General features: G+C 65.7%; 54 protein-coding genes and 6 tRNA genes (2 of these 60 only partly in view). 17 read left to right on the forward strand and 43 right to left on the reverse strand.

Annotation, left to right across the window (positions count from 1 at the left end; genetic code table 11):
- Positions 1–632, reverse strand: the start of a protein-coding gene (locus AC5P9L_RS06340; protein WP_049441499.1) for a T6SS phospholipase effector Tle1-like catalytic domain-containing protein. It extends 826 nt beyond the left edge of the window; 632 of the gene's 1458 nt are visible here — the first part of the coding sequence; its start codon is at positions 630–632; its stop codon lies off the left edge, out of view.
- Positions 633–857: 225 nt separating this feature from the next.
- Here AC5P9L_RS06340 and AC5P9L_RS06345 point away from each other — a divergent pair, with 225 nt between their 5' ends.
- Complete coding sequence (locus tag AC5P9L_RS06345; protein ID WP_043033738.1) at positions 858–2111, forward strand: zinc-dependent metalloprotease; 1254 nt, start codon at positions 858–860, stop codon at positions 2109–2111.
- Positions 2112–2198: 87 nt separating this feature from the next.
- Here AC5P9L_RS06345 and lpxH read toward each other — a convergent pair whose 3' ends face one another.
- The 4 genes from lpxH to AC5P9L_RS06365 form a co-directional block, all read right to left on the reverse strand.
- Positions 2199–2945 carry a UDP-2,3-diacylglucosamine diphosphatase gene (gene lpxH, locus AC5P9L_RS06350; RefSeq protein ID WP_012479257.1) on the reverse strand — a complete coding sequence of 249 codons (747 nt, stop codon included), beginning with the start codon at positions 2943–2945 and terminating at the stop codon, positions 2199–2201.
- 93 nt (positions 2946–3038) lie between these two features.
- Positions 3039–3578, reverse strand: coding sequence for a phosphatase PAP2 family protein (locus AC5P9L_RS06355; protein ID WP_005408251.1), 540 nt, complete (start codon positions 3576–3578; stop codon positions 3039–3041).
- Positions 3559–4704, reverse strand: coding sequence for a glycosyltransferase family 4 protein (locus tag AC5P9L_RS06360; protein WP_005408252.1), 1146 nt, complete (start codon positions 4702–4704; stop codon positions 3559–3561). Before AC5P9L_RS06360 ends, AC5P9L_RS06355 begins: the two co-directional genes overlap by 20 nt.
- 142 nt (positions 4705–4846) lie before the next feature.
- Positions 4847–7771, reverse strand: coding sequence for a TonB-dependent receptor plug domain-containing protein (locus AC5P9L_RS06365; RefSeq protein WP_099480209.1), 2925 nt, complete (start codon positions 7769–7771; stop codon positions 4847–4849).
- Between the two features lie 143 nt (positions 7772–7914).
- On the opposite strand from AC5P9L_RS06365, the gene AC5P9L_RS06370 reads away from it, so the two are divergent.
- Positions 7915–8088: a hypothetical protein gene (locus AC5P9L_RS06370; RefSeq protein WP_157803286.1), complete on the forward strand. Its 174-nt coding sequence runs from the start codon at positions 7915–7917 to the stop codon at positions 8086–8088.
- Positions 8089–8165: 77 nt separating this feature from the next.
- Here the strand turns inward: AC5P9L_RS06370 and ppx are convergent, their stop codons facing one another.
- The 5 genes from ppx to AC5P9L_RS06395 form a co-directional block, all read right to left on the reverse strand.
- Positions 8166–9692: an exopolyphosphatase gene (ppx, locus tag AC5P9L_RS06375; RefSeq protein WP_262101840.1), complete on the reverse strand. Its 1527-nt coding sequence runs from the start codon at positions 9690–9692 to the stop codon at positions 8166–8168.
- Between the two features lie 283 nt (positions 9693–9975).
- Positions 9976–12063, reverse strand: a complete 2088-nt coding sequence (ppk1, locus tag AC5P9L_RS06380; RefSeq protein ID WP_005408256.1) for a polyphosphate kinase 1 — start codon at positions 12061–12063, stop codon at positions 9976–9978.
- A gap of 4 nt (positions 12064–12067) precedes the next feature.
- A complete protein-coding gene (gene phoR, locus AC5P9L_RS06385; RefSeq protein WP_005412369.1) occupies positions 12068–13399 on the reverse strand; it encodes a phosphate regulon sensor histidine kinase PhoR in 1332 nt (443 codons plus the stop codon).
- 106 nt (positions 13400–13505) lie between these two features.
- Entirely contained in the window at positions 13506–14195 is a 690-nt protein-coding gene (gene phoB / locus AC5P9L_RS06390) for a phosphate regulon transcriptional regulator PhoB (RefSeq protein WP_005408258.1), read from the reverse strand.
- Positions 14196–14311: 116 nt separating this feature from the next.
- Positions 14312–15958 (reverse strand): M48 family metalloprotease, encoded by a 1647-nt coding sequence (locus tag AC5P9L_RS06395; protein WP_164170929.1) that lies wholly within the window; start codon positions 15956–15958, stop codon positions 14312–14314.
- Positions 15959–16100: 142 nt separating this feature from the next.
- Between AC5P9L_RS06395 and grxC the strand changes: the two genes are divergently transcribed.
- The 5 genes from grxC to AC5P9L_RS06420 all read left to right on the forward strand — a co-directional run bounded on the left by grxC (position 16101) and on the right by AC5P9L_RS06420 (position 20057).
- On the forward strand, positions 16101–16391 hold the full coding sequence (gene grxC / locus AC5P9L_RS06400) for a glutaredoxin 3 (RefSeq protein ID WP_004154541.1): 291 nt from the start codon (positions 16101–16103) through the stop codon (positions 16389–16391).
- Entirely contained in the window at positions 16388–16780 is a 393-nt protein-coding gene (locus AC5P9L_RS06405) for a carboxymuconolactone decarboxylase family protein (protein ID WP_005412372.1), read from the forward strand. Before grxC ends, AC5P9L_RS06405 begins: the two co-directional genes overlap by 4 nt.
- A 321-nt stretch (positions 16781–17101) precedes the next feature.
- On the forward strand, positions 17102–18106 hold the full coding sequence (locus tag AC5P9L_RS06410) for an isocitrate dehydrogenase (protein WP_005408261.1): 1005 nt from the start codon (positions 17102–17104) through the stop codon (positions 18104–18106).
- 245 nt (positions 18107–18351) lie between these two features.
- The gene (locus AC5P9L_RS06415) at positions 18352–19095 is read left to right on the forward strand and encodes a cysteine hydrolase family protein (protein ID WP_111117983.1); all 744 of its coding nucleotides are present in this window, start codon (positions 18352–18354) and stop codon (positions 19093–19095) included.
- Positions 19096–19148: 53 nt separating this feature from the next.
- A complete protein-coding gene (locus AC5P9L_RS06420; protein ID WP_012479263.1) occupies positions 19149–20057 on the forward strand; it encodes a LysR family transcriptional regulator in 909 nt (302 codons plus the stop codon).
- 68 nt (positions 20058–20125) lie between these two features.
- Here the strand turns inward: AC5P9L_RS06420 and AC5P9L_RS06425 are convergent, their stop codons facing one another.
- The gene (locus tag AC5P9L_RS06425; RefSeq protein WP_012479264.1) at positions 20126–20746 is read right to left on the reverse strand and encodes a flavin reductase family protein; all 621 of its coding nucleotides are present in this window, start codon (positions 20744–20746) and stop codon (positions 20126–20128) included.
- A gap of 91 nt (positions 20747–20837) precedes the next feature.
- Positions 20838–21596 (reverse strand): Bax inhibitor-1/YccA family protein, encoded by a 759-nt coding sequence (locus AC5P9L_RS06430; protein ID WP_012479265.1) that lies wholly within the window; start codon positions 21594–21596, stop codon positions 20838–20840.
- Between the two features lie 180 nt (positions 21597–21776).
- Between AC5P9L_RS06430 and AC5P9L_RS06435 the strand changes: the two genes are divergently transcribed.
- From AC5P9L_RS06435 to AC5P9L_RS06465, 7 genes are all read left to right on the forward strand, one after another.
- Positions 21777–21853: transfer RNA gene (locus AC5P9L_RS06435), tRNA-Pro, on the forward strand.
- A gap of 39 nt (positions 21854–21892) precedes the next feature.
- A tRNA-Arg gene (locus AC5P9L_RS06440) sits at positions 21893–21969 on the forward strand.
- A gap of 173 nt (positions 21970–22142) precedes the next feature.
- Positions 22143–22219: transfer RNA gene (locus tag AC5P9L_RS06445), tRNA-His, on the forward strand.
- Positions 22220–22298: 79 nt separating this feature from the next.
- Positions 22299–22374 (forward strand) — tRNA-Lys (locus AC5P9L_RS06450).
- Between the two features lie 196 nt (positions 22375–22570).
- Positions 22571–22646, forward strand: a tRNA-Lys gene (locus tag AC5P9L_RS06455).
- A gap of 220 nt (positions 22647–22866) precedes the next feature.
- A complete protein-coding gene (locus AC5P9L_RS06460; protein WP_012479266.1) occupies positions 22867–23235 on the forward strand; it encodes a hypothetical protein in 369 nt (122 codons plus the stop codon).
- 137 nt (positions 23236–23372) lie between these two features.
- A tRNA-Leu gene (locus tag AC5P9L_RS06465) sits at positions 23373–23459 on the forward strand.
- Positions 23460–23518: 59 nt separating this feature from the next.
- Here AC5P9L_RS06465 and AC5P9L_RS06470 read toward each other — a convergent pair.
- From AC5P9L_RS06470 to AC5P9L_RS06520, 11 genes are all read right to left on the reverse strand, one after another.
- Positions 23519–24763 (reverse strand): tyrosine-type recombinase/integrase, encoded by a 1245-nt coding sequence (locus tag AC5P9L_RS06470; RefSeq protein WP_049417433.1) that lies wholly within the window; start codon positions 24761–24763, stop codon positions 23519–23521.
- A 66-nt stretch (positions 24764–24829) separates the two neighbouring features.
- Positions 24830–25204, reverse strand: a complete 375-nt coding sequence (locus AC5P9L_RS06475) for a winged helix DNA-binding protein (RefSeq protein WP_005412378.1) — start codon at positions 25202–25204, stop codon at positions 24830–24832.
- 739 nt (positions 25205–25943) lie between these two features.
- Entirely contained in the window at positions 25944–26084 is a 141-nt protein-coding gene (locus AC5P9L_RS06480) for a hypothetical protein (RefSeq protein ID WP_005412379.1), read from the reverse strand.
- Between the two features lie 241 nt (positions 26085–26325).
- Positions 26326–26946 (reverse strand): antirestriction protein ArdA, encoded by a 621-nt coding sequence (locus tag AC5P9L_RS06485; RefSeq protein ID WP_032961789.1) that lies wholly within the window; start codon positions 26944–26946, stop codon positions 26326–26328.
- 63 nt (positions 26947–27009) lie between these two features.
- Positions 27010–27270: a hypothetical protein gene (locus AC5P9L_RS06490; protein WP_032961791.1), complete on the reverse strand. Its 261-nt coding sequence runs from the start codon at positions 27268–27270 to the stop codon at positions 27010–27012.
- Positions 27267–27449, reverse strand: coding sequence for a hypothetical protein (locus AC5P9L_RS06495; protein WP_032961794.1), 183 nt, complete (start codon positions 27447–27449; stop codon positions 27267–27269). The genes AC5P9L_RS06490 and AC5P9L_RS06495 overlap by 4 nt, the downstream gene beginning before the upstream one ends.
- Entirely contained in the window at positions 27446–27886 is a 441-nt protein-coding gene (locus AC5P9L_RS06500) for a hypothetical protein (protein WP_005412383.1), read from the reverse strand. Before AC5P9L_RS06500 ends, AC5P9L_RS06495 begins: the two co-directional genes overlap by 4 nt.
- Positions 27886–28209, reverse strand: a complete 324-nt coding sequence (locus AC5P9L_RS06505; protein ID WP_005412384.1) for a hypothetical protein — start codon at positions 28207–28209, stop codon at positions 27886–27888. The genes AC5P9L_RS06500 and AC5P9L_RS06505 overlap by 1 nt, the downstream gene beginning before the upstream one ends.
- 52 nt (positions 28210–28261) lie before the next feature.
- On the reverse strand, positions 28262–28861 hold the full coding sequence (locus AC5P9L_RS06510) for a DNA polymerase III subunit beta family protein (protein ID WP_005412385.1): 600 nt from the start codon (positions 28859–28861) through the stop codon (positions 28262–28264).
- Between the two features lie 64 nt (positions 28862–28925).
- The gene (locus AC5P9L_RS06515; RefSeq protein ID WP_004154558.1) at positions 28926–29096 is read right to left on the reverse strand and encodes a hypothetical protein; all 171 of its coding nucleotides are present in this window, start codon (positions 29094–29096) and stop codon (positions 28926–28928) included.
- Between the two features lie 68 nt (positions 29097–29164).
- The gene (locus tag AC5P9L_RS06520) at positions 29165–29326 is read right to left on the reverse strand and encodes a hypothetical protein (protein WP_154267699.1); all 162 of its coding nucleotides are present in this window, start codon (positions 29324–29326) and stop codon (positions 29165–29167) included.
- 1075 nt (positions 29327–30401) lie between these two features.
- Here AC5P9L_RS06520 and AC5P9L_RS06525 point away from each other — a divergent pair.
- The 3 genes from AC5P9L_RS06525 to AC5P9L_RS06535 all read left to right on the forward strand — a co-directional run bounded on the left by AC5P9L_RS06525 (position 30402) and on the right by AC5P9L_RS06535 (position 31769).
- Entirely contained in the window at positions 30402–30731 is a 330-nt protein-coding gene (locus AC5P9L_RS06525) for a hypothetical protein (RefSeq protein ID WP_032961796.1), read from the forward strand.
- Between the two features lie 215 nt (positions 30732–30946).
- Complete coding sequence (locus tag AC5P9L_RS06530) at positions 30947–31279, forward strand: hypothetical protein (RefSeq protein WP_043033726.1); 333 nt, start codon at positions 30947–30949, stop codon at positions 31277–31279.
- Between the two features lie 151 nt (positions 31280–31430).
- A complete protein-coding gene (locus AC5P9L_RS06535; RefSeq protein ID WP_157173538.1) occupies positions 31431–31769 on the forward strand; it encodes a DNA-binding transcriptional response regulator in 339 nt (112 codons plus the stop codon).
- Positions 31770–31790: 21 nt separating this feature from the next.
- On the opposite strand, the gene AC5P9L_RS06540 is transcribed toward AC5P9L_RS06535, so the two are convergent.
- The 20 genes from AC5P9L_RS06540 to AC5P9L_RS06635 form a co-directional block, all read right to left on the reverse strand.
- Positions 31791–32243: a hypothetical protein gene (locus AC5P9L_RS06540; protein ID WP_005412387.1), complete on the reverse strand. Its 453-nt coding sequence runs from the start codon at positions 32241–32243 to the stop codon at positions 31791–31793.
- Positions 32240–32548, reverse strand: a complete 309-nt coding sequence (locus tag AC5P9L_RS06545) for a hypothetical protein (RefSeq protein WP_005412388.1) — start codon at positions 32546–32548, stop codon at positions 32240–32242. Before AC5P9L_RS06545 ends, AC5P9L_RS06540 begins: the two co-directional genes overlap by 4 nt.
- Positions 32549–32557: 9 nt before the next feature.
- Positions 32558–33055 carry a hypothetical protein gene (locus AC5P9L_RS06550; protein ID WP_065426719.1) on the reverse strand — a complete coding sequence of 166 codons (498 nt, stop codon included), beginning with the start codon at positions 33053–33055 and terminating at the stop codon, positions 32558–32560.
- Positions 33052–33243, reverse strand: a complete 192-nt coding sequence (locus tag AC5P9L_RS06555; protein ID WP_005412390.1) for an LPXTG cell wall anchor domain-containing protein — start codon at positions 33241–33243, stop codon at positions 33052–33054. Before AC5P9L_RS06555 ends, AC5P9L_RS06550 begins: the two co-directional genes overlap by 4 nt.
- 8 nt (positions 33244–33251) lie before the next feature.
- A complete protein-coding gene (terL, locus tag AC5P9L_RS06560; RefSeq protein WP_032961836.1) occupies positions 33252–34916 on the reverse strand; it encodes a phage terminase large subunit in 1665 nt (554 codons plus the stop codon).
- Positions 34917–34924: 8 nt separating this feature from the next.
- Positions 34925–35170 (reverse strand): DNA packaging protein, encoded by a 246-nt coding sequence (locus AC5P9L_RS06565; protein ID WP_032961803.1) that lies wholly within the window; start codon positions 35168–35170, stop codon positions 34925–34927.
- Positions 35167–35436, reverse strand: coding sequence for a phage holin family protein (locus tag AC5P9L_RS06570; protein ID WP_005412393.1), 270 nt, complete (start codon positions 35434–35436; stop codon positions 35167–35169). Before AC5P9L_RS06570 ends, AC5P9L_RS06565 begins: the two co-directional genes overlap by 4 nt.
- 26 nt (positions 35437–35462) lie before the next feature.
- Complete coding sequence (locus AC5P9L_RS06575; protein WP_126411773.1) at positions 35463–35948, reverse strand: hypothetical protein; 486 nt, start codon at positions 35946–35948, stop codon at positions 35463–35465.
- Complete coding sequence (locus tag AC5P9L_RS06580) at positions 35948–38752, reverse strand: tail fiber domain-containing protein (RefSeq protein WP_049427184.1); 2805 nt, start codon at positions 38750–38752, stop codon at positions 35948–35950. The genes AC5P9L_RS06575 and AC5P9L_RS06580 overlap by 1 nt, the downstream gene beginning before the upstream one ends.
- 25 nt (positions 38753–38777) lie before the next feature.
- The gene (locus tag AC5P9L_RS06585; protein WP_005412396.1) at positions 38778–41315 is read right to left on the reverse strand and encodes a phage tail fiber domain-containing protein; all 2538 of its coding nucleotides are present in this window, start codon (positions 41313–41315) and stop codon (positions 38778–38780) included.
- Between the two features lie 39 nt (positions 41316–41354).
- Entirely contained in the window at positions 41355–44519 is a 3165-nt protein-coding gene (locus AC5P9L_RS06590) for a hypothetical protein (RefSeq protein WP_005412397.1), read from the reverse strand.
- Positions 44520–44525: 6 nt separating this feature from the next.
- Positions 44526–46700, reverse strand: a complete 2175-nt coding sequence (locus AC5P9L_RS06595) for a hypothetical protein (protein ID WP_032961810.1) — start codon at positions 46698–46700, stop codon at positions 44526–44528.
- Positions 46701–46703: 3 nt separating this feature from the next.
- Complete coding sequence (locus AC5P9L_RS06600; protein ID WP_032961812.1) at positions 46704–47102, reverse strand: virion core protein, T7 gp14 family; 399 nt, start codon at positions 47100–47102, stop codon at positions 46704–46706.
- A gap of 32 nt (positions 47103–47134) precedes the next feature.
- A complete protein-coding gene (locus AC5P9L_RS06605; RefSeq protein WP_005412400.1) occupies positions 47135–47608 on the reverse strand; it encodes a hypothetical protein in 474 nt (157 codons plus the stop codon).
- A complete protein-coding gene (locus AC5P9L_RS06610; RefSeq protein ID WP_005412401.1) occupies positions 47605–49737 on the reverse strand; it encodes a phage nozzle protein in 2133 nt (710 codons plus the stop codon). The genes AC5P9L_RS06605 and AC5P9L_RS06610 overlap by 4 nt, the downstream gene beginning before the upstream one ends.
- The gene (locus AC5P9L_RS06615; RefSeq protein ID WP_005412402.1) at positions 49737–50327 is read right to left on the reverse strand and encodes a phage tail tubular protein A; all 591 of its coding nucleotides are present in this window, start codon (positions 50325–50327) and stop codon (positions 49737–49739) included. Before AC5P9L_RS06615 ends, AC5P9L_RS06610 begins: the two co-directional genes overlap by 1 nt.
- Positions 50328–50426: 99 nt before the next feature.
- Positions 50427–51380: a major capsid protein gene (locus tag AC5P9L_RS06620; RefSeq protein ID WP_005412403.1), complete on the reverse strand. Its 954-nt coding sequence runs from the start codon at positions 51378–51380 to the stop codon at positions 50427–50429.
- Positions 51381–51406: 26 nt separating this feature from the next.
- Positions 51407–52192: a capsid assembly protein gene (locus tag AC5P9L_RS06625; RefSeq protein WP_005412404.1), complete on the reverse strand. Its 786-nt coding sequence runs from the start codon at positions 52190–52192 to the stop codon at positions 51407–51409.
- Positions 52192–52335 (reverse strand): hypothetical protein, encoded by a 144-nt coding sequence (locus AC5P9L_RS06630; RefSeq protein ID WP_004154577.1) that lies wholly within the window; start codon positions 52333–52335, stop codon positions 52192–52194. Before AC5P9L_RS06630 ends, AC5P9L_RS06625 begins: the two co-directional genes overlap by 1 nt.
- A gap of 16 nt (positions 52336–52351) precedes the next feature.
- Positions 52352–53419, reverse strand: partial view of a portal protein gene (locus AC5P9L_RS06635; protein WP_005412405.1) — the 3' portion only. 489 nt of this gene lie beyond the right edge of the window; the window shows 1068 of its 1557 coding nt (coding positions 490–1557); its start codon lies beyond the right edge, outside the window; it ends in the stop codon at positions 52352–52354.

A 53419-nucleotide genomic window follows, 5' to 3' on the forward strand; every position in this document is an offset into this window, starting at 1 on the left:
TTGACTGCGACAACGGTGTCGAACAGCCCGGTGAAGCGCAGCACCGGCGTGGCCGGGGCGAAGTTCGCAGTGCAGGACAGGCCGGCGGCCTGCAGCAGCTGGCGCCAGCGCACGCCGTCCCAGCCCTGCAGTTGGTTGGCGATGTCACGTGCGGCAGCAGCACCGCGTGAATAACCGAACAGGTCCAGCTGCACGCCATGCAGCGGTCGCTGCCAGCGTGCGGATAGTCCCGACAGTGCGGCCGGCAGCAGCACCTGCAGCGCGCGCTGCACTTTCGCGCGAACGCCACTGGCACCGATGCCGAAGGCCAGCCCGATCAGATCGTCGTCGGCATCATCGCGGGTACCCACGCCTTCGACATAGATCGACAGCGAGGGAGCGGCCATCGCATCACGGCGGCTGTCCGGATACAGCTGCTGCAGGCGCGCGATGTTGGTCAGGCCGTTGTCGTAGCTGCTGGTCAGCCGGCTCTGGTAGGTCGAATCATCGTCCGCGCGCAGCTGCGCCGGTCGAGGCTGCGGAACCTGCGGACGGCCGCGCGCCAGGTTGTGTGCGTTGTTGCGGGTGCCGTCGAAGAACAGGCCGATCCGCAGCAAGCCGACATCTTCGTCCGTGTCCTTCGCTGGTGCCATGTGCATTCCCCGTCGTGGCCGCGTCACGGTAGCGCGAAAGCGGTGTATTGGCGAAGTGTAGTGACGCTTTTGACCTTACTTAACGCAGATGCGGTCGATCACAGTTCCTGATTTTCATTCCCATCTTCTATTGAATTCACACGACCCGCGCAGGCCATATGGCCAAACCCGGCAAACCCGGGCGTGCTGCATCAACGCTGTTCACATCATTCAAGGAGCGACGCAATGTTGTCCAGATCGATTGGCAAAGCGGCAGGTGGCCTGGTGTTGGGTTTGTCGGTGGCGGCAGCCGCGCATGCGGCACCGTTGTTCGAACCGGTGACGGTCATCAGCCGGGCATCGGCCAACAGCGAGCCTGCACTCGGCAAGCTGCTGGCCACCCCGTCCACGGCGACGGTGCAGGAAGTGCGTGTCGACGCGGCGGCTACGGCGCAGCCGCAGCTGGAATTCGAGCTGCTCGGCAAACGGGTGCAGGCGGTGCGCAGCAAGGTCGAGGCGCTGCCGGATGGTGGCAGCATCTGGTACGGCCAGTTCCGTTCGCCGTCCGACCGGTTGACCGCCGCCACCTCCAGCGGCCAGGATGATCCGGGCAATTCGTTGATCCTGGTACGTTCGGGCGACACCATCACCGGTTCGATCCGCAAGGACGGCAAGCTTTATCGCCTGCGTCCACTGGGTAACCGCCACGTGCTGGTCGAGGTCGACGAATCGAGGATGCCAGCCGATCATCCGGCTGACTACAACCAGCTGCCGAAGATCCCGATGGCCGACAACGACCACATCGGCATCGCGCAGGCCTCTTCGGGAACGCCGGCGACCATCCGCGTGCTGGTGGTGGCGACCAATGCGGCGGTCACTGCCTATGGCGGCAACATGCAGTCGCTGGTGCAGCTGGCGGTGGCCGAGTCCAACCAGGGTTACGTCAACAGCAACGTCGGCCTGACGCTGCAACTGGCCGGTTACGAGACCACCAACTACAGCGAGTCCGGTAACTTCACCACCGACCTGTCACGTTTCCGTGGTACCAGCGACGGCTACATGGACAGCATCCACACCAGCCGCAACACCACCGCGGCCGACGTCGGCGTGCTGCTCATCAACAACAGTGCCTACTGCGGCCTGGCCTCGGGCATCGGCTCGACCGCGTCGACCGCTTTCGCGGCGGTGTACTGGGATTGCGCGACCGGCTACTACTCCTTCGCACACGAGATCGGCCACCTGCAGAGCGCGCGGCATGATATCGCGACCGACTCGAGCACCTCGCCGTACGCCTATGGCCATGGCTATCGCTATGAACCGTCCACCGGCACCGGCTGGCGCACGATCATGGCCTACAACTGCACCCGCAGCTGCCCGCGCCTGAACTACTGGTCGAACCCGAACATCAGCTACAACGGCATCCCGATGGGCAATGCCAGTACCGCCGACAACCAGCGCGTGCTGGTCAATACCAAGGCCACCATCGCGGCCTTCCGCTGAGGCCAGGCGCCGACCAGGGGCGGCGTCTACCCGGGCACGTGCACCTGCCCGGGTAGATGCCAACCTTGGTTGGCACCCTCGGACCCATCATTCGCGCGCGAGCGTATCCAGCGACCAGCCGCCGGCATCCACGCGCAGCACCGAACCCTGCTCGTACCAGTCGCCCAGCACGATGCGGGTGCAGGCACGGCCACCGGCCTGCAGCGAATGGATCGCCGGGCGGTGGGTGTGGCCATGGATCATGGTGTCCACGCCATGGCGCGCGAACGTGGCATCGACTTCGGACGGCGCCACGTCGGTGACGGTCTCGAACTGCGCGCGATCACCCTGTTTCATTTCCGACTGGCGGGCCTGGCTGGCTTCGCGCGCCTTCTGCGCGAACGCGATACGCGCTGCCAGCGGCTGTGACAGGAACTGTGCCTGGAACGCCGGGTCACGCGTCTGTGCACGGAACTGCTGGTAGGGAATGTCATCGGTGCACAGCAGGTCACCGTGCTGCAGCAGCACCGGGCGACCGTAGAGGTCGATCATGCACGGGTCGGGCAGGATGCGCAGGCCGGCACGGCGCGCGTAGTCCTCGCCAAGCAGGAAGTCACGGTTGCCGCGGATGAAGTACACCGGCACGCCGCTGTCGGACAGCACCTTCAGTGCATCGGCCACTGCGTCGGCGGCGGGCGAGGGCGTGTCGTCACCGATCCAGGCTTCGAACAGGTCGCCGAGGATGTACAGCGCATCGGCGCCGGGCGCCTGCTCGCGCAGGAAGCGCAGGAACAGGTCGGTGATCTCCGGACGGCTGGGGTCCAGGTGCAGGTCGGAAATGAACAACGTGGTCATGCAGGCATTCTAGGGCATCAACGATGACGGTAGCGCCGCCGGCATCGTGGGGATCAGATCCCTCTCCGAAGGAAAACGGATCTGACCCCGGGGCTACACCGGCAACGGCAACCAGGCCAGGCTGGCCGAGGCCAGCCCGATGGCGATGCCGGTGGCGGCCAGCACATCGGACGGGTAGTGCAGGCCGAGTACCACCCGCGACAGCGCCACGCCCGCGGTGAACGGCACCAGCAGTGGCGCCAGCCACGGGTAATAGGCCAGCGCCACGATGGTGAACGACACCGCGTGCAGGGTATGCCCGGAAGGGAAGCTGAACTCGTCCAGCGGTGCCACCCAGGCACGGATGCGCAGGTCGGCGGCATACGGGCGCGGGCGCCGGGTCCAGCGCTTGAGGCCCTTGTACAGCAACAGCGCGGCCAGGCCGGTGGCGGCCATGTGCACCGATGCGCGCAGGCCGTCGAAGCCATCAAGCAGCACCAGGGCGCCCATCAGCACATACCAGAACACGCCATCACCGAGCCGGCTGATGACCGCGAACAGGCGGCGCACACGGCGGCGGCGGCAGTAGTGGTTGGCCCGCCGGCACAGGCGTGCTTCGCGGTCGGCCAGCAGTTCAAGCCGCGTTGTGCGCATGGCCGGTCCTCCGCGACTGGGCCAGTTCGGCCAGCAGGGCGTCGAATTCCGCCACCACCTGCTGCGGATGCAGGCGCTTCATGGCGCGTGCGGCGTTGCTGCCCAGCACGTGGCGCTGCGCGTCATCCGCGGCCAGTTGCACGGCCGCGTCGATGAACTGCTCGTCGTTGTCCACTGCGGCGCCATTCTCGCCATTGCGCAGGTACTCGCGCGCAGCGCCGTAGTCGAAGGCCACCGTTGCCACGCCGCTGGCCATGCTTTCAAGGGTCACGTTGCCGAAGGTCTCGCTGCGGCTGGGGAACAGGAACAGATCGCCGCTGGCGAAATGACGTGCAAGCGCATCGCCACGCTGGACGCCGCAGAAGATGAAGTCGGGATTTTCATGCGCCAGCTTTTCGCGGGCCGGGCCATCGCCCACCCACACGAAGCGGGCCTTCGGACGGATCTGCTGCAACCGACGGAAGGCCTTCACCGCCAGCCCGAGGTTCTTCTCCGCGGCGATGCGGCCAACGTAGATCGCCACCAGGCCGTTGCCGTCCACGCCCCACTCTTCGCGCAGGGCAGGGTCACGACGGTTCGGATCGAACTGCTGGCTGTCGACCGCGCGCGCCAGCAGGCGCACGCGTTCGAAGCCCTGTTCGCCGAGGAACTGCTGCAGTTCGCGGGTGGGTACCAGGGTTGCATCGGCCTGGTTGTGGAAGCGGCGCATCCAGCGCATCGCGGCGGCCTGCAGCCAGGCCACGCCGTAGTCGGGCAGGTACTCGTCGAAGCGGGTGTGGAAGCCACTGGCCACCGGGATGCCGAGGCGCCGTGCGGTGCGCACCGCCGACCAGCCCAGTGGGCCTTCGGTGGCGACATAGACGGCATCCGGGCGTTGCTGCTGCCAATGGCGACCGAGCCGGATCGGTGCCGGCATGCCGAAGCGCAGGCCGGGGTAGCGCGGCAGGGCGGCGCCGGGAACCAACAGGGTGCCCGGTGCGGAGTCCAGCGCTTCGTTGGCCTGGCGGGGCCGGATCAGGTCGATCTCATGGCCGGAATTGCGCAGTCCCTGCTCCAGCCCCTGCACGGTGAGGGCAACGCCGTTCACTTCCGGCGGATAGGTCTCGGTGACGATGGCATAGCGCATGGCGGGCCTCCGGGTTTCCGGCATGCTCGGGCCTGGCGATGTAGCCGATGTGACCGCTTTGCGACCGGCAGATGACGCGGCCGGAAGCGTACGCCACCACGGCCCCGAAGGGCCGTGGTGGGCACCGTGCGTGGTGCGTGGATCAGAAGCGCTGCTGGTATTTCATGTAGATGAAACGGCCGATGTCGAAGCCACCGTAGTAGGAGAAGTTGGCACTCGGCTGGCTGTACATGGCCGGGCCCTGGCGGCCGAACACGTTGTTGGCGCCGATCGAAACGGTGGCGTCCCACGGCAGGCTGTAGCGCGCCTGCACGTCATGGAAGGTGACCGATCCACGACGGTTGTAGTCGCGCGTACCGCTGAACCACGGCGCGCGCTGGTCGGGGTGGGAACACTCGTTCGGATAATCCTCCGCACCCAGGCAGCGTTCCTTGACGGCGGAGAAGTAACGCAGGCCCCAGGTCAGGCCGAGATTGCCATGCTCCCAGCCCAGCGACGCGTTGGAGCGCACGCGGAAGCCGATGCCGCCGTTGGTGGCAATGCCATTGCTGGGGATGGCCGGTACGCCGGCTTCGTTGGTGGTCTTCTCTTCGGCGTTGACCACATAGGTGGACTTCCAGTCGGCGCTCAACCTGCCCCAGCGGGTTTCGACCTTGTGGCCGATCTCCAGGTCGTAGCCTTCTGCCTGGCGGAAGCCGCTGTTGCGGTTGCCGAAGTTGAGTTTGTTGACGATGCCCAGCTCCGGGTCGCGGGTAAAGCTGCTGCAGCGCTCGGCAATACCCAGCTCGTAGCAGTCGCGGAGGATGTCGTTGGGATGGTCGGAAACGATGGTGTTGTCGATGCGGATCTTCCACCAGTCCAGTGCGATGTGAAGCCCCTCGGCGAACGTCGGGCTCCAGACCAGGCCCAGAGTGCGGCTGGTCGAAGTTTCCGGCTGCAGGTCGGGATTGGAGCCGTTGGTGAAGGGCAGGGGCGTCTGCCCACTGCTGCCGGTGATGGGTTCATTGCCCTGGCCGAGCTGGCGGTAGGTGTCGGCGTTGGCGATGTCGGCAGCACAGCGCGCGCGGACCTCGGCACTGCTCGCGGCTGCGCCATGGACCGTATCGCAGGGATCGCGGAAGCCGGTGGTGAACGTCTCCGAGCCGCCGCCGTACAGGTTGGCGATGGTCGGCGCACGGAAGCCCTGTGCCCAGGTGCCGCGGACCAGCAGCTGATCGATCGGCTTCCAGGTGAAGCCAAACTTGCTGTTGAGGGTTCCGCCGAAGGTGGAGTAGTCCGAGTACCGCGTCGCCGCGCTGAGGGTCAGCTCCCGGGCACCGGCGAGGTCGCGCAGCACCGGCACGCTCAGTTCCAGGTAGGCCTCGTCGACGCGGTAGCCGCCACCGGTGGGGCCTGCCGCGAGGTTGGTGGTGGCACCGGTCTGCGCAAGTGCATCAGGGATGAAGCGGCCGTCCTCGCGGCGGCTCTCGGCCCCAACGGCGAAGCCCAGCTCACCGGCGGGCAGGCTGGCAAGGCTGCCGCTGAGGTTGGCGAACAGGTTGCGGGTGGTGGTGCGGCCGCGGGTGAGTTCTTCCGGGAACAGCCAATCCTGGAGCTCCGTGTTGCCGGTCAGGCCATAGGGATCGTCCTGGCCATACGGAACCAGCGGGTTCCAGGGTTTGCAGCCTGCGATCGGCGCATCCGGCGTTCCGCATTCGACCTTGCCGGTTGCCGGGTTGTAGAACGAAGGACCGGTGGCATCGGCCACGCGCTGCTTGTGCAGGTTGCCGGTGGTGCGTTGGGTCAGCTCACTGCGGTTGTACTGGTAACCCGCTTCCCAGTCGAAGTCGCGACCGCCGAATTGGAAGTTGCCCTCGAATGCCGCGACGGCCTGCCAGGTGGTCAGATCGCTGGTGCTGACGCGAGGAATCTCCCAGGTACGACGGTTCCAGTGCACATCGCTGGGCGTGTCGTAGCCGTGATGGTTGCCGAACGGATTGAACCAGCTGTCGGCCGACATCGGGGTGATTTCGGCTGGGCCGGACTGGAAGGGGTAGCCGGCCACCTGGCGCGTGGTGGTGCGCCGGTTGTAGGCCAGCTGGGTGTTGAAACGGACCTGGTCGTTCAGCTCCACGCGCGCATCGACGAAGATCGAATCGCGCTTGATCGGCGTCTGCAGATGCATCTGCTCGTTGCTGTTGCTGACATCGCCGGTGAACGGTGTGTTGTCGCTGAGGTGGAAGCTGTCCGGCCCGCCCGGCTGGCTGCCACGGTCGAGCGAATAGCTGCAGCCCCGGCTGTTGCTGCAGCCGGGGCCCTTGAAGCCGGTGATGCGACCCCACTGGCCGACCGTGGTCCAGCCGTCATCCGCGTGGCCGTCGGTATAGGTATAGGCACTGAAGCCGCGATCCCTGGCCCAGACGCCCTTTTCTTCGACATGCTCGGCAGCAACGCTGATGGAAGCACGGTCATTGGACCAGCCGGCAACCACGTCGTACTGGGTACGGGCACCGTCGCCTTCACTGTATTGGCCGTGATAGACGTTGGCGGTTACACCCTGAACGTTGCGCCGGGTGATGATGTTCACCACGCCGGCCATCGCGTCGGACCCGTAGATGGCCGAGGCACCGTCCTTGAGCACTTCCATGCGTTCCACCGCAGCGGCAGGAATGCTGGAGATGTCCTGAAAACCCGAAGTGGTCATGCCCAGCCGCTTGCCGTTGACCAGCACCAGGGTGCGCTGGGCACCGAGGCCACGCATGTTCACGTAGCTGCCGCCGGCGGCTTCGCCGGCGCTCAACGGGCTGGCGCGGCTCAATGCCGGGCTGCCGGTCGCGGTCAGGTTCTGCAGGATGTCGGCAACGGAGTTGAAGCCCTGTCGCTCGATGTCGGCGCGGCTGACGGTCAGCACCGGCTGTGCGGTTTCCAGGTCGACCTGGCGGATGCGTGAGCCGGTGATTTCGATGCGGTCCAGCGTGGTGGCTTCCGGTGCCTGCTGCGCGAGCGCTGGAACGGCCAGGGTTGTGGTCGCCGTGATTGCAAGCGCACGACGGATCGCCAGCCCCAGTGCGGGAATACGGATGGTCATGGGTGTCTCTCTCTCAGTCTTCGAAGTCTTCGGTGCGCAGCCAAGCGGGCCGCGCCAACGCCACCGCAGGCGGTGGTTGTTCGAACCTAGTGAAGGAGGAGAGGGAGAGGTATGGGGAAAGGACGAAATCGCCATGGAGCGGCATGACGCTTCCGCACAAACCGGAAGTGAATCAATCGATTGATCTGATCGACGGCGGAGCGATGGACGATGCACCCTCGCCCCGACTCTGGACCGAAAGCGTCATGGCATTTGTTGGCAGCGACAGCCTGCGCGGAAACAGAAAAGACCACGGCTCCGAAGGGCCCTGGTCGTAGAGCTTCAACAGTTTGTCGAACACGCGCGGAACAGGCCTTTGGCGACGCGTCATGACGTGCCGCCCTGGCCGTAGGGATCAGGCCACGAACGGCCGGAACTGGATGCCCAGCCCGGCGATGCCGTCGGTCTCGCCGATCAGGTCGGCGCGGAGCAGCGGGCGCGCATCGATGAAGGCCTGCGGCACGATCAGCGACAGGCGATTGTCGTCCGCGGTCAATTCCAATGCCGGCAGCGGATCGTCCTCGTGTGCGCGGTTGAGCAGTACCGCCAGGCGCAGCAGGGCGGCCAACCGGCGTGCGGTCAGCAGCAGGCGCTCGGGCAGGGCGTCGAACGCGGTCTTGGTCACGCTGCGGCGATGGCTGCGTACCAGTGCGGCCAGCATCTGCTGCTCCTGCCGCGAGAAGCCGGCGATGTCCGAGTGTTCCAGCACGTAGCTGCCATGCACGTGGTAGCCGCTGTGGGCAATCATCAGGCCCAGCTCGTGCAGGCGCGCGGCCCAGCCGAGCATGCGTGCGTCGTCGGCATCGAGTTTCCAGCGCTCCTGCACCTGCTCCAGCAGCGACAGCGCGGTGTCCTGCACGCGGTCGGCCTGTACCGTGTCGATGCCGTAGCGCTGGCTGAGCGCGACCACCGATTCGTCGCGCAGGTCGTTCTCACCGGCACGGCCGACGATGTCGTACAGGATGCCTTCGCGCATCGCCGCCTTGCTGACCAGCAGCTTCTGCAGGCCCAGGGCCTGGAAGGCGGCCTCCAGCACCAGGATGCCGCCGGCGATGATCGGGCGGCGGTCGCTGGACAGGCCCGGCAACTGGATGTCGTCGATCTTCTTGGCCTTCAGCAGCTCGTCGCGCAGCTGGGGCAGGGCCTCGGCGGTGATCGCGCCCTTGCTCAGCTTCATCGTCGCGCAGATCTCGCTGATTGCCTTGTGCGTGCCCGAAGATCCGAGCGCTTCCTGCCAGCCCAGTGCGCGGTACTTGCTGGCAAAGGGCTGGAACTCGCGGCCGATCTCGGCCAGCGCGTCCTTCCAGCGCTTCTTGCTCAGCTTGCCGCCGGGGAAGAAGCGGCGGGTGCTGGCGATGCAGCCGGCCTGCAGGCTTTCACGCTCCAGGGTCTGCATGCCCATGCCGATGATGAATTCGGTGGAGCCGCCGCCGATGTCGATGACCAGCCGGCGCTGGCCAGGCTTGGGCGGTTGCGCGTGGCCCACGCCGAGGTAGATCAGGCGCGCTTCTTCGCGGCCACTGACCACTTCGATGGCATGCCCCAGCGCGGTTTCGGCCGGGACCAGGAACGACTGCGGCGAGCGCAGCTGGCGTACGGTGTTGGTGGCCAGCGCGCGTACCCGGTGCGGCGGCACATTGCGGATGCGCTGGCCGAAGCGGGCCAGGCATTCCAGCGCGCGCTGCCGTGCGGCGGAAGAGAGCCCACCTTTGCCATCCAGGCCATCGGCCATGCGCACGGTCTCGCGCAGCCGGTCGATCACCCGCAGCTGGCCGAGCGTGTAGCGCGCGATGACCATGTGGAAACTATTGGAGCCAAGGTCGATGGCGGCCAGCAGGTCGCCATCCTGCAATGCGGGCGGAGTCGTAGTGGTATGCGGCATGGGCGAATGTTAGCCGAAGGGGCGGTGTGCTCGTCACCGCGCGGCCTTCACATTTTGGAAGAGGGGAGTGCGGCAGGGCTGCGCCCTGCACCCGCAGAGGCAACGTCAACGTCAACGTCAACATCAAAAGCGGGGTATCCGTGGGTTGGCGGACCCACCCCGCCTTTGACAGATTTCTGCGATCTGATGGTGGGTGCCGACCGTTGGTCGGCACTGATCCTATCCCGCCCAAAATCGGTGCCTACTGCTCTTGGTAGGTGTCGACCTTGGTCGACACACCGGGTCAGAGGCCCTGCATCAATGCCATCTGCGCGGAATGCGGGGCTTCGTCGTGGGCCGGGGCACGCTTGTGGTAGATGCCGTCGGCATCCAGTTCCCAGGCGTTGAGGTTGTCGTCCAGGTAGTTCTGCAGCACCTCGCGGTAGACCCGCTTGGCCAGCTCCGGGTCGAGGATCGGGAAGCAGGTCTCGACCCGGCGCAGCAGGTTGCGCTCCAGCCAGTCGGCGCTGGCGCAGTACATCTCCGGTGCGCCGTCGTTGCCGAACCAGTAGACGCGGCTGTGCTCCAGGAAGCGGCCAACGATCGAGCGCACGCGGATGTTGTCCGAGATGCCCGGCACACCCGGGCGCAGGGTGCAGGCGCCGCGGATGATCAGGTCGATCTGCACGCCGGCCTGCGAGGCGGCGTACAGCGCGCGCACCACCTGCGGTTCGTTCAACGCGTTCATCTTGGCGATGATCCGCGCGGGGCGGCCGGCGGCGGCGATGCGCGTTTCGCGCTCGATGCGACCGAGGATGCCGGTGTGCAGGGTGAAGGGCGACTGCAGCAGGCGCTTGAGCTTCATCTTCGAGGCCAGCCCGGACAGCTGCTGGAACAGCAGGTGCACGTCGTTGCCGATGTCCGCATCGGCGGTGATCAGGCTGATGTCGGTGTACGCGCGGGCGGTGCCGCTGTGGTAGTTGCCGGTGCCCAGGTGTACATAGCGGCGCAGCTTGCGGCCCTCGCGGCGCACGATCAGCAGCATCTTGGCGTGGGTCTTGTAGCCGACCACGCCGTACACCACCTGCACGCCGGCTTCCTGCAGGCGATCGGCCAGGCCCAGGTTTGCCTCTTCGTCGAAGCGTGCGCGCAGTTCAACAACCACGGTCACGTCCTTGCCGTTGCGCGCAGCCTGGATCAGTGCATCGACAATCAGCGAATCCTTGCCGGTGCGGTACAGGGTCTGCTTGATCGCCAGCACGTTGGGGTCGATCGCCGCCTGCCGGATCAGGTCCAGCACCGCGGTGAAAGCATCGAACGGGTGGTGCAGCAGCAGGTCCTGGCGCGCCGCGGTCTCGAAGATGCCGTCGCTGTCGCGCAGCGTGCGCGGGGTCATTGGCGGGTACTTCAGGTCCGGCTGTGCGATCAGGTCGTACAACTGGATGATGCGGTTGAGGTTGACCGGGCCGTCGATGCGGTACACCGCGTTCTCGGTCAGGCCGAAGTTCTGCAGCAGGGTGCGCACGATCTCGCGCGGCATGTCCTGCGCGATTTCCAGCCGCACCGCCGGCCGGTAGCCGCGATCGACCAGTTCGTCGCGCAGTGCCAGCGCCAGGTTTTCCACCTCCTCCTCGTCCACCACCAGCTCGGAATTGCGGGTGACGCGGAACTGGTAGGCCCCCTGGACTTCCATGCCCGGGAACAGCTCATCGACGAAGGTGGACAGCACCGATGACAGGAACACGAAATTCTGCGACCCGCCGAGCTTCTCCGGCAGCTGGATGATGCGCGGCAGCGAGCGCGGCGCACGCACGATGGCCAGATGGCCGGCGCGGCCGAACGCATCGGTACCCTTCAGCACCACCACGATGTTCAGCGACTTGTTGAGGATCTTCGGGAACGGGTGCACCGGGTCCAGGCCCAGCGGCGACAGCACCGGCATGATCTCGTTGCGGAAATAGGCACGCAGCCAGCGCCTCTGCCGATCGGTCCAGGAGTGGCGGCCGAGCACGCCGATGCCGGCCTCCATCAGCGCCGGGCGCAGCGTCTCGTTCCAGCAGCGGTACTGCTGGTCGACCAGTTGTGCCGCGCGGTCGTGGATGGCGTTGAGGATCGCCTGCGGGCTCATCCCGTCCGGTGCCGGTGGCAGGCCGAATTCCTGCGCGTGGCGGACGGCGGCGGCGCGGATCTCGAAGAACTCGTCCAGGTTGGTGCAGGAGATGCACATGAAGCGCAGGCGCTCCAGCAGCGGCACCTGCGGATCCATCGCCTGCGCCAGCACGCGGAAGTTGAAATCCAGCTGCGACAGCTCGCGGTTGATGTAGAGCGCCGGGTCGCGCAACGGATCGTTGTCCGGGCTCACGGGGAGGGGGAGGGATCCGAGGCTGCTCATGGCGTCATTCTTCGATGGAAGTCAGGGGGGCGGACTCGCGCGGGCGCACGTGGTCGGCATCGAAATGGCAGGAAAACACCGAGCCCTTGCCGACCTCGCTTTCAATCTCCAGCCGCGCGTGGTGCAGGCCGAGGATGTGCTTGACGATGGACAGGCCCAGGCCGGTACCACCGCTTTCGCGGGAGCGGCTGCTGGAGACACGGTAGAAACGTTCGGTCAGGCGTGGCAGGTGGGAAGCCGGGATGCCGTAACCGGAATCGCGCACCGCCAGCACCGCGCCATCGCCTTCACGGCGGAACTCCACGGCGATGCGGCCACCGGCCGGCGTATAGCGCACCGCATTGGTGACCAGGTTGGAAAAGGCGCTGTGCAGCTCCTTGGTGGAACCCTGCAGGTCGACGCCGGCCAGATCGTCGATGCTGATCTGGTGGCGGCCCTGGCTGTGCGCTTCGGCCTCGCGGCGTAGTGTGGCCAGCATCGGCTGCATGGCGACGGTCTCTTCCTCGCTGTGCTCCTGCGATTCCAGCCGCGACAGGGTCAGCAGGTCTTCCACCAGCTGGGCCATGCGCTGGCTCTGCTTGCGCATTTCTTCCAGCATCGGACCGGTGCCCGGGAAATCCTCCGGGTCCATCATGTCCAGGTAACCGTGGACCACGGTGAGCGGCGTGCGCAGTTCGTGTGAAACGTTGGCGACGAAGTCGCGGCGCACCTGTTCCAGGCGCAGCAGCTTGCTGACGTCGCGGGCGATCAGCAGCCAGTAGTCCGAAGAATACGGAATCAGTCGCAGGTTCAGGCGGATCGCAGGATCGACCGGTGAGGGCACGTCCAGGATCGGCTCGGCGTTGCGGCCGCCGGCCAGCCAGTGCGCCAGCGGCATCGGCTGCAGGCGTTCGACCAGCGCCTCGCCGAGGTCGCCCGGATGATGCAGGCCAAGCAGGGCGGTGGCCGCCTCGTTGAACCACTGCACGCGCTGGCTGTTGCGGTCCAGCACCACCACGGCATCGGGCAGCGCGGCGGCAGCGGCGCGGTAGCTGCGCAGCATGTCGAGCAGGCGGCGCTTGCGAACGCGCATTTCCACCTGGTTGCGGTACAGCAGGCGGTCCAGCTCGTTCCAGACGCCGGTGCCTTCCTCGGCGGTGTCCCAGCGCTGGCGCGCGGTCAGCCGGCGCAGCACGCTGCGCAGCCGCCAGTAATGCCAGGCCAGGGTGGCCAGCGCGCCCAGTGCGATGCACAGCCACAGGTGACCCGTGAACCACCCCACCAGTCCGGAGAACAGCAGTACCGCGGCAACGGTGGCCAGGGTCTTCAACCAGGCAGAGCGGATGTGGCGGGGCATTGCGATCTCGTCGTTGAAGTGCGGAGGTTCACTGGGGTGAACCGAGGGTTATAGCAGAGTTGCCGGCGCCGGCACCCGCGGGTGCGCGGCGTCGGCACGACGAGACTCAGGTCGCGGTGGAGAAGCGGTAGCCGGCGCCGCGCACGGTCTGCACCATGTTCTCGGCGTTGAACGGTTCCAGCGTCTTGCGCAGGCGGCGGATGTGCACGTCGATGGTGCGCTCCTCCACGTACACGCTGCCGCCCCACACATGGTCCAGCAGCTGGGCGCGGGTGTAGACGCGCTCGGGGTGGGTCATGAAGAAGTGCAGCAGGCGGTACTCGGTCGGGCCGATCGGCACCGGCTGGTCGTTGGCGAACACGCGATGGGCGGCGCCGTCGATGCGGATCGGGCCGACGGCCACGCTGCCGTCCTCGTCGTCCTCGCGGGCGCGGCGCATGACCGCACGGATGCGGGCCAGCAGTTCGCGCGCCGAGAACGGCTTGACCACATAGTCGTCGACGCCGGCTTCAAGGCCACCTACGCGGTCGTTCTCTTCACCGCGGGCGGTCAGCATGATGATCGGCACTTCGCGGGTCAGCGTTTCCTTGCGCCAGCGGCGGGCCAGGTCCAGGCCGCTGGTGCCGGGCAGCATCCAGTCCAGCAGGATCAGGTCGGGGACGCGATCGGCGATGGCGGTCTGGGCCTCACGGGCATCGCCGGCGTGGACCGGCTCGTAATCGCCCTTGCGCAGGGCGAAGGCGACCATTTCACGGATCGCGGGCTCGTCATCGACGATCAGGATGCGTTTCTGCACGAGGACACCGTAGGGCTCGGTTACTGGAGTGGTGCCAGTAGACTACGGTTTGATGACATGTTTGTGACTACCTGGCCGGAACCGGTCGGGATTGCCATCGACCGGTCACGCAGCACTCAGCGGCGGTCCAGGTCCGGGTCCTGCACGCCCTGGCGGCGCAGCTCCAGCACGGTGGGGGTGATCGCCTCGATGCGCGCATCCACCCGCGCCCGGCCCACGTAGTCCAGCGCCGGGTTGCGCTTGAGGGCCTGCAGCTGCATCAGCGATTGCTCCGGGCGGCCGCTGAGGAAGGCGGCCTCGGCATAGGCCTCGCTGGCGCGCACGCTGTCACCGGCCAGCTCGCTGGCGCGGGCGTATCGCTGCTGGAAGACCGGATCGTTACCACTTTGCGACAGCAGGGGCCGCAGCATGGCCTGCGCGCGCTGGCCCGCCTCGCGGGTGCCCTGTTCGTTCAGGATCTCGGCGTAGGTCAGGGCCACGGGCCGGCTGTTGGGGTGCTCGCGCAGCAGCTGCTCGAAACGGGTGTTGGCCTGCGCGCCCAGTCCGGCACGCGATTCGGCCTCGCCCAGGCCCAGTGCCAGCCACAGGTTGTCCGGGCGGGTCTGCAGCAGGCTGGCCAGGGTCTGCTGGGCCTGCGTGGCACCGCTGCGGCCGCCGCGCATGACCGCCAGCGCCTGGCCATAGCGCTGGGCGTCGTTGAGACCGTCCTTCTGCCGCTTGGCCATGTCCGCGTATTCGCGCTCCAGTTCGGCGGTGGAATCGGCGCTCAGCACGCGCAGGCGCTCGCGCGCCCACTCGAAGTCGCCACTGGCGCCACGGGCCAGCTGGCCGACCGGAACGCGCAGCACGCTGCTGGGAAGCAACGGGTTGTTTCCTCGCAGCAGGGGCTCGGCCAGGCCCGGATCGGCTGGATTCACCCGCTCCTTGCGCTCGCCGCTGGGGGTGCTGGTGGTCAGCAGCACCGTGTCCTTCTTCATCTGCTCGGCGCGGGCCTTGGCCTCGCTGATGCGGGTGATGTTGACCGGATGGGTGCGCAGGAACTCGGGCACGCTGTAGCCGCCCTCGTTGCCGCGCATCGCCGCCGACATGCGCTCGAAGAAGCCGGCCATGGCATCCACGTCGTAGCCGCTGCGCGACAGGGTGCGGATGCCGAGGCGGTCGGCCTCCGATTCGTTGGAGCGGGTGTAGTTGATCTGCCGCTGCTGCATCAGGCCCATGCCGGAGCTGATCGCGGCCATCGTCGCGTTGCCGGAGGAGGTGCTGTTGCTGGCCTGCGCGGCCACCACCGCCGCCAGCATGCCGAGCAGGATCGGTATCTGGTCGCGCTGGGCGCGTTCGACCCCGCGCAGCACGTGCTGCTGGGTGACGTGGGCGATTTCGTGCGACAGGACTGCAGCCACCTCGTCCTCGCGCTCGGCGGTCAGCACCAGGCCGGCATTGACCCCGATATAGCCGCCCAGCGTGGCGAAGGCGTTGATCTGGCGGTCCTTCATCACGAAGAACGTGTAGGGCTGGCGCGGCTGGTCGCTGTTGGAGCCAAGCCGGGTGCCCATGGTCTGCAGCCAGTCGTTGACCAGCGGGTCATCCAGCAGGTAGCCATAGTTGCGCAGCTCGCGCAGCATCATCGCGCCGTACTCGGCCTGGCGCGCCGGGGTCAGCAGCTCGCCGGCCGAGGAGCCGATGTCGGGCAGCTTCTCCTGGGCCTGGGCCAGCGGCATGGCCAGGGCCAGGGTAACGGCGGTAGTCAGCAGCAGGGCTCGCAAGCGGAAGGTCCTCGGGCAGGGCGCGCCAAGCGTGGCAGGGCAGGGGGCAACCATTCGTTAACCCACAGTGTTGCGGCGGTGGCGTGGAATTTCCAGCGCACCGGTACCATATGTAGACCGTCGATCCATCGTGGAGTTTCCCGTGACAGCCCAGACCGCCGGCGGCGCCCCCGCCATCACCATCTATTCCACCGCCGTCTGCCCGTACTGCGTGGCCGCCAAGAACTTCCTGAAGAGCAAGGGCCAGCAGTGGACCGAGGTCCGCATCGACCTGGACCCGGCCGAGCGCGAGAAGATGATGGCACTGACCCGCCGCACCAGCGTGCCGCAGATCTTCGTCGGCGACGTCCACGTGGGCGGCTACGACGACATGATGGCCCTGCACCGTGAAGGCAAGCTCGAGCCGCTGCTGGCCGGGCAGGGCCAGGCATGAGCGCGGCCGACGACGGCAGCAAGGACCGCATCGCCGAATTCACCGACTTCCGCAAGCGCATGAACGAACGCATCCTGGGCGAACCGAACCAGGTGGTACGGCGCTTCTTCGCACTGGACACGCAGACCTACCAGGCCGGCGCGCTGGACGTGAAGACCAAGGAACTGCTGGGCCTGGTGGCCTCGATGGTGCTGCGCTGCGACGACTGCATCAGCTACCACGTGGCCCAGTGCAAGGACGCCGGCGTGACCCGTGAAGAGTTCTTCGAGACCTTCTCGGTCGGCCTGGTGGTGGGCGGTTCCATCGTGATCCCGCACCTGCGCCGCGCGGTCGACTTCCTCGACCAGCTTGAAGGCGGCGCCAGCGCTCCGGCAGCGCACGAGCACTGAGGGTAGTGCCGGCCGCTGGCCGGCATCGCCTGAACTCGACCTGGCCGAGGTTGCCGGCCAGCGGCCGGCACTACCGGGCCCGCGAGGGGGCCTGTCCCGCGATCCAGCAGCCCAGGAGCCCCTTCTTGTTGAAGGGGCGCGCCGACAGGCGGGGGTAGAGGAAGAATGCGCGGGCAATTCTGCCTGAGCCGGGCACTGGGACCATGGTCTATTTGGGACCTCGGCCCCGTCTCAGGCATAATTGCCGGTGAAACTTCCTTTGCGCCGGCGTTTCCGGGCACGTCCGGACGGCGTTTTTCCCCCTGTTCGGAACATCGATCAATGACGCAGAAAATTACGGTCATCCGCGGCGACGGCATTGGCCCGGAAATCATGGACGCCACCCTGTTCGTGCTCGACCAGCTCAAGACTGGGCTGGAATACGAAGACGCCGACGCCGGCCTGGTGGCCCTGGAAAAGCACGGCGACCTGATGCCGGCGGTGACCCTGGAATCGATCGCGCGCAACAAGGTCGCGCTGAAGAGCCCGCTGACCACCCCGGTCGGTGGTGGCTTCACCTCGATCAACGTCAGCCTGCGCCGCCATTTCGACCTGTACGCCAACGTGCGTCCGGCCCACACCTTCCCGAACACCAAGTCGCGTTTCGACAACGTCGACCTGATCACCGTTCGTGAGAACACCGAGGGTGCCTACCTGGCCGAAGGCCAGGAAGTGTCGGCCGACGGCGAGACCGCCTTCTCCGGCACCCGCATCACCCGCAAGGGCTCCGAGCGCATCGTGCGCTACGCCTTCGAGCTGGCCAAGAGCACCGGCCGCAAGAAGGTCACCGCTGTGCACAAGGCCAACATCATCAAGTCGACCTCGGGCCTGTTCCTGAACGTCGCCCGTGAAGTAGCCGCGCAGTACCCGGAGATCGAGTTCCAGGAAATGATCGTCGACAACTGCTGCATGCAGCTGGTGATGCGTCCGGAACAGTTCGACGTGATCGTTACCACCAACCTGTTCGGCGACATCATCTCCGACCTGTGCGCCGGTCTGGTGGGTGGCCTGGGCCTGGCCCCGGGTGCCAACATCGGCAAGGACGCGGCGATCTTCGAAGCCGTGCACGGCACCGCGCCGGACATCGCCGGCCAGGGCAAGGCCAATCCGTGCGCGCTGCTGCTGGCAGCCGCGCAGATGCTGGACCATATCGGCCAGCCGGAAAACGCCGAGCGCCTGCGCAAGGCCATCGTGGCCACCATGGAAGCCAAGGATTCGCTGACCGGCGACCTGGGCGGTACCGGCACCACCATGAGCTTTGCCCAGGCCATCGCCAGCCGCCTGTAAGCGGCCGGTCGACCTCGGTTGGATCCACAGCGGGGCGCCTTCGGGCGCCCCGTTGCGTTGTGGGCTGACTCGTAGATCCACGCCATGCGTGGATGGCGTGGCTTTGGTCCGCAGCCACCCATGGGGTGGCCCTACAGGGGGTTGTCTGTGCGTATCTCGCACAGATCATGTGCTGTTGCAGGGCTGGTTCGTGCGCCATCCGCTCCGCATCCTGTGCCCACTTTCCACTGCACAGGAGTCGCTCCATGAATCTCACCGCCTTCGGCCTGGCCAGCCTGATCGGCATGGCCGCCACCGCCCCGGTCGCCGCTGCCGAACCGTCTCATCCCACCATCCGCCACATGGCCGGCGCGCCGGTCGCGACCTCGCTGGATGCGGCGAAGACCGCCGTGCTGGTGATCGACTTCCAGAACGAGTACTTCGATGCCAAGGCCGCGCCGGGCTTTGCCGGTGGCCGCATGGTCATTCCCGATGGCGTGGCCGCACTGCGCCAGGCCAAGCGGGTGGTCGCGTTCGCCGATGCCCACGGCATCCGCGTGATCCACGTGCAGCACGTGTTGCCGGCCGGTGCACCGCTGTTCGCGCAGGGCAGCGTCAATGCCGACTTCCATCGCGACCTGCAGCCGCGCAAGGGCGAGACGGTCGTGCAGAAGGACAACGTCAGTGTGTTCGCTGGCAACTCGGCCGCGGTACTCGACACGGTGCTGAAGGATGCCGGCATCGACACCCTGATCGTCACCGGCCTGCAGACCCATGCCTGTGTGGCCGGTGCCGCGCGCGACGCGGCGGCCGCACCCCGTGGTTACCGGGTGATCGTGTCGTCCGATGCCAGCGCCAGCCGTGACCTGGACCTGGCCGGTGGCCAGCGCATCGATCATCGCGCGCTGCACGATGCCTCGCTGGCGCAGATCGAAGACGCCTTCGGTGATGTCATGAGTACCGACGCGATCCTGGCGTTGCCGGTGCGCAAGGCCGGCGACGGCGCTTGATAAGCTGGCGGGGCCCGCATGCCGTGGGCCCCGCCACATGGAGCTGCCCGCCGATGGATCACTTCGCCGCCCTGCGTGCGCTGCGCGCCATCGTTGACGCGGGCAGTTTCACCGCGGCCGCTGAACGCCTGGGGACCACCCACTCGGCGATGTCACGGCAACTGCGCCAGCTGGAAGAGCATCTGCAGGTTCGCTTGCTCGATCGCAACAGCCGCAGGCTGTCATTGACCGAGGCCGGGCGCGACTACTACCGCGAGGCGGCAACGCTGCTGGACCGCCTGCAGGAGGCCGACGACCGTGCCCGCGCCGGGCAGGCGCAACCCAGTGGCCGCGTACGGATCAGCGTGCCGCAGGTGGTGGCCAGCCAGGAGCTGCCGCACTGGCTGCCCTCGTTCCTGCAGCGCTACCCGCAGGTCACGCTGGACCTGTCGGCGGATGATCAGCTGGTCGATGTGGTGGGCGGTGGTTTCGACCTGGCCCTGCGCATTGCGGCTTCATTGCCGGACAGCCAGCTGGTCGCGCGCGAGCTGGCCAGCTGCCCGCGCATCCTGGTCGCGGCACCGGCCTACCTGGCTCGCCATGGCCTGCCGCGACAGGCAGCAGATCTCGAACAGCACACGCTGCTGGGTTTCAGTCCCACGCCGTCAATGCCGCCCTGGCAATTGCAGGGGCCGCGTGGCGCGAGCGTGAGCGTTGACGCCGGGCAGCGCCTGCGCGTGGATGCCACCCCCGCCCTGTATGCCGCCGCGCTGGCCGGAATGGGCATCAGCCTGTTCACCGCGTTGACCGTGCAGGAGGACCTGCGCGCCGGTCGTCTGATCCGCGTGCTGCCAGCCTGGCATGCCGGCCAGCGGCGCTATTTCGCGCTGTATCCGCATGCACGCGCGCTCGCCCCCAAGGTGCGCGCGCTGGTCGAGCACCTTGCGGCGCACTACGCTGCAGCGATGGGTTCGGCGGGGTAGCCGCGCGGCTGCAGCCGTGGTGGTGATAGCGTCGGTGACTCTGCGGGTTGCCCCGCAAAGGGCTGGGATCAGGCTGGGCGGAACATGCGGAAGCGCTGTTCGGCGCCGATACGGAAGTAATCGGCGGGGCCGCCGCCGCGCAGGATCGGTGCCGCCGCCGCGGTGTCGTAGATGCCATCGACCAGCAACCGTGCATCGATATGCACCGCCACGACTTCGCCCAGCACCAGCCAACCGTGGGTGTCCTGTCCGGCGGCATCGCGCAGGCGCACGATCTGGGTGCAGCGGCATTCCATGCTCACCGGGCTCTGTGCCACACGCGGTGGCGCGACCTGCGTGGATGCCAGCGGGGTCAGGCCGGCGAGGGCGAACTCGTCGACATCCGGTGCAACCGCGCGGCAGCTTTCGTTCATGGCCTCGGCCAGGTCGAAGGTGGCCAGGTTCCAGACGAACTCTCCGGTGGCTTCGATGTTGCGCAGCGAGTCTTTGCGGCCCTGGCTGGAGAAGCCGATGATCGGCGGGGTGTAGTTGAAGGCGTTGAAGAAGCTGTAGGGCGCCAGGTTCAACGTGCCGCCCGCGTCCTGGCTGGAAATCCAGCCGATCGGGCGCGGGCCGATGATGGCGTTGAACGGGTCATGCGGCAGGCGGTGGCCCTCCGCCGGGCGGTAGCTGTGAAAGGTGTCGGGCATGGGGGGGCAGGGGACGTGTGGGCCAGCTCGACTCTACAAAAAAGCCGCGACCCTTGCGGATCGCGGCCTGTCGTTTACGGCGTGGCTGGACTCAGCGCTGCTGGATCTTCGAGAGCAGGCGCAGGAATTCCACGTACAGCCAGACCAGGGTCACCATCAGGCCGAATGCGCCATACCACTCCATGTACTTCGGCGCACGCTGGGCCACGCCGGTTTCGATGAAGTCGAAGTCCAGCACCAGGTTCAGCGCGGCCACGACCACCACGAACAGGCTGAAAGCGATGCCCAGCCAGCTGGCGTCGTGGATCACCGGCACGTTGATGTTGAAGAAGCCCAGCACGAACGAGGCCAGGTAGAGCAGGGCGATACCGCCGGTGGCGGCGACCACGCCCATCTTGAAGTTCTCGGTGGCCTTGATCACGCCGCTGCGGTATGCGAACAGCAGGGCGGCCAGGGTGCCGAAGGTCAGCAACACCGCCTGGAACACGATGCCCGGGTACTTCATGTTGAACAGTGCAGACACGGCGCCCAGGAACAGGCCTTCAACCAGCGCGTACATCGGCGCGGTCACCGGCGACCATTCCTTCTTGAAGATGGTGATCAGTGCCAGCACCAGGCCACCGATCGCGCCACCGATGGCGTACAGGCTTGCGCTGCCGGAAATCTGGCCGTACTCGTCGACCGACTGGCTCCAGGCGAACGCTGCGGTCAGCACGGTCAGCAGCAGCAGGAGGCCGGTCTTGTTGGCGGTGCCGTTGAGGGTCATCACCTGGTCGGGGTGGGTCACCACCGAACCGCTGGCGAGATCAAGGAAGGTCGACTCGGAAAGAGCCGGGTTGCCGCTGCGCATGCGAGTTCTCCGTGCGAATGAAGGTCGGGACGGCCATCCGGCCGATGACTGCGAGCATAGCCGATGACCACGCATGGCGCCGTGGCAGGTTCATGACCGGTCTCGCCTGCGTTGACAGTTCGCGATGTGCTTGGCCACAATGAACGACTCCCCGGGCCCGGCCCGAGGGGATTGCAAGACCGGGGTATAGCGCAGTCTGGTAGCGCGCCTGCTTTGGGAGCAGGATGTCGGGGGTTCGAATCCCTCTACCCCGACCAATCCCACATCACGTCGGATTGGACACCGTTCCGGTTCGGGCGCCCGTAGCTCAACTGGATAGAGCACCGGCCTTCTAAGCCGGCGGTTACAGGTTCGATTCCTGTCGGGCGCGCCATCGGCGAGCACCGGGATCGCATCGGCGGATGTGAAGAAGTGCTTGCAAAAGGGTAAAGACTCCACCAGAATATCGGACTCGCTTCGGCGGACCGGAACTTCGGTGACAGTCTCCAGGCAAAGGTTTGAGGTTCCAGCGTCAGCGGTATCGGCGATGGAGTGAAAGTTTCAGTGGTGGCTGTAGCTCAGTTGGTTAGAGTACCGGATTGTGATTCCGGTGGTCGGGGGTTCGAATCCCCTCAGCCACCCCACTGATTCAACCGCATCGGCGCAGCCGAAACGGTATTGCAATAAACAGAAAGCACGCTACAATGTGCGTCTGAGTTTCACGGGCCGTTAGCTCAGTTGGTAGAGCAGTTGACTCTTAATCAATAGGTCCAAGGTTCGAATCCTTGACGGCCCACCAAGACGGAAGCCACCTGGTACGCCAGGTGGCTTTTTTCTTATTAGTGTGACCCTTTCGTTTCGATGGATCACAGGTTGCAGGGCCCCGCCTGGCGTGGATCTGCAACGCAGCGGGATCGCAGTGCTGGTTTCAACGATGTTGAAGAAAGTGCTTGCACCCTCCGAGCGGATCGGGTCATAATTCGCGCCCCGATTTCGGGCTGTTAGCTCAGTTGGTAGAGCAGTTGACTCTTAATCAATAGGTCCAAGGTTCGAATCCTTGACAGCCCACCAGACGAAAGCCACTTGGTTCGCCAAGTGGCTTTTTTCTTGCCTGTATGCCGGGTTGCGCTTCATCCACGCATGGCGTGGATCTACTGAAGCGATGCTGAAATCAGGGGCATACGCGTCATCAGTGTTTTCAATGCTGTGCGCTGCTTCTCAGCGCATCGCGTCCTGCATCGCACCCAATGGATCTTCCGCGCCGATGGCGCATGCACGAAGGAAGATGTTGATGGCTGGTATCAATCGATTGCACCGCACGCTGTGGGTTCCCTTCGCGCTGATGGCGCTGGCTGCCTGTGCGCCGGCCAATGATCCTGCGCAGACCGTCGAGCGCGATGCTGGCACGGAGAGCACTCCGGCGCGCCCGGTCGGTGACGCCCTGCAGATGCAGCCGGCTCAGCCTGCGGAAGGGGAGGTCCTGCCCGACGCGGTGGACGTGCAGCGCAATGCGGATGGTTCGGTGGATGTGCGCAAGGCCACGCCGGAGTCGGTGGCCCTGCGCCGTACCGACGACGGGGGCGTGGAGATCCGCAAGGTGGATCCTGCGGCCGGGCAGGGAGCCGATGCGGCGCCTGCCGAGGCCAGGTCGCAGCACTGAACCACCGCTGCCCCGGCTGAGCGGCCGCTCGCCGGGGCGGTCCCCGCGCGCCAGTCGCGAGGATGGCCATGTTCAGCTTTGTGCAGGCCTTCCGCTTCCTGCGCCCGCCTGCGACAATGAACGCCTGTGCCGGCCACGCGAAAGTGGCGGAATTGGTAGACGCCCTGGATTTAGGTTCCAGTGAGGGTGACCTCGTGCGGGTTCGAGTCCCGCCTTTCGCACCATCTGGCCGAGCACAGATTGCCTAAGTGATTGAAAAATAAGCTGGCGACGGTCAGTTGTCCTATTGGATTCCCGCTTTGGCAATTGATCCCTGTCTCGGAACGTCACCTGTTCCGTTCGAGGCGGCTGGGAGGCGGAACTGCTCCAGTGCAGACATGCCTTGGAGCGATTGCTCGGCCAGTACCTTCGCGTAGACCGCTGAGGTGGTCTGGATGTCGCGGTGTCCGAGCCACTCCTGCACGAGCTTGATGTTGCCGGTCGCCAGCAGCAGCCGAGTGGCGCACGTATGGCGGAGCGCATGCGGTACGCACTCCTTCTCGGAAGCGAGATGTGTCCCCTTGATGGCCCATTGCCACAGCCGGTCGGCGCGCGTGCGATTGAGCATCGTGAAGGGGCCGTCCGATGTGGCCGCCAGGGCGTCCTTGCGCCGCTGTAGAACCTCGGCGACACGGGCGGTGCAGGGTAGGGTGCGGGGACGCCCCTTCTTGAGCGTAGCGTGCCGCCAGAAGCGGACGTGGAGCCTTCCGCCCTGATCGACTACTTCGGACCACCGGATGCCGATGGCCTGGCTCATGCGGCAGCCCAGGTCGGCGAGGCACACGAACAGGTCGCGGTAGTCCGCCCCGTCGCGCACCCGTGGGTGCCCTCCGGCAGGGCCGTTCGGGAGCGTGTCCCACTCCAGCAGCCGCGCCAGGATCAATTCCTCGTCCTCAACGTTCAGGACGAACGTGCGTGCGTTGTCCCTCTCGTCGGCCAAGCTGTACTCGGGCAGCTCTCCCAAGAACCGGCCGGCCTTCCTCTCGCGTTTCAGTAGGGCAAGGAGGCACTGCATCTTGCGGTTCACGGTGGCGGGAGCCGCCTTGTCGGCGAGCATGCGCTGCGCCATGTCGTTGACCGCGGCCTGCGTGATGTCGTTGATGGGCGTTTCCTCGCCCAGGTAGCTCTGGACCACCTTGCAGTTGGTACGCACGGTGTCGATGGACCGGAGCTTGCCCCAAAAGTTGCGGTCGTCCAGCGCGTCGTCCATCGCGTCCTTGAGGGTGCGCTGGCGGACCTTGGCCTTCGCCACGGCCATCTGCACCGACCGGGACTTGCCCCGAATCAGCTCCCGCAGCGCGTCCTCTGCAATCTCGGGGTCGTCGCGCAGGGCGTCGAGGACCGCCTGCTCCTTGCGCTCGGCTGCCACGCGGTCGCGGGTGCCGGTGGACAAGCGCACGCGCCGGTATCCCTCCTGCACGTCGAGCATGTAGTAGCGCTTATCGGGCGCACCCGGCTTGGGCGCGGTCCCTTTGAGGCGAAGGGCCATGTGTATCTCCAGAAATGAAAAAGGCCCGCACTAGGCGGGCCTCGGGGCACAACGGGGTGTTGGGGGTTAGGCGGCTGCGACGCGCGCCGTCACCTTGCGGTTGACACGTTCTGCGAGCGAAGCCAGCCAGTGCAGCGCCTTGGTCGTCGGGAAGATCAGGTTGCGCTTGCGGTAGGCGGGATCAGGGCGCTGCTCTAGGAAGTCAGGCCCCGGCTCGCGGTTACGCTTGATAGACGACAGGTCGAGCACATTGCGGCTCACTGCGGAGGGAGAGAGTCCGCCGAGGACGCGCTCAAGGTCCACCTGCTGAATGCCCGGCTCGTCCACAACGGCGAGTAGGGTGAGGATGCGGGTGGCGGTGATGTCCTCGTCGATCTCTTCCCGGAAGGCTGACAGTGCGGTTGTGAGAATGGCCGTCAGTTCTTTCTGCGAGAGATTCATGGTGCGCTCATTTTCCGTAAGGGGATGGTTCCCCCTTGGGAAACCATCAGGGTCTATCTTGGAGCCGCAATGTAAGGATTACAAGGCCCAAGCCAATGTTGATGGCATTCTTGCCAATTTTGTCCATCCAGAAACCACGCTGCCAAGGCGTGGGGGAGGGGTCGATTCCGATCTCATATCCAAAGGCTTTCACGAACAGGTCCAGGTACTTCTGCCCTGCGAAGGGGCCGTCCTGTCCCCTGCTCACGGCGTTGTAATGCGCCGCCACCCCCGGCTGCGCTCCACAAAAAGGTCTTACGTTTCAGTGTTTTAAGAACGGTAGTGCCAGCATCGCCGCCAGGGTCACAATGGCCCCGACCACGGATGCAAAAAACAGTCCTTGCCCTACGCGGACTACCGCGCTGGCTATTGTCCGTCTCACCGTACTCATAGACTGAGAACGCCCCCCTGGTCGTCTGCGGATGCGCAGCCCGACAGCATGACGCTGCCGTCGGGCAGACTACAGGCCACAATGATGGCGCGTCCGTAGGAATCAAGTACCACGGGAGAGATTGATCCCGACTGGTGCAGTGAAGTCATGGCCGCGGGGTCTCCGTTGGGGCCGCGGGTGGGACCGGATACGACACCCGCCAGCCACAGTCCTCGGGGACGACCGAGAACTGGACGCGCTCGTTGAGTAGGCCGAGCATCGCGCGGAGAGCGCCGCGCTTCTCGTTATGGTCGAAATTGATGGTCCGAATCATTCGGGCACCTCGTAGGTCCGTTCATGCAGGACCAAAACCTCCCGCTCGAATACCAAGAACGGGCCGAACTGGTGGACGCGGAGGGCCACGTTGACGATCACCAGGGTCGAGTTTGCGGTGAAATCTGCGTTACGCATATGTAAGTCTCCTGTTATGCAAGTGCTACAAATGGAACAATGAGTGCCAAATATCGAGATTGGCCTTATGATTAGGGCTGAAGGGCGTGATCGCCACTCCCGACCCCAAGGACCGTTCGATGATTGACCCCCGCGTAGAAGTCGCCATTACGGCCCTTCACCTAGTCGTATGGGTGTGGACTAGCTCGGTGCCGGCGCATCGCACATACCTGTATTGGCGCAGGGTCTTGCGGAAGCGGCGTTAGCGGCTCCAGAAGTAGAAGCCGCTCACCTCAAACGCGTCACCGTTGAGCCGAATGTCGCGGCCATAGCTCTCGTAGTCGAAGTAGCGGGAGAGGGCGTCGGGCACGCCGTGGAGAAGCCCCGATTCGTCCACATAGTTCTCGGCAAAGTCGGCCCAGCTATCGAACTGGCCCACGTAGGCTTCGTGGAACTGCTCCACGGTCACATCGTCGAGGCCCTCGTGGTCGCAGAAGGCCGTGTAGGCAGCGCGTTCGGTGTCGTTGTGCAACTCGTCCAGCCGCTCTTGCAATGCGCACAGCTTGTCCAGGTCGGGGTGCTCGCCCCAGGTATCCCCGAACACGTCGTCGTAGTCGTGGACGGCCCACTCCTCGGCGCTGGCGACCTTGCCGCTTCCGCCACACGCCGTGCATTCCGCCCCGCCGAATACTCGGGGGACGTATGTGGTTCCAGTACCGCCGCAATCCGGGCAATCAACGGTCACGTTCGGGTGCGGCGACTCGCGCAGGATGCGGGCAATCTCATCGCGCACGTCGTCGGCGTCGCGTCCCTCCAAGTCGATCCACTCGCCGTGCAGGACGCCAGCGTTATATGAGGCAAGGCAGGCAACGTAGATTTGCATGGTGTGCTCCAGAAATGCGAAGGCCCGCACTAGGCGGGCCTCGGGATCAGGGGTGGTTATCGGTCAGTGCGCCCAATCGGGCTTGACGTTCAGCAGGTAGGCGGCGGCCACTGCGCGGGCGGTGTCCTCGTCGGCCACGTCGGCAATCCACCACCAGCGGTCCTTACCGGCCCAGCGGTAGACGCCCCAAAACTGCGCGGCCATCGGTGCGCAAGGCTCGACGCTCCCGTCGAACTCTTGGCGGGGACCGTAGGAGACCGATCGGTCGCCCAGGGTGACCAGCTTGTCACCGGCAGGTACAGCCAGCTCGTTGTCATTGCTCATTGCGACAGGCCCTTTGCGTGTTCGATGGCGCGATCCAGTGCGCCGGGGATGTTGTGAAAAATGCCGTGGCGTGTCGAGTGGGTGAGGCCGATTTTGTAGACCTCAAAATGGTTCGGCCCCTTGCGCAGCACCCATGCCTTTTCGGTCTCGAACAAGATGTCCTCCTCGCGGTAGCTCATCGCGCGGCTCCCATGCCCTCGGCGATCCATGCGCGGGCCTGCTGCTCGGCGCGGGCCACGCCATCGGCGGTCTCGTGGTTGATGCCGTTCCTCGACAGCCACCCGCCCAGCGGGTCGGCGATGTCGTAGGCCCAAACGCCGCTCCACTGCTCGCCGACCTCCTGCCAGAGGCGGTGCAGCATGCGCGCCACCTCGACAAGAAATTCGGAGTCCTCAATGCCCAGCGGCGCGGTGCTCATCGGCTCGGGCCACGTCCACCCGCTCGCCAGCTGCGCGAGGTCGATGGGGTCGAAGTCGGTATCCCTGATTGCGCGGTTGACCACGGTGGCGAACTCCTCGGCTTGCTGCGGCGTCATCGCGGTCGCCGCCAGTTGTTCGTGATAGCGCCCCGGCTGTGCCAGGAACACGTTGCGGGTTCCGTAGGTGCGCAGTTCCATCACAGCACCCCCAGCCCGCGCAGCACCGGCATCACCAGCGCGTTGGTCTCGTCGTTGTCGCTCCAGTCGCTCGCGGCGTCGTCCCCGTTCTCCCAAATCAGGAGCACAAACCCCGCCTTTGTTGCGTCCGGGCGGTAGAACCGCAGGTGATCGTGGTCGGTAGAGGCGAGGGCCTCCAACACTTCTTGCCGGTCGCGGCTGTGCCGCACCGTGGTTTCTTCGCCGTCGTAGACGCCGAGCGAGTAACCAGCGGCGAGGGCGGCATCCACCAGCGCCACGGCTATGCGCTTCGCGCTCTCGGGGGCGTAGTTGTCGAGGTTCATGGCTTTCTCCGGGCAACAAAAAAGCCGCCTTGCGGCGGCTGATGGGTTCGGGTTAAGCGCGGAGCGCGTCGCTGCACAGGGCTTCCGGGTATGACGAGTCGCGCATTGGCATGACGATCAAAGACGCGCACCTGATGCTCGGATCGGTGATGCCGCCAATACCGAACATGGCCGCCACGTCGCCGCCAGTCACCGGAATCAGTGAAGTGGCCTTGCCGCCGAATGCCTTGCAAATTACACCGGCCGCCTTCACTACGCCTTCGAGGACGGCAGGCGCGAATCCGGACAGCTTGAGTTCGTTCGGCTTGGACACCGCAGCACGCCAGTCCGGGTAGGTTCCATCAACGGCAGCAAACTCAATGGCCTGGCCTCCGCGCTCCGCCTTGAACCGGCTGGCATCGCCCACGGCGCTGAAATAGACATCGCCCTTCATCTTGGCGACCAGCTCGCACGCATTGCGCGGCACGATGATCTTGCCAATGTCCCACGGCAGGCTGGTACGCACCACAAGCATGCGGTGGCCGTCTGTAGCAACGATGATCGCACCATCGGCGTGCGACTCAATCAGCACGCCATTCAAGTAGAAGCGAACGTCATTCTTGGGGGCCACATGCAGAGCGGCGGCGATCAGGGCGGAAGGAATTTTGTTCATAGCTTTCTCCGGGCAACAAAAAAGCCGCCTTGCGGCGGCTTCGGGGGATTGGGGTAGGGCGCTGTTAGAGGAACAGCTTGGTCAGCGTGACGATGCCAGCCACAAAGGCCGTGGCGACCACCAGCGGATACCACCGGGTCTCCATCATCAGCTTGTCGCTCTCGCGGTTGATCTTGCGAATCTCAGCGGTGAGCTTGCGCACTTGCAAGTCCTCCAGTGGTCCATTGGTGCTCATGGTAGCTCCAAAAAAGACCCGCCGTCACACGTCGGCGGGGTGTGGAAAACCGGGTTGACGAAAGGGGATCAGATGACAACGGGGGACGGACAAGGCGCAACTTGGGTGCGGTTCTTGTGTGCCTGGCGCTCCCGCTCGTTGAGTCGGGCGCGGTGCTCGCGGATGCCGCGGCGGATGCAACCGGCCACGTAGTAGTCGCGGGCGGTCATATCAAACGGGATCATCGTCATGGGTTGCTCTCCAGTGAATCGGACCACCAAAACGCCCCATCACAACGGTAGGGGCGCTTTGGCGGTCAGACTCATGCTCGTAAGGCATGGAATCTGACCGTCGCCAGCTTCCGGGAGCGCCTCCAGCTCGCCTAGGAATCCCGTACAGATGGCCCCGCTCTTTCTGGCGGTGACCCGGTATCCGTGGCGGCCTTCATCGGCCCTTACACTTCCCGGCGCGGCTAGTGTTCCCAGCTCCCCGCGTTCTGCCGTGGGCGGCGCTCCTGCCTGCCCCTTTCCTACTGTCCCGACCGCACCCTGCGGCCGTTGTTCGATGGTGGGCATTATGCCCTTTTGCTCCCGGTTTGTCAATCACTCCCGGTAGGGGGATGGTTGAGCCGGACGTTACCTGCGGTGCGCTTAGGGGCCTTTGGGGCTAGTCCTCAGTGCTGGCGGGATAAGCTCTAGGTGCTGTCGATCCATCGGTCGCACGTCTGTCGCCGCCTTTTCCGCTGCCGCCGTGTTGCTGGCGACGGGTATAGATTAGATCAATCCCCGCATGGCTGTCAATACCCCGATGGCAACGATTTTGGATGGTCGCAGGGAGCGCCTAGCGCGCGCGTGGGGAGCTTCTATAGGCGGGGCGGTAGGGGTGCCCGTGGCGGGCCTTGCGTGGGCCGTGGTGGCGCATTGGCTGGCCGTGGTGGGCGGCAGGTGGGCATAGGCCGGGCAGGGTGTGCCGAGGTGGTCGGCAGGTGTGCCGAGGTGGTGCCGAGGTGGGCGCGTGGCGGTCAGGGCAAAAAGACAGATAGGGACAGACAGGGGCGCGAACGTTTGAGCGCGGATGTCCGCAGGTTGCCCAGGTATCGCATGGGATTGCCTAGACACTGGATACCTAATCCGGTGGTTCACCTTTGGAATCAGTAGGTTAGCCGAGGTGGTGACGCCGCAGGTGACGCGAAGGGGGCGCATCGTGCCTTACGCTACAGGGGGCGACCCCCTACGGGGGGTGATCGCGCCGTTCCAAGTAGTTGGATACTCCTTCGGAAATTTGCCGCAAACCTTTCGACCACCTCTGTCACTTCGAGGAGACGTTATGTACGCCCGCCGATACACGATAAGAACCGCTACCGCGATCACCGTCCTGGCCTTAGTGCTCGCAGGACTCCCTGCCGCGTACTTTCAGACCGGCGTAAGGAGCGCTGAGGAGTTGCGTTCCTGGAACGAGCAGATCATCGAGAACGACGCCTCGCCGCAGGTGTTGGTTGATGAGGCGGTGCGGACGTTTGACGCCGCGACGAATGACCTCATCAGCAACCGCAATTCCCGCAACCTGTTTCTCCAGCTCGCTTTGGGCATCCCGGCGCTCGCTTGGATTGGTGCGGGCGTGGTGCTATGGGTCATCAAGGATGGGACGGAGGTCTAGTCCGCCGCAGTGGCACCCAAGGAGGACAGAGGAACACCCCAGGAGTGCATAGGAGAACTGTAGCTCTACTTGATGGTGAATACCAATGAATAGAACTCTATAGTCCTGCTAGAGTAATACTTAGGTCTTACTATGATAGCACCCTTGTCAAGCCCTCCCAGTGCTCCGTGGTCGAATAAACTTAGCGGTTGGCATAGACATTACAACGAGCATCTATGGCATCGCTCAATACCCTCCTCATTCGCTTGGCGGCGCTGGTCACTGTCCTCTCGCTGGTCTGTGCTGGAGTGCCCGCCGCATATCAGCACGCGAAGCTTCGAGCAGCACGGGAGCTGGTCGAACGTACCCGCGAGGTCATAAACGATGACACGACCTCGTACAGCGTGGTGGCCGATGCGGTGCCAATTCTGGATTCTGCACTGACTGAGGCCGCGCAGCACGAGCACATGAGAGGCCTACTCGTGGAATTCACGATTGGCGTCCCGCTGATCGTTTGGTTTGTCGTCTTGGCTGTAATGTGGTGGTTCAAGGATGAAGAATTGGCGTGATAGCTGAACTGTTCACTTTCAGGTAGAGTCGTTTCCTGTCTTTTAACTGGCCGTCGTGTACGGTACGAACCGTTTGGGGAACGTAGGCGTGGGAGAACGCGCGATGGCTACGGATGCATACAGCCAGGGTCGGCTCGGCTCGTTGTTGGTCATGGAAGATGATCCTGACCTCTCAGGGATGTTGAAGGAAATCCTGGCGATGCAGGGTTACGAGGTCGATGTGGTCGCCTCCGCTGCCGATGCATTCGACCGCATAGAGGCGAAAGCATTTCACGCGGCGATCTTAGACATCCAGACGCAGGACGGAGCATCAATGTCCGTCGCCGATTACCTGCTGTCGCACCGAATTCCCTACATGTTCGCGTCCGGGGTGCCGAACCCGCAGCTCCCTGACGCTCACCAGTGGGCGACCTTTCTCCCGAAGCCGTACCGCATCAAAGAACTCATGAGCGCCCTTGATAGGACTCGCCAAATCGGCATTCCTGTTTAGGCGCGTCCATGCGCCAGTAGTTCAGGTCCGGCGTTTTAGGAAACGCTTTGTAACCGTGTCGTAGGTCTGCACCGGAGGACCGCTGTAGAGGTCCGTCGAGCAGGCCATGAGGACTGCTTCGGTCGCGTTGTGGCCTGCCTTCATGGCGGCCAGGGCAATCGCACCACCACTACCGGCGACGAGGAAGTCGCGCCGGAGGTCGAGAGGGAGACCGTCGTGGTAGAAGGCCACCGGGTTGTCCCGCAGGCCGACCACGAGGATCGTGTACTCGCCCTTGGTCAGTTCGTCGAATCCCTCCGACAGCTCGCGCACGGCTCGCTGGATGTGGGAAGTGGTGCCCGCGCCGAACACCACCAGGTCGCGCCCGGTGGTGTCGGTGGTGCGGTAGAACTTCTCCTCCTCGTACCGCAGATCACCAGCGGTGACCTGCGAGTCGATAGCAACGAGCCGGCCGTCAAAGGCCAGCGTGGTCACTGCTTGATGTGCTCCCGCCAGTAGCTCGGGGTGAACGCAGCCCACTCGATGTCGTTCACGTCATCCCACAGGCGCTCCGCGGCATTCCGCAGGTGCTCCCACAGGCCGCCGAGGACGACGTAGGGCAGCGCCAGGAACACGACGACGAACAGCCAGCCGGTGTAGGTGCGACGGGAGGTCTCGCGCAGGCGCTCCAGGAGCCACTGCGAGGCGAGGGCAATGCGTAGCGCTACGTACCCCTTAGCGCGCTCGTAGGCGCGCACCAGGCGCTCGCTGGCGCGGTTGTAGATGGTCTTGAAGTTCATGGGTTCCGGTTAGGTGTTGCGGATGGTTGCCAGGGCCTTCGCGTAGAGCGCGTCCCAGGTGTCACGGTGCGGCTTGCCCGGCCGCCAGTTGCGGACGTAGTAGTCCCATGCGGCCTGGGGGTTACCCAGGGCGGGCAGCGGACGCGGATCGGTGAACAGCAGCAGGCGAGCGAACGCACAGGCGAGCACGTCGTCGGAGGCGAGCGCCTCGTTGACCGCAGCGGTCGAGGGACGCTCCAGACGCGCGGAGACGAGCTGTGAGGCGCGTGCGGAGGTCGCCGGGTGACGGAGTACACCTGCGGTGCCGCCGCCCGCCTCGAACTGCCAGAAGCCGCGTGCGGGGCCTTTGATCTGCCTGCGGTGCTCGAAGCGAGATTCCTGGAGACCAATGGCGAGCAGCATGACCTTCGCTTCGGGAGTGAAGGCCACGCCGGGGAGCAGCCGGGCCGCCGCGGGGATCAGGTTGTCCCTGACCTCCACGAGGCTCGGCAGCTTTGCGTCGGTCATACCGGCGCGTAGGGGTTCGACTGGCCGCCCTGGGTGTGGCAGCAGGGAGCGTGGTTGCAGTCGCACGGCGTTACCGGCGCGGGTGCGCTCGGGCCGTCGTTGTCGTCGTCGTTCTTGCGGCGCAGGAACAGGTACAGCAGGCCAGCGGCGGCGAGCGCCATCAGCCACGCAGCGAGCGTGTTGGACATTGGGTCTCCTACAGGATGTCGAGGTAGTTGTCGGGTGACGGCATGCGGCCGGTCACGGACTGGATGAAGGAGGCGTACTCGCGGTCGAGCAGCTCCTCCAGGTAGCGCTGCTCCTCCTTGGACACGTCTCGGGAGAGCTGGTCGGCCCAATACTTCACGGCCATCGCCAGCGCTTCGAGGCGGTCGTCGTGGCGCAGTGCGCCGCGGTCGCGCGTGATGCGCGTCAGCTGGTAGCACAGCTGGTACTTCTGTTCGGACTTCTGATCGGCGCGGATGATCGAGGCATCGACCACCAGGCGGTGCTGGTTCAGCACCGGCTCCAGCACGTCGATGATTCGGTTCTCCTTCGAGGTGCCGTAGTGCTTCACCTCCTCGATGGAGCACGGGTACACGCGCGCCAGGACGCCGGAGAGCATCTTGGCGAACATGCCGTCACCGAAGTTCGCCTCAATGAGGACTGCGGAGACCTTCTCGGCGCGCGCGATGTGCGCCAGGGTCTCCAGCGTGTCGTCGTCGTAGCCGCCCTTGGTCGCACCAGCGCGGCGCGCGTAGAGCATGCCGCGAAGCATGCCGACGACCGCGTAGCCGGTTTCGTCGCCACCTCGGCCCGAGGGGTCGATGGCGAGTACCTTGCCGGTGAACTCCTCCATTTCCGAGGCGAGGTACATGGGCCGGTACAGGCGGTCGCCAGTGAAGCCCACGGACGGGATGTCGCTGACGATGTACTCCGGGCCGCTGCTGTAGACCACGCGGATCGGAGCGACCTCGCGGTCCACGTCCATCACGATCAGGTCGGACAGCTTGAGCGGGTACTTCTCGGCGTCGGACAGCGACGCATCGAGCATGAACTGGAGCATGAAGCCGGAGCGTCCGTAGGACGCCTCGCGCTCCATCAAGTCCTCATCGGAGAAGCGGACGCTCTCGCAGTTCTTCCAGGCGAGCTTGGGGTTCGCGTCGAACGCATCGGCGATCATCGGCGCGAGGCGGTCGCCGTACACCTGACGGTGCTTGGTGTCCTTCGGGTAGCGCGCAGGCCAGATGCGGATGACGTAGCCGCGCTCGGGCAGCTTGTTGTAGAGCGACTCCTCGGTCTGCGGAGTGCCGAGGTAGATGATCTCGCCGCCAGGCTTGAGCACCGCGTCGAACTCCTTGACCAGCTCGGCGAGCTTCTCGCGCTGCACGACGGTCATGGAGTTCTTTGGGACTTCGATGTCGTCCGCGATGATGGTGTCGGCGCGGGAGCCGGTGAGCTGGCCGTTGATGCCGACCGACTTCACCGAGGGCGACTGATCGGGCTGCGCGGGACCGACATCGAACGCCAGGTTCGAGTTGCGCTGGTCGGGACGCGGGCGCAGGTGTTGCAGCTCAGGCAGGGTTTCGATCAGGCGCTTGACGAACACCGAGAACGCATCGGCGCGTTCCTTCGATGCCGAGACCACCATGATCTTGTGCTGGGGGTCTTTCCAGAGGAGCCAGCAGACGTAGGCGGCCGTCACCCAGGACTTGCCGACGCCGCGGTACGCCATGATGACGCGACGGCGCGGGCCGGTTTTCAGGAACTCGCAGATGTCGTACTGGATCGGAGTGGGGCTTGGTAGCCCCAGCTCCTTCCAGACGTACCAGGCGAAGTTGCGGAAGTCCTCGAAAGGGTGACGAACGTGGAGGCTCGTCATGCCCTCCATCAGTTCAGCCGCCCATCCTCAGCGGGATCGAACGGGAACTCGGACACCTTGTCGGCCAGCTTGCCCAGCGGTGAGCCGGGCGGCGTGGCCGCAACGTCGATGCCGTTGTCCTTGAGAAACTGCCGGGCCACGTTGAGGATCGAGGCCAGGCCCTTCGCGTCCGACTCCATCGAGTCGATGGTGTCGGCGAGCTTGTCAGCGACTGCGGCGTGCAGTCGCTCCAAGGCATCCTTGGGGGCGGTCACTTGTTGACGACGCGGTTCAGTACGGTCTCCAGCGCGGACGTGCCGAGCGACGCCAGGATGCACGCGAGCGCGACCTGGGCGACGAAGGAGACGCCGGGGATGAAAATGACGATGGCACCAGCGGCAAGGCCGGTAGCGCCAGAGAGGATTGCGCGGCCGAGCGCCTGCTTCCAGGTGATCGGATCGTTCGACGTGAGCATCTTTGCGATGCCCACGATGAGGCCGACGCCCGCGAGAGCGCCGACCAGCTTCACTTCATCGTGCATTAGGTCTCTTGTAGGTGGTGGATGCGTTAGAGCGGACGACCGAAGCTGTACTCGTAGTTGCCGGTCAGGGTGATCTGCGTGACGCCATCGGTGACGACGACTGTGAACTGCCCCATGCGGGAGGTGTTCCGCCCAGAGGCGGTCACAGTGCCACCGAGGCCGCTGCCGGAGATCGACGCGCCGCCTGTGACGGAGCGGGAGACCACGGAGTAGTTGCCGGTGCCGCCCGAGCAATAAACGCTGAACGACTCGCTGACCGTGCCGTTGGTGGACTGAGGCCAGTTACCCATCAGGTAGCTCGGCGACAGCGATGCTTGGAACGGCGTCGCCTTGACCGCGTTGTAGAACTGCGAGGCGTAGATCGGGCCGCTCGTGGGGACGCCGTAGTTGGCCGGAACGTCGGGCACCAATCCACGTCCTCGGTAATACTGGTCCGCGTAGATCGGGTAGCCGCCGCCAAACTCGGCGCGGATCATTTCCCAGGAGATAGGGCCGGAGCCGGGGAGGGCCATCAGGCACCTCCCCCAAGGTCCGCGACGCGCTTACGCAGCGCCTGCACCTCAGCGATAAGGAAGGGAATAGCCTTCTCCCACTGGATCGTCTTGATGCCGTTTGCGTGCGTGGCGACCATCAACGAGTAGACCTCCTCGGCCTCCTGCGCGATGCCGCCGACCTCGTGATCCGCGCTCGGGTGGAACGTGGGATTCAGCTCGGCGATTGCCTTGGCATCCCAATCGAACTCGCGTACACGGAAGCGGTCGAAGAAGTCGGCCACCTTGGAGGCCGAGGCGTCCACGATGTTCTTCTTTAGACGCGCATCGGACGCATAGGCGACGATGTTGCCCGTGGCGACCCAATTGTTGCTGCCGTCGCGGTAGGCGCACCACGAGAAGGCGTTGCTGGCGAGGAAGCCGTGGTTGTTGTCGTTGCAATGGAGCCAGTGCGTGGTCCCGTTGTCGGAGTCGTAACAGGTGATGGTTGGCGAGTAGCTCTCCAAACGGAGGTCGCCACCGCTACCGCCTGGGCCAGCGATAAGGAATCCCTTGCCGCCGTAGGTGCGAACCCAGGTGCTGTCCTGCATCCAGATGCCGCCGCCGTGCGCTTCCGAGTACCAGCCGGTGCCGGACTGCTGGGAGCGGAACCAGCCAGCGTTGAGGTAAATCTGATCGCCGACCGTCAGGCGGCCCGCAATGTTCGCAGCACCGTTCCAGTACAGGTTGTACCAGCTGTTCGTGTTCACGCGGGTGATCGAGCAAACGTCATCGCCAGCGCCGTTCGTTCCGTGGATGTACGCGGTTCCCGCTGCACCCATGCCGGTCAACCGCAGCGGCGCGCCATAGGCCAGAGTGACCTGCCCGGTGAAGGTTGCGCCACCCAGGCTCGCCTTGCCGTCCAGTGCGGACTGGAGGCCGCTGACGTTTGCGATGGTGTGCGTGTGACCGGCGTCGGCCTTTCCTGCCGGGTTGAAGTTCGCCGAGGTCCAGACGGTGCCGCCAGCGTTGAGGGACGCGACGCCACCCGTGCCATCGCCGAATCGGAACTCCAGCGAGTTCGCAGCTGGCGGCACGTACACATAGCGATCCAGCGACCCCAGGTACATGACGCCGGACGTGGCCTCGCCGCCAAATCCCTGCACACGAATCTGCCCGGAGGCGAACGTCTTGACGCCACCGATGGACTGATCGTCGGTCACGTTGACGACGTTGGCGATCTCGGCGGCGGTATGCGTGTGGCCGATTGCCGACTTCCCGTCGAGCGCCGCTTGCAGCCCGGTTACGTTTGCGATGGTGTGCGAGTGGGACGCCGCCGCTTTGCCGTCGAGCGCGGACTGGAGGCCGGTCACGTTGGCGATGGTGTGCGTGTGCGTCGCCGCCGCCTTGCCGTCGAGCGCCGTCTGCGTCGCGGTGCTGATCGGCTTGTCGAGGTCGGCGGTATTGTCCACCTTGTCGAGGCCGACCTGCGCCTTGGTGTGCGTGTGGGTGCTCGGCGGGTAGGTCGTCGGCTTCCCGGTGACGTGGGTGTTGAAGTCCACGTCGTCGCGGGTCGCCAGCGCGCCCAGGCCGCCGATGTCGCCAGCCACGAGGGTCACGTCGCCCTGCTTACCGGCGACGCTGGTGACCTGATCGGTGTTGTCGATCTTCTCCCAGGTAGCGCCGTAGAGCGCCTGGTCGCCGACTCGCCAGTGGATGTCGCCCACAGTGCCTTCGCCGACCACCTTGTAGAAGTGACCCTTCACCGGGTTGGCCGGGAACGCACCAGTGCCGGCATCCCACGATCCCATGTAGACCAGCGAGCCAGTGACGGCAGCCTGCGCCTGGGCGGCCCAATGCTTCGCCGAGAACTCGCCCGGCGAGACCTCGGTGCCCTGCGGCGCGTTCGCGTACAGGCCAGCCTTGTCGCGGGCAGCCTCGGCAGCGGCCTTGGCCGACGATGCGGTCTGCGCCGAGATCGAGGCGGCAGACGCCGAGCCGGACGCAGCGGAGGCATGACCGGCTGCGGTGGTCGCCGAGCCAGCAGCCTCGCCAGCCTTGGTCGCCGCGGCGGACGCCTGGGCTTCCGCCCGGTTGGCCTGGGTGGTCGCCTGAGTGACCGAGGTCGCTGCGGCGGTCGCGCTGTCGGCGGCTGCGGCAGCCGATGCTGCGGCAGCGGTGGCGTCAGCTTCCGCGCGGTCGGCCGCGTCGGTCGCATAGCCCAGGATGGTCTGCGCCTGATCCCGTGACGTGGCGGCAGCAGTCGCCGCTGCTTGCGCGTCGGAACGCGCCTGACCCGCTGCGGTGGCCGACGTGCCCGCCTGGCTTGCGGAGCCAGCCGAAGCCAGCGCCGAGGTGGCCGAGGCCGTCGCCGAAGCGGCGGCGTCCACTGCGGAGCTTGCCGCCTCGGTCGCGCTGTCGGAAGCCTCGGCCGCCTTGGCAGCAGCGAAGGTCGCCGCGTCGGCGGTGGCCTGCACGTCGTCGTCGATGCTCGCGGCGGATTCCGCAGCGCGCACGGCGGATGCTTCGGCAGCGTCGGCGAAGCCAGAGGCGTCATCTGCGGACGCCTGCGCGGCGTTCGCCATGCCGGTTGCCACGGACACCAGGTCGCGCACCTGCACGACCGAGCCGGTCAGCTCGTCGGTCAGCCCGGCCACGTCCTTCTGGAGCTGCGGGAACGAGAGGAGGGTGTGGTTGTTGCCCAGGCCGTCCGTCACGACGACGGTGCCTTCCTCCTGAGTCAGCAGCGCGATCATCTGATTCTCGCGCCGGTTCCAGCGGTCTACCAGCGTCGAGAGGCGCGAGGCCAGCTCGGCGTTGGAGACGTAGCCGGGGGTAGTGCTCATGCGGTGCTTGGGTTCTCTCTGAGGGTTATCGGATGCCGAAGGCGAAGCCGCCAATCGACGTGATGAGGTAGTTCGGGTAGGCCGGGGCGTCGTAGCCGTGGACCTGCGGAGGCGGGCTGGATGCGCGGCACCGCACGCGGAATGCGCGGGCACCGCCTGTCCATGCGCCGGACGCCGAGAGCGTCACCGACTGCTCGTAGGTGTAGAAGTTGGACGCGGTGAAGGTGTTGCCGTCGCCGCCCATCTGCTGAATCAACGCGCGGTACATCGGCGGCTCGTGCGAGGCGATGACGACCCACACAGAGTCGCGCAGCTCCTCCAAGATGACGTGCAGCCCGTAGACGCGCGTGTTCGCGGTGACGGTCACCGACACGGAGGGCGTATGACCCTCGCCAGCCAGCACCGGAGCGCCGAGCCAGAACTCGTGGATCGCCACCCAATCGCCGAGCGGGATGAAGTTGTTGCCCGCCTGGTAGCAGAGGCTCGTTGCCCCGGTCCACCACACGCCGGTCGCCGACTGGAACTGCCCAACGATGTTGGGAGCATTGACGCGGCCTCGGAAGAACGCGCCGCCGTTGCGGTCCACGTAGAACACCGCGTTGTTGGCGTTCTTCGCGCCGGAGCCGACCCACAGGGGCCAGTCGCCGAGGTTGGAGATTTCCACGCGGAACTCGGCAGCGTTGACGATGTTGCCGTTGCCGTCGAGGGTGTGGGTCTTGAACGTGCCGCCGTTGATCGTGCCTGCGTTTGCCGTGAGCGCGGCCAGGGAGTTCACCCTGATCTTGTCCGCAGTGATCGTCCCGTCCACCACCAGCGCACCCTGGATGCCCACGGTGGACTGGCCGCCGACAGTGCCGATCACGAACGGATACTTGATGCTCGCCAAGGTGCCGCCCGAGGTGTACTGCGGGTGGACGAAGGCGAAGCGATCCGCGGTGACGATGAAGTCGCTGCCGGTCTGCGGGTTGGCGGAGAGGGCGATACCGGCGACCACGGGGACGCCGTTGATGGTGCCCGCGTTGATCTTGACCGAGTAGTTGGCCTGCCACTGACCGTACATGCCGGAGTGCTGCCCGGCGACCACGTTGAACTCCTGCCGGATGGTGGCGAAGTCGCCGTCCTTGAACGCCTGGACCTGCGTGGCCGCGATGGCCTGTGCCTGCTCGGCGGTGATCTTGGTGGTGTTGAGCTGCTGCACCAGCGCGCCGGTCGGAGAGGTGACATCCAGGTCGGCCTTGCGCCAGCCGGTGCCATCCCAAATCTGCGTCAGGTACGCGCCGGTCTGCACGGTCTTGACCCAAAAGGTCGGAACCTTGAAGCCGCCAGCGGGCGGGGAGGGCTGCGCGTCCGAGAAGATCGTCGGCGCGGTGCTGGTCTCCAGCGTGGATACCTGGGAAGCCAGGGCTTCGCGCGCGGACGCTTCGGTGTCGATGCGCTGCTCGAAGGCGGCCGAAACCGCCGACACCTGGCCGTCGATCTCATTGGCAATCCCCTGCGGCACGTTCGCGCCGTAGCTGGCCGCCATCTGCTGTCGGAATGCCGTGTTGGCACCCTCGGCGTCCGTCAGGGCTTCGGTGGTCTCGGCCAGGCCAGCGATGTTCTCGCCGTGGCGGACTACTGCCGTCTCAACGTCGGACACGCGGGCCTTGGTTGCGTCAACCTCGGCCATGACCGCGGTGCGGACCTGCGCCGCGCTGTCCTCGATCTCTGCGCCGAGGCGCTGCTCGGTGGCCGCACGCGCCGCTTCGGTGGTGCTCTCCACCTCGTCGATGCGCTGGTTGAGCGCTGCGGAGATCGTCTTGCCGTTCTCGACCACCTGGCCTTGCAGCTCGGTGATCGCCTCGACGCGCGCGGAGCGCTCGTCAGCGATGGCGCGATTGACCTCCAGGAATCGTGCCTGGCTACTTTGCTCGCCGTAGTCCACCCGCGCGAACAGGTCGATGATCTGCTGCGCGATGACCTTGTTGCCTTCGGTCAGCAGTCCGATCTCGTGGGTGGCCGTGCTGATCTTGTCGCCATAGTCGCGCTGCACGTCGAAGAACTCGTGCGAGCGCATGATTTCCTCCAGGATCGCCTCGGCGTTCACGTCGATAAGGTCGATGCGGGTCAGCAGGTCTTGCAGTGCTGGCGAGCGGAGGAGCTGCTCGATGATTGCGTTGAGGTCCGGGTCGCCACCGGGGTTACCGGGGCCGCCACCGGGGAGGCCGCTGCCACCACCGAACTCGGCGAGTTCCTGGTGTGCGTACAGCAGTTGGCGGAACGACTTGGACAAGTCGCGCGCCGGGAGGTTTGCGCCTTCCTTGTAGTTGACCAGGAGGGCGTCAATCGGCGTGAATCGCCGGATGGTCACAGTGTAGGGTGCGTCGAGCACGCCATCCTGCGACGGAATCTCGATGGTGCTGGCGTCCACCCACGACACGGAGACAGCGCGGGCCGCGTCCGGTTCACCGACGAACGCCCGGATGTGTTCGCGGGCGATGTACGGGAACGGCACGGTGAACCGCGTAGGGCCTCCCTCGTAGGTGTAGAGCACGAAGGAAAGGCCGCGCGATAGTTCGATCATGCGTCCTCAAAAAGGTGGAGGCCCCGAAGGGCCTCCTGGTTACGGTCGATCAGTCCCGTCCTTGCGGTCAGGGAACTGCTGTAGGGCTTGATCCGCGATGTTGCGGACGCCCGTCATGTTGTTGAACCACCAAATCTTCCAGAAGTCGCGCATCTGCTTCTCGGTGATCTCCTCATCGTCGCGGATGGCCGAACCGATCATCCGCGTGCTGCCGTAGACCTTGTTGAACAGGTCGATGGACGGGATGCCCATCACGCCGTTCTCCAGGCCGGTCGAGCGGTTGTTGGCGAACACCGGGTCGTTACCCAAGGCGTCCGCCCACACGGCGTCGGTGACCGCGGGGATCACGTTCGACCAGCTCGATTGCGCGACAGCGTTCTTGTAGAAGTTCTCCTGCGTCAGCTGCTTCTTCCGCTGTTCGGGGTTGCCCGCAGTGTTGATGTACGTGCGAGCCGCCCAGCCCATGCCTGCTGCCGAAGTGGACAGCACGACCATCGCGTAGGTGCGCCAGTCGTCGTAGTGGTGGACGGAGTTCAGGAAGTGGCGGGTGTAGCTGTTGACCATGAAGCTGCGGAACTGCGTGACGATGCGGCCGGTGGTGGAGTGCATCAGCTCGATGCTGTCCGAGGCGTCACCTTCGAGAACCTGGTGTCGCGTCACGCGGAACAGGAAGGCCGCCATGCGCTCGCGCGTCTGGAACGGCAGCTTGTCCGGGTCGATCTGCTCGATCTGCCGCTTGCCTTTGAGGTAGCCGAACACGTCGGCCTGGGCCTTCTCGTCGAGGCCCCAGGTGCGCAGGCGGGCCACTTCGGCGTCCGACAGCTTCTTGGCGTTCGCCATGTCCAGCAGCCGCAGCAGCGTGGCGCGACCGGCGATGCGTTGGAGCATCGTGTTGATCGGGGCCATGCCGGATGCGACCGAGGTGACGTGCGTCGCCATGTTCATCGCGTTGTCGATCTTCTCGCCGTGCTTGACGTTGAACGTCTGCGGCACTAGCGCATCCTCGTCCAGGCGCAGGAACGGCGGGTTGCGCAGCCAGTCGGTGCCGGGTGCGAACAGCCGCTCCATGACGCGCGCCTCCTGCGAGGACAGCTTGCCGTCAGCGCCGCGCACCAGGAAGTCGCGGGCGGCACCCACGGAGTTCCAGAAGTTGCGGAGACCGGCATGCGCGATGGTCGGGCCAAGCTCGGCGAACAGCGAGAAGCCGACCTGGTTCATCACGCGGGCGAAGTTCCAGTTGCGCAGGAACCGCGCGTAGCGTGCGCCTCGGCTGGCGGGATCGAGTTCGGTGCTGCGGCCGAAGGTGGACTTGAGGCCGATGTCGATCAGGCGCTCGATGTCCTTCACGTCGTCGCCGGACTTGCGGGCGTCGCTCTTGAGCTTCGACACGAAGCGGTCGAGCTGTGCGCGGTTCTTGATGCCAGCCTTCGACGACAGCGCCGACCAGCCGGTGATCTCGCGCATGTAGCGGGTCATCACCGAGTCCACGTCGTTGTCGAACAGGTCGGCCATCGAGACCTGCACGTCCTCGCCAGCCTCGTTGCGGATGGTGGTGGAGTAGGTCTCGTCGAGGTCGATGCGCTTCTTCGCGCGGTCGAGCTTGCCCGACTCGTAGGTCTTGCGCTCCAGCTTGGACAGTAGCTCTTGCGACCGCACGGGCGAGACGCCCGCCTCGGTCAGCATGTTGCCGATCTCCTCGACCGAATCGCTGTCCAGCGGGCGGACCAGCAGGTCCATCCCGTCGCCCTCGAAGTTCGCTTGGGCGCGCTTGAGGTAGGAGCGTGCAACCGCCCCGAGCAGCTCGTCGTCGATCTCGTCGCCTTCGTCGGTGGTGGCCTCCCAGGCGCGACGCATGGCGGGCTTGATGAGCTGCTCGATCACGTCGTCCTGGTGAAGCTGCATCTCGCCGAACAGGCGCTTGAAGCCCTTGCCACTCCAGTAGCGCGGCAGGTAGCTGCCGTTCTGCGCCACGTTGGCGAAGCCGTCGAGGTTGCTGTCCTGCGCCAGCTTGAGCGCATCGCGCATCGCCTTGGCGACGCTGCCGGCCGCCTTGGCGGCTTCCGGTGATACGTCAGGCGCACCGCGCACGGCACGGCCGACCTCCTCGTTGAACTTTGCGCGCTCGGAGAAGTTCCACCAATGGGTGCCTGTCCGTTGCTTGTAGGCGTCCCATGCGGCGTTCACTCCGCTCCGCCATTCCGTCTCCATGACGGCCAGGTGGCGCTTGGCGAACTCGCTGGTGGACTCCTGGACCGCGACGGAGCGATCGGTGTAGCCGACGCCATCGCGGAACAGCAGGCGGCCCGCCTCGCGCACCAGCGGCGACTTGGCGCTACCCATGCGGGCAGCAAGGTCGCGGCGGACGGTGGCGAAGTGGGGCGTGATGTGCGCGTTGACCAGCGCCTTGTCGGTGAACTCCTGCTCGAATGCGCTCTCGTTGCGCAGCGGGAGGACGCCTGGCGTGAGGTCGTTGGCGGCGGTGCCTGCCACGCGGGCGGCGGACAGCGAGTCGTCACCGGCCAGCCGCTTCACCACGTCAGGCTTCACCTCGCCGTCGAACAGGGCACCCCGGCGAGCGCCGAGGGCACCACCGAACGCGAACGACAGGGCGGCGCTCTGCACGCCATCCGCGAGCGTCTGCTCGGGGTCGTAGGTGGAGGTTGCGGCCGACATCAGCGCGGAGGTGCCCGCAGCCTGTAGACCGGAACGCACCGCGTTGGCGAGGCGTCCGGCCTTGGCTGCGTACCCCAGGCCGCCCGTGGCGAGATCGAGGCCGGTTGCCACCGGGTCGGTGAAGCCGAGGGCGATCTGTCCGCCCAGGCCGAACTGCGCCAGGTCGTCGTCCGCCATCTGATTCATAAAGGCCACGGATTCCAGATAGGAGAGGTGCTCGTCGGACGTGGCCCGGCCGAACAGCTCCCACTGCTCCGGGCGCAGGCCCATCGACTCCCAGCGCTTGCGCGCGTCTGCGGGAATGCGATAGCCCTGCTGCGGCTCGTAGCCCAGCTCGGTGATGAAGCGGTCGATGAAGCCGATGCCGCCCTTTGCCTGGGCAGCGCCCCATCCGTCCCATACGGTCGTCTGATCCTTCCGGCGCTCCGCGGCCTCTCGCTGCTCCTTGCGCTCGCGCACGGCTTGCACGATGGGCTGCTGGGTTGCCGGCTTGACGATGTTCTCGTCTGCGCCGGGTAGGGATTCAAACATGCGGTCTTACTTCCTCGTCAGGTACTCCAGGAAGTCCTCGGGGACTGCCGGGGTGGTGGTGGTTTGCTTGGTGCCCGCGTTGGGAACCAGCGGCTTGGTGAGGTCGAACTTGGGCAGCTCGAAGGCGGGAGCCTCGGCGGCGCTGGCGTCGCGCTTGGCGATGGCCGCAGGGACTTCCGTGGTCGCCGACTGCGAGCGCAGGTCGCGGATGTTCCGGGACTGGTCCGCCCAGGTGGTGCGCTGCTCGACCCGACGACGCGCCTGGGATTCCGCAAGGTCTCCCTTCCAGCGCTGGTGCTGTGCCGCGATGGCACGCGGGTCGAAACCGATGGCGCGGCCGGTGTCCGGGTCAGGGATCAGCCAGTTGTCGGGGCCGACGATCTGCCACTGCCCCGGATTGCGGGGATTGGGCAGGGCCGACAGCTCATCCGGGTCGCGGCCGAGCTTGCGCGCGACCGTCTGGATCAGCTCGTCTACCGCTGGCTCGGCACCCTGCGGCATGCCGATGTTTGGCACGCGGCGGCCGTTGACGGTCGTGCGCTGGGCGTCGATCTGACCGACCGCTGCACGGATGGCAGCTTCGCCGGACACTCCGCCACGCGAGGCGATGCGCTCGGCTTCCTGGCGGATGCGGTGCAGCTCACGCGGGTCACGCGGCTTGCCGTCGATCTCCAGGTAGTCCTTGATGCCGGACTTCCAGGTGTCGTTGATGACCGAGCGGGCCTCCTCGACTTCCCGCTTCGGTTGCGTCAGGACGCGAGCGGCCTCCTGGTGAGACTGACCGCTGCGCCGGGTGTCGTAGAGGTACTGGTCCAGCATTGCGGCAGCCTCGCCGCCAGCGACCGTATCGGCGTACTTGGGCGAGACCTTGCGGAGCTGTTCGTACAGCGTCGCGGCGTTCTGGAAGTTCTCCTGGAACGCCGGGTCAGCGCGCTTGAGGATGCGTTCGAGCTGGGGGATGACGATGCCCTGCCGTGCCCACTTCTGGAGCACCTGGCCGCGTGCGGCCTGCGGGGTTTCCTCCCACTCCTTACCGGCCTGCTTCTTGAGGTCGGCGTCGCTGATCTCGTAGGGATTGCCCCCGGCTACCAGCTTGCGGATGCGCTCCTCTCGGGCGCGCTCCTTCGCTTCCTGCTCCCAGCGGCGAAGCGTCTGCTCCTGCTGGTTGTTCCAGTATCGCTTGAAGGACTGGAGGTCGCCACCGCTCAGGCCGAATTTACTGGCCCAGGTGTCGATGGTCTTGTGGGTGAGCTGGCCGCGATCCGCGAGGCCCTGGAGCGTCCACTCTGCCTCGGCCATCGCCTGCTTGCGTGCCTCGTCCTCGCGGTGTGCGATCACGCGGGCACCAGCGGCAGCCGCCGCGCGCAGCTCGTCGCCGTGCTCGGTGTTCATCAAGCCGGGCTGGCCGTCGCCGCGGTCCTGCTCCAGGAACGCCAGGATCGACTGAGGATCGCGGTTGCCTGCGGCCAGCTCCTCCTTGGCGGCCTCGACGTAGAGTTCGTCCACGTCGCGCTTGTTGAGATAGGCGTACTCCTCCTGGTCCAGCATCGCGTACAGGCCGTTCATGCCCTCGGAAGTGAGGAACGTGCCGCCCTTGATGCCGTCGCGGATGATCGCGGTCAGCGACTCCTTCTGCCGGACCAGCATTTCCCGCATCGAGTCGGCCTGCCACTGCTGGCGGACCTGCTGCGCGGCGCGCATGGCGACCGGCATCAGGGCCTTGCGGACCTGCGGGTCTTGGAACTCGGGGTTCTGCGTCAGCGCAGCCATCCGCTCCTTGATGAGCGGCTCGATGTCGGTGCCGGGTTCGGCCTTGGCGATCTCTTTGGCCGCTTCGATCTGCCAGTCGCGGACGCGGATGATGCCGTCTGCCTTGAGGTAGCCGCGACGCCATGACTCCGACTGCTGGGCAACGAAGTCCTCGGCCTGCCGGGGCGTACCCTCGGCGTCCTCCTGCATACGTTGGGTCGCCGCGGCGCTGTACTGCTCGCGGCTGTTTGAGATCATCTGCGAGTTGACGGAATCCGAGACGCGCGTCAGCACCGCAGCGGCGGTGCGAGAGAGGACACCGGCACCAGCGGAGGACGCTTGGTCAGCCTGCACCGCCAGAACGGGGCGCTCGGCGAGACGCTGCGGCACCTGCGCGCGGCGGATGATCTCTTGGGGTTTCGTGCGAGCCACGGGTTACTCGTCTCCGGGAATGGAATAGCGCTTGTAGGTTTGGATGTTGCTGTAGGCATTCGCGCCTGACTGCATCACGCCGCCCAGCGCCTCGGCATTGCCGGTGCGGATACGAGCGCGTGCTTCGGAGCCGCTTTCGACGACTCCGTTCCTGCGGTTCTTCTCGATGAGGGCCACGTCACGGCCAGCCTGGGCCATGATGTCGTTCGCCAGCAGCTCGACCGAGTTGCCGGACACTGCCGCTTCTGCTGCGGAGGCGCGCATCGCGGATCGCAGTGCGCGGGCCTCCTCCATGCGCTGTTGGGTGCGCTCGGCGGCCTGGTCGTTGATCTGCTCCTGCTGACGCTCCGCGGCTTCCTCGATGGCCTTGTTGTTCTGATCCTGGCCGTACATGGTCGCCATCGCGCTGACTGCGGCGATACCGACCTGGACTGCTACGGGGTTGCACATGGGGTCTTGGTTACTCGGACGAAGGGTGTCTTGGCGAAGCCGTAGGCGGACTCGACGCCGCTCTCGCGGAAGCCAAGCCAGCCGAGCCATCGCCGCGTGGTGACGGCGTGGACATCGACGAAGTTGAAGATGGTGCCGAAGGTGGCCGACCACTCGTCGCTGATCCGCCGAGCTTCTCGGAGGAACGTGCGGCAGAACGTGGGAGCCACCAGGGCGTCGGTGCCCAGCAGCCAAACCGAGGCGATACCCTCGGCGTGCTGGCTGAAGCCGAAGATGCACACGGGGGAACCGTCGTGCATCGCGGCGAAACTGCGGTCGCTCGCGGTCACTGCAAATGCGAGCGCCTGGAGCGGGGTGTGACCATGCGAAGCCGCCACCTCCAGGATGTCCTCCTGCCGCATGTTCTCGGCGACGTGGAGGATGTCGCTGGCGGTGGGGCTTCGATAGGTCAGGGTCATACTCGGCTGCGGGAGACGAACATGCCGCGCCACTGTGCTGACTGGAACCAGCACTGGAACGGCAGGCGGTTGACGAGGTGCATGCGGACGCTGTTGGCGTCGCCCAGCACGGGGAACCGGCGAGAGCCGGAGTGGAACGTCGGGGCGCTGGTGCGGAACACCGAGTCGTTGAGGACGCGCGCGGTGTACGCACCGGAGTGCGACGCCACGTAGGTCTCGACGCGGCCATTGCCGTGCTGCTCGACCTCCAGCTCGAAGTACGCGCCATCCTTGTAGGCGACCTCGATGTCACGCACCTGCGTGCGGCCCACCAGCACGGCCTGGTTCTGCCCACCGCGAACGATGGGCTTGGTCAGGGTGAGGCGGTGCTCGTAGTCCATGCCGACGACCACGCGGCCCTCGGTGTGGTTACCGGGGAGCGCAAGGCGGGTGCGGGCGTTGTCCCAGCGCGCCTTGGTGATGTCCAGGTACGCGCCGGGGTCTTGCCAGTCGTCCGTCTTGAGGACGGTGACCGTCATGCCATCGGGCACGATGTAGGGCAGGTCGATCCAGGTCTCGTTGCCGAACTGCTGATAGGTGGGCTGCACCACCAGCATGCGGTCGAGCAGGAAGTTGTAGTCGCCCGTGGCATCCGTGTCGTGCTGGTTGAGCACCATGCGGAACTTGAGCAGCTCGCAGCCGCCGCCTGGGGCTTCCGCGACGGCGTACAGCACGTCGTTGATGGCGTGCATGTGGACGATGCGACCGACGCCGGAGATTGACCAGCGCGTCCATGCGGACTGCTGCTTCTCGTCGCCGATCCAGCGGACGAAGTAGACGTAGAGCTGCGCGTCGGTCGGCTCGTCAGGAGCGAAGAACACGCAGTCGGCACCACTTGCGCTCGCCATCGCTCGCATGCGGCCCGGCATCAGCTTGGGCACATGCGCCGTCACGTCGGCGGCGTCGCCGGTCACCGACAGGTCGTCGATGAAGTATTCGCGCACGCTGGCGTATGCGCCGCTGTCCTCGGTGAAGTACAGCGACTCGCCCATCAGCTTCGGCCGGATGTACGGCGAGCTGCTGTAGCTGTTGACCGGATCGCTCTTGACGTTCTTGGCGGCCAGGTACGGCTCGGCGGTCAGGAGGAACTGGCCGCCCGCAGCGGCAAGGAACAGGGCCGACTGGAACGGGACTGCGTGGTAGAGCGTGGTGACGCCGTTAGACCCGCTGACGCTCACGTCGATGGGGTCGGCGTCGAGCACCTGGGTCACCGAAGTGCGCCAGAGGTTGAACGGATCGGAGACCTCGGACATCAGCACGTTCTCCCCGGCCAGGAAGCCTAGGCGGTCCCGGTGCTTGAACACCTCGCGGATGCGCTGGCCGTCGATGGACGGGAACGGGTTGCTTTGCTCGTCACCCGCGAGGCGCGCGGTCCACTCCGGTCCACCGAAGGAGAACCAAAAGCCGTCCGCATGCACTGGATCGGGGATGCGCTTGAGGATGTGCGGCATCGTCTTGGCATCGAAGCGGTGCTTGATGCCCGGACGGGCGACCTCCAGGTAGACCGAGGAGGACTGCTTCTGGACGTAGTAGTCGTCGAATTGCGATTCGGACGAGCCGATGATGTTGTAGATCGCGCCGGTCGGCACAACGGCCGAGCCTTTGTCGCCGGGCTTCGGCAGGTCGGACATCGTTTGCGCCGATCCGTACAGCGAACCGGGCGACAGCTCATCGCTCTGCTTCACGTCTACCAGCCGGTTGACGATGAAGGTGGTGTCGGAGAACGTCGCCAGCGCGAAGCACGACCACGCACGCTGTCCCTGGGTGTCCAGGTAGTTGAGCGCGTCGCCCGTGGCGTTGACGGTGTATTCCTTGCCGGTCTCGTGGTCGAACACGCGGATGCTGCGGTGACCCACGGCGACGATGTAGCGCTCGTTCTCATCGCGGACGATGGAGTGGAAGGCACAGTCGTGATCGAGGGTGACGCCAAGGCCAGCAACGAACTCGGCGGGCGGGCGCTTGCCAGCGCCCATTGCGGCATGCAGCCAGGCGTTGATCGCCTTGGTGAGCTGGTTCGGCGAGCGGACGGTATCGTCCTGCTGCGACTCGCCTCCCAGGAACGAGGGATAGTCCCCCGTGATTAGCGGCATCAGCGGTCCCAAATATCAGACACGTCCGTCGAGCCACTGAGGAAGTTGTGGCCGCGGGCGTAGGTGAAGTCGGCGTGCTCCTGCGCGAAGATGAGGTATGCCTCCTCCTCGTGCTTCTCGGTGAACACGTAGAGCTGGTCGCTACCCAGCACGCTCGTCTGGAACAGACGCGCAGCGCGCACGGCGATGTAGCGGCGGGCCGACTCGGGCAGCTCCTCGTAGGCGAGGAACCAGGTCACGAAGTCGGCGGTGGGGGCCGACGAGAACGTGTCGGCGAGGGTGAGCGGGTTGATGAGGCGCGTGCCTCGGATCACCAGCGGCTCGCTTCCGCGTGCGGGGACGAGCTTGAGGATCGACTGCGGCGGCAGCACCTTGCCTTCCGCGTTGAGCGTGAAGGTGAACGACTCGCTGGTGTTGAACCACCAGCCAGCGGTTTGGACCTCGCGGCTCACCGCGCGGAGGGTGTCGCGCGCCTGCGAGGCGTACAGGTTGCCGAGCGCTTCGAGGTCGCTGATCGGCGCTTCGCCGATAGCACCGAGCAGCACATTGACGGCTTCGAGTTCCGTGGTCGGAGTGAGTTCGAGGTTCATGGATTCGGGGCAAAAAAACGGGGGACACCCATGTGGATGTCCCCCGTAGATGGAGAGAGATTGAAGCGCCGCGGGATTTGCCCAACGGCGCGGTATTGCTTACGGGGCCTTCGACAGCTCGATGGCACCGCGCGGAGCCAGGATGCCGTGACCCAGCGCGTACTTCGCCAGCATCAGGGTGCCCTGCTTCTCGCCCTGGTACACGTCCTCCAGGGACAGGTCCAGCAGCTTGAGGGTGCCGACCGCCGAGCGGTGGAAGATCACGCCCACGGTGTCCGCGAAGTTGCCGCGGTACTTGGCCGGGATCGAGGCCAGGGCCGACTCATCGACACGCGGCATCGCGTTGATCTTCACCAGCGGGATGCGGGCGACCGAGGAAATGATCGCCTGGCCGTAGGAGCCGTTCGATTCCGCGTTGATGTCGCGGTCGATCAAGTCCTTGTTCTCGGTCAGCAGATACCACTGAGCCGGGGCCAGTGCGCCAGTGAACTCCTGCGGGTTGTCCGGCAGCAGCTTCTCGTCGAACAGCATGCGGGCGTTGCGGAACGCATCGGCCAGCACGGTCGGATCGGAGGCCATCGTGGCGGCCTTGATGATGGCACCACCCGGCTGGCCTTCGACCTTGCCTTCGGTGGTACGAGCGGCCAGGATCGCGCAGCGCAGCTCGTTCTGCATGCGCTTGAGCGCCAGCTCCGCACCCTGCTGACGGGTGTACTCGGAACGCACGTCGTAGTGGTTCATCGCCTCGTCGATGTTGGCGATGAAGGCGTGCGAGATCAGCATCGGATCGAGGGTGATGATGGTCTCGTTGTGCTCGACCACCAGGCCCTTGATCTCGGTGCCCGGCACATGGTACTCGGAGCCGATGGTGCCGACGTTCGGGAACGAGGCGGACTTGCCGCTCTCGATGTTGCGCACCGACACGCGGCCGTCCAGCTTGTAGTTCTCGACGAAGCTGGTGATGGTTTCAGCAGTGTAGTTCTGCTTGAACAGCGCCCAGGCGTCGCCGTTGGCCTGGGCTTGACCCAGGCGGGAGGGGATTGCGTCCGACATTTAGTCCTTGCTTGAGGTTGAGTGGATTACTTGAACAGCGGCGACACGGCCAGGCGGGCGGAGACTTCCGCGCGGTAAGCCGGATCACGGTGGTAGCGCACATCGCGCATCGCTTCGACGACCTGCGCCTGCGACTGGAACGGCTTGGGGCCTGCATCGGCGTTCGATGCGGTCTTGCCATTCAGAAGGCGGCCGTTGCCGCCACGGAGGGCGACGAGGCCCTGGACTGCCAGCGCTGCGCGGCCGGCGTCGCCGGACTGCACCGCTTCGTTGAACGCCCGCTTCTGCTCGGCGCTCAGGTTGGTCTTAGCCCACTGGACCAGGCCGTCGTAACCGGCCTTGCCACCTGCGGGCGAGTAGACGGCGTTCTCGTAGGTCTGCACGCGAGCGCGCAGGCCATCGACGTACACGTCCACCAGCTCCTTCGGATAGCCCGCGTCCTGGAGCTTCTTGTAGCTCTCCTCGGACAGCGAGCCGTTCGAGTTGAACTCGGTGGCGAAGTCGTCCAGGTTCAGGCCAGCCCGCGCCAAGGCGTCACGCGCGTCATCCGCGGTGGCGTCGTCGATGGTCGCGGGGCCGCCCTTGCCACCCTTGTCGTCGGCTGGCGTGCTCAGTTGTGCGTAGGCGGCTTCCAGCTCCTCCACGGTCTTGTACTTGCCGCCGAACAGGCGCTCGCCATCGGTGCCACCCTGCGCGCCCGGTGCGGGCTGCTGGGTGTCCTGGGAGTTCTGCGGCGGCTGCTGACCTGGGGTCGGCTGGCCGTTGATGCCGTCAAGGCTGACGGTCACTTCGGACTTGCCCGGCTGCGACATTACTTGTCCTCGGGCTTGTAGTTGACGATGACCAGGCCGTTCGTCTTGCGGGTGATCTCGGCCTTGCCCTTACGCTCGACGCTCGGAGCCTTCGGGGCTTCCTTGGTCGGCTTGGCGGGCTTCTCGGTGGTTTCGTTCGACATTGCGTCCTTCTCGGGGTTACGGGGTTTGGGTCATCGCTGAGGCGATATTCGGAGCGGCACGGACCATCGCCTCCTGCGCCGAGGCGTCCTGCTGCTCGGCAGCAAGCTCGTCGTCGGAGCGGATCAGGCCCTTGGTGGAAATGTCGGAAGCGGCGGCCAGTCGGGAGATCGCCTCGCCACTGTTGAGGCGGCGCGCCTTCTCCTCTGCGCCGACAAGCGCATCCACTGCCTGACCGAACTCGATCAGCTTGTTCAGGTCGTGGCCGCGGCCGAGGGCGGCGATGCCAACGGTGATGCGCGGCTTGATGAGTTCCTGCGGCAGCTCGGGCAGGCGACCCTGCTTCTGGAGCTTGTGCAGGCGGCGGCGGATCAGCGGCAGCAAGAGCTGCTCGCCCGACATCGCCATGAAGCCGCTGAGGGCGTCGTCGAGTTCCTGGGTGAGCACCCGGATTTCGTAGGCGGTCACGCGCTCGCCGGGGCGCTGCACGGCGGACTTCACGCCGAAGATCAGCTCCAGCGAGTTCGCCAGCCCTTCGGCCTCCTGACGCACGAAGTTCAGGTCGTAGGCTTTCTGGAGCTGGAGCGTGGTCACGTCGCTGGCCTCGCCACGCAGCACCGCGCCGGACTCGGCCTCGGTGAGCTGGCGCTCGCGGATCGTCGAGGTCGGCTTGAGGAACATGATGATCTTCGCCAGCGCGGCGGCACCCTTACGGATCGCCTTGCGCAGCGCCTCCAGCGACTCGAACGCGCCCACGTAGTCGTAGACCAAGCCCTCGCCGTAGTCGTCCACGAGGGACGGCGGCGCGCACAGGGGAATCCACGGGCAGGCGTCGATGGGGTAGGTGCCCACGGTCTCGGGGACTTCGACGCCCTCGACCTCCTGGACCACTTCCCACTCCTTGCCATCTTCCGAGCGACGCACCCAGGTGTAGAGGTTCACGTCGTCGTTCTTGGTCTTTTCGTCGCGTTCCTGGGCGAGCTTCTGCATCACCGCCGCGCGGATCGAGTCCGGCAGCATGGCCGGGGCGATCTTGTCGAGCGTGATGATCTCCAGCACGTTGCCCAGGCCGTCGCGGTCGGTCAC

Source organism: Stenotrophomonas sp. YJH_SMC_64 (assembly GCF_059371375.1).

Bases quoted from the DNA above. Each gene is read 5' to 3' on its own strand.
- AC5P9L_RS06570 (WP_005412393.1), bottom strand. From the start codon at position 35,436: ATGCACGATGAAGTGAAGCTGGTCGGCGCTCTCGCGGGCGTCGGCCTC.
- AC5P9L_RS06480 (WP_005412379.1), bottom strand. From the start codon at position 26,084: ATGCGTAACGCAGATTTCACCGCAAACTCGACCCTGGTGATCGTCAAC.
- AC5P9L_RS06550 (WP_065426719.1), bottom strand. From the start codon at position 33,055: ATGACCGACGCAAAGCTGCCGAGCCTCGTGGAGGTCAGGGACAACCTG.
- AC5P9L_RS06510 (WP_005412385.1), bottom strand. From the start codon at position 28,861: ATGAACAAAATTCCTTCCGCCCTGATCGCCGCCGCTCTGCATGTGGCC.
- AC5P9L_RS06345 (WP_043033738.1), top strand. From the start codon at position 858: ATGTTGTCCAGATCGATTGGCAAAGCGGCAGGTGGCCTGGTGTTGGGT.
- AC5P9L_RS06620 (WP_005412403.1), bottom strand. From the start codon at position 51,380: ATGTCGGACGCAATCCCCTCCCGCCTGGGTCAAGCCCAGGCCAACGGC.
- AC5P9L_RS06545 (WP_005412388.1), bottom strand. From the start codon at position 32,548: ATGAACTTCAAGACCATCTACAACCGCGCCAGCGAGCGCCTGGTGCGC.
- AC5P9L_RS06585 (WP_005412396.1), bottom strand. From the start codon at position 41,315: ATGATCGAACTATCGCGCGGCCTTTCCTTCGTGCTCTACACCTACGAG.
- AC5P9L_RS06360 (WP_005408252.1), bottom strand. From the start codon at position 4,704: ATGCGCTATGCCATCGTCACCGAGACCTATCCGCCGGAAGTGAACGGC.
- AC5P9L_RS06535 (WP_157173538.1), top strand. From the start codon at position 31,431: ATGGAAGATGATCCTGACCTCTCAGGGATGTTGAAGGAAATCCTGGCG.
- AC5P9L_RS06485 (WP_032961789.1), bottom strand. From the start codon at position 26,946: ATGCAAATCTACGTTGCCTGCCTTGCCTCATATAACGCTGGCGTCCTG.
- AC5P9L_RS06470 (WP_049417433.1), bottom strand. From the start codon at position 24,763: ATGGCCCTTCGCCTCAAAGGGACCGCGCCCAAGCCGGGTGCGCCCGAT.
- AC5P9L_RS06355 (WP_005408251.1), bottom strand. From the start codon at position 3,578: ATGCGCACAACGCGGCTTGAACTGCTGGCCGACCGCGAAGCACGCCTG.
- ppx (WP_262101840.1), bottom strand. From the start codon at position 9,692: ATGCCGCATACCACTACGACTCCGCCCGCATTGCAGGATGGCGACCTG.
- phoR (WP_005412369.1), bottom strand. From the start codon at position 13,399: ATGCCCCGCCACATCCGCTCTGCCTGGTTGAAGACCCTGGCCACCGTT.
- ppk1 (WP_005408256.1), bottom strand. From the start codon at position 12,063: ATGAGCAGCCTCGGATCCCTCCCCCTCCCCGTGAGCCCGGACAACGAT.
- AC5P9L_RS06420 (WP_012479263.1), top strand. From the start codon at position 19,149: ATGGATCACTTCGCCGCCCTGCGTGCGCTGCGCGCCATCGTTGACGCG.
- AC5P9L_RS06405 (WP_005412372.1), top strand. From the start codon at position 16,388: ATGAGCGCGGCCGACGACGGCAGCAAGGACCGCATCGCCGAATTCACC.
- AC5P9L_RS06495 (WP_032961794.1), bottom strand. From the start codon at position 27,449: ATGAGCTACCGCGAGGAGGACATCTTGTTCGAGACCGAAAAGGCATGG.
- AC5P9L_RS06590 (WP_005412397.1), bottom strand. From the start codon at position 44,519: ATGTTTGAATCCCTACCCGGCGCAGACGAGAACATCGTCAAGCCGGCA.
- AC5P9L_RS06430 (WP_012479265.1), bottom strand. From the start codon at position 21,596: ATGCGCAGCGGCAACCCGGCTCTTTCCGAGTCGACCTTCCTTGATCTC.
- AC5P9L_RS06580 (WP_049427184.1), bottom strand. From the start codon at position 38,752: ATGAGCACTACCCCCGGCTACGTCTCCAACGCCGAGCTGGCCTCGCGC.
- AC5P9L_RS06555 (WP_005412390.1), bottom strand. From the start codon at position 33,243: ATGTCCAACACGCTCGCTGCGTGGCTGATGGCGCTCGCCGCCGCTGGC.
- AC5P9L_RS06625 (WP_005412404.1), bottom strand. From the start codon at position 52,192: ATGTCGCAGCCGGGCAAGTCCGAAGTGACCGTCAGCCTTGACGGCATC.
- AC5P9L_RS06425 (WP_012479264.1), bottom strand. From the start codon at position 20,746: ATGCCCGACACCTTTCACAGCTACCGCCCGGCGGAGGGCCACCGCCTG.
- AC5P9L_RS06630 (WP_004154577.1), bottom strand. From the start codon at position 52,335: ATGTCGAACGAAACCACCGAGAAGCCCGCCAAGCCGACCAAGGAAGCC.
- terL (WP_032961836.1), bottom strand. From the start codon at position 34,916: ATGACGAGCCTCCACGTTCGTCACCCTTTCGAGGACTTCCGCAACTTC.
- AC5P9L_RS06615 (WP_005412402.1), bottom strand. From the start codon at position 50,327: ATGAACCTCGAACTCACTCCGACCACGGAACTCGAAGCCGTCAATGTG.
- AC5P9L_RS06520 (WP_154267699.1), bottom strand. From the start codon at position 29,326: ATGACGATGATCCCGTTTGATATGACCGCCCGCGACTACTACGTGGCC.
- lpxH (WP_012479257.1), bottom strand. From the start codon at position 2,945: ATGACCACGTTGTTCATTTCCGACCTGCACCTGGACCCCAGCCGTCCG.
- AC5P9L_RS06515 (WP_004154558.1), bottom strand. From the start codon at position 29,096: ATGAGCACCAATGGACCACTGGAGGACTTGCAAGTGCGCAAGCTCACC.
- AC5P9L_RS06575 (WP_126411773.1), bottom strand. From the start codon at position 35,948: ATGGCCCTCCCCGGCTCCGGCCCTATCTCCTGGGAAATGATCCGCGCC.
- AC5P9L_RS06505 (WP_005412384.1), bottom strand. From the start codon at position 28,209: ATGAACCTCGACAACTACGCCCCCGAGAGCGCGAAGCGCATAGCCGTG.
- AC5P9L_RS06605 (WP_005412400.1), bottom strand. From the start codon at position 47,608: ATGACCCTGACCTATCGAAGCCCCACCGCCAGCGACATCCTCCACGTC.
- AC5P9L_RS06500 (WP_005412383.1), bottom strand. From the start codon at position 27,886: ATGGAACTGCGCACCTACGGAACCCGCAACGTGTTCCTGGCACAGCCG.
- AC5P9L_RS06600 (WP_032961812.1), bottom strand. From the start codon at position 47,102: ATGGCGACCATGTACGGCCAGGATCAGAACAACAAGGCCATCGAGGAA.
- AC5P9L_RS06415 (WP_111117983.1), top strand. From the start codon at position 18,352: ATGAATCTCACCGCCTTCGGCCTGGCCAGCCTGATCGGCATGGCCGCC.
- AC5P9L_RS06365 (WP_099480209.1), bottom strand. From the start codon at position 7,771: ATGACCATCCGTATTCCCGCACTGGGGCTGGCGATCCGTCGTGCGCTT.
- AC5P9L_RS06525 (WP_032961796.1), top strand. From the start codon at position 30,402: ATGTACGCCCGCCGATACACGATAAGAACCGCTACCGCGATCACCGTC.
- AC5P9L_RS06475 (WP_005412378.1), bottom strand. From the start codon at position 25,204: ATGAATCTCTCGCAGAAAGAACTGACGGCCATTCTCACAACCGCACTG.
- AC5P9L_RS06460 (WP_012479266.1), top strand. From the start codon at position 22,867: ATGGCTGGTATCAATCGATTGCACCGCACGCTGTGGGTTCCCTTCGCG.
- AC5P9L_RS06410 (WP_005408261.1), top strand. From the start codon at position 17,102: ATGACGCAGAAAATTACGGTCATCCGCGGCGACGGCATTGGCCCGGAA.
- AC5P9L_RS06490 (WP_032961791.1), bottom strand. From the start codon at position 27,270: ATGAGCAATGACAACGAGCTGGCTGTACCTGCCGGTGACAAGCTGGTC.
- AC5P9L_RS06530 (WP_043033726.1), top strand. From the start codon at position 30,947: ATGGCATCGCTCAATACCCTCCTCATTCGCTTGGCGGCGCTGGTCACT.
- AC5P9L_RS06610 (WP_005412401.1), bottom strand. From the start codon at position 49,737: ATGCCGCTAATCACGGGGGACTATCCCTCGTTCCTGGGAGGCGAGTCG.
- AC5P9L_RS06370 (WP_157803286.1), top strand. From the start codon at position 7,915: ATGACGCTTCCGCACAAACCGGAAGTGAATCAATCGATTGATCTGATC.